The sequence below is a fragment of the Burkholderia sp. Ac-20365 genome (assembly GCF_017104715.1).
Taxonomy (GTDB): domain Bacteria; phylum Pseudomonadota; class Gammaproteobacteria; order Burkholderiales; family Burkholderiaceae; genus Paraburkholderia.
In genome coordinates, this window is the sequence record NZ_JAAGPI010000028.1 from 57,672 (window position 1) to 115,342 (window position 57,671).

Sequence of the window (57,671 nt, forward strand, 5' to 3'; positions counted from 1 at the left end):
TGGTATTGCGGTCGAGCAAGGCCACGCCGAGCGCCTCTTCGAAATTCTGAATGCGGCGCGTGACGGCAGGCTGCGTGAGCGCCAGTGAATTGGCCGCCTGACTCAACGACTGACTGCGTACGACAGCGACGAATGCCTCGATCTCATCGAGTTTCATTGAGTACTTTCCGCCTGATGATGGATGAACGATACGACGTCACGCGCCGAGCTTAGCGCGATTGTCGCTGCATCTTCAAGAGCGCGCACGCATTTCGGCCTCGCATATTAGTAAAGCAGAACAATGCGTTTGCCTTATAAAAAACGCCTGCGTATCGTGTGTTTTTCATATTCACTTGCGTCGATAACGAACCATCATGCATCGTCTTCTCGCCCGACTTCTTCTCGTTGCGTTATCCATTGCGCCGTTCTCCGCTCATGCCGAAACGACCCTGAAGGTCGGCGATCAGCAATTGCAGACACGCGGCATTCTCGAAGCGTCGGGGCAACTGAAGGATGTACCGTACAAGATCGAATGGTTCAACTTCCCTGCCGCGCAACCGCTAGGAGAAGCGCTGAATGCAGGTGCGATCGACGTCGGCGGTCTGGGCGACGCACCGCTGATCTTCGCGTATGCCGCTGGCGCGAAAGTACGTGCCGTTGCGGCGACGCGCTCGCAACCTGTCGATCTCGCGATCATCGTCCCGGATCAATCGCCCATCAAAAACGCCGCCGATCTGAAAGGCAAGCGCATCGCGACAACGCGCGGCTCGATCGGTCATTACCTCGCTATCGCCACGCTTGAGCGCGCCGGCATCAAGCTGTCCGACGTGTCGTTGCGCTTCATGCAGCCCGCCGATGCAAAAGCCGCGCTCGCATCGGGCAATGTCGATGCATGGTCCACGTGGGACCCGTACGTCGCGCTCGCTGAACAGCGCGATCACGACCGCAGCATCGCGAACGGTGTGAATCTCTCGTCAGGGCTGAGCTTTCAGGCGGCAACCGAAGAGTCGATCAAGGCCAGGCATGCGGAAATCGCCGACTTCCTGAAGCGCGTCGCGGCCGGTCAACGCTGGGCGCTTTCGCATCCCGACGAAGTCGCCGCGATGCAGTCGCGCGTCACCGGCTTGCCGCCCGAAGTGCTGAAGACCGTCTATCAGCGCGCACAACTTCACCCTGTCGCCATCGACGATCACGTGGTTGCCGAACAGCAAAAGACCGCCGATCTCTATCAACGCGCGGACGTCATCAAGACACGGCTCGATGTCGCGCCGAGTTTCGACCGGCAATTTCCGCTGGATGCGCGCTGAACTCTCCTTCTAATTGACGCCATCTATGACACGCCGCCACCCCGACACTGCGCCCGTCGATGCAGGGCACGACACCGACGCGCTCGAAGCGCTCGCCGATCTCGACAGCCCACGCGCGGACGCGTGGCTCACAGCATTGACCAATGAATTCGCAGCAGGCGCCGCTGCACTCGATGCCGGCCCGCACTTTCCTCACGACAATCTCGCGAAGCTGCGCCGCGCAGGACTGCTCGCGTTGACGGTGCCGCGTGCGCTCGGCGGGTATGAGGCGACGCTCGCGCAAGCGTTGAAGGTGATACGCGCGATCGCACGCGGCGAGCCGTCGACGGCATTGATCGTCGTCATGCAGTGTCTTTACCATCTGCGTTTGCAGGCCAATCCCAACTGGCCCGTCGCGCTCAAGGAACGCATCGCGCGCGACGCCGTGGAGCATGGCGCGCTGATCAATTCGTTGCGCGTCGAGCCGGAACTCGGTTCGCCGTCGCGCGGCGGATTGCCCACTACTGTTGGCAAACAGCGAGGCGACCACTGGATATTGAACGGCCGCAAGCTCTACTCGACGGGTAGTCCGGGACTGACATGGTTTGCCGTCTGGGGTCGTACTGATGACGCATCCCCGCGCGTCGGTACGTGGCTCGTGCATCGCGACACGCCCGGCATCCGCTTCGGCGAGCCATGGAATCATCTCGGCATGCGCGCGACGGGCAGTCACGAAGTGGTCTTCGACGACGTGCGCGTGCCACTCGATCATGCAGTCGATCTGCAGGCACCCGGCCCGGCCAACGGCATAGACCCTGTGACGAGCGTGTGGATGAACGTGCTATTGCCGTCGATCTACGACGGCGTCGCACGTGCGGCGCGCGACTGGTTCGTGCAGTGGACGGCACAGCGCGTGCCCTTGAGCCTGGATGCGCCGTTATCGAGTCTCGACAGTTTTCAGCAGACGGTGGGACGTATCGACGCCTTGCTTTTCAATAACCGCGTATTGCTCGACGCAGGTGCAGTCGGCCATGTGAGCGTAGCGGAAGCGCCGGCCATCAAATATCTGGTGAGCCGGCAGGCGATCGAAGCCGTCCAGCTCGCGCTCGAAGCGAGCAGCAACCCAGGCTTGAGCCGCAACAATCCGCTTGAACGGCACTATCGCGACGCGCTGTGTGCACGCATTCACACGCCGCAAAACGATACAGTGCTGGGCAATCTGGGCCGCGCGGCATTCGCGGCGTTTTCGTAGCGCGACCGTGCAAACCGGCTGAACGCCGTGTCATTTCGTAATCCACGACCTTCCAGTCACCTGACAATGCATTCACACACCGCCGTGCTCGATAGATGCGGCGCCATGCGAAACAGGCAGTCAGGAGGTAGACGTGAACGATCGACGCGAACGGCTGGCCCTCGTATCCACGCAGCGTCCGGCGTGCTCATTCAACCTGCAATCCGCACACGATTCCGCGGCGCACAGACGCGTGAAGTACTGGACGGCAACGGGCGCATTCTGGGGCGCCGCATCGGGCTTGCTCGGCGGCCCGACGCTCTTCTACTCTGTCACGGGCGTTGGCCTCGAAGCCGATCTCAAGCAGGCGCTGGCATCGCTGGTTTGCGGCGCGGCGGGCGCGATGATGGGCGCGGCGGGCGCCGCGATCGTCGCGATACTGATGCGTCGTCGCGTACGCTCTGAACCGGCGCGCCGATTCACGTCGAGCGGACTGCGCCTCGTCGATATCAGCGAGGCGCGCGAATACGGCCTGTATAACGATCAACTTCCTGTGCTCGCGACTCGCGAAGAACCGGCTCAATAGCACCGTTACCCGTGGCGCGATTGCTCGCGGCACGGGAACGACCAGACCCTGCCCGTGCCCGGATAACCGGCAGGATCCGCACACCACAGCTGTTATTCCTGAATGAACTGCAGCAAGTCGGCGTTGACAAGATACGCATGGGTCGTGCACATGCCGTGCGGCGCGCCTTCGTAGATCTTCAGCTTGCCGTTTGGAACCAGTTTCGACGACAGCTTGCCCGAGTCGTCCAGCGGCACGATCTGATCCGCGTCGCCTTGCAGCACCAGCGTCGGCACGGTCATCTTCTTCAGGTCTTCCGTGAAGTCGGTTTCGGAGAATGCCTTGATGCAGTCGTACGCGCTCTTGATCGAGCATTGCATGCCGGCATACCAGAACGCATCGATCGTGCCCTGCGATGGCTTCGCACCTTCGCGATTGAAGCCATAGAACGGCACGGCGAGATCCTTGAAGAACTGCGAGCGATTTTCGATCACGCCCTTGCGGATGTCGTCGAATACTGAAACCGGCAGGCCGCCCGGATTGGCGGGCGTTTTCAGCATCAGCGGCGGCACAGCGGAAATCAGCACTGCCTTGCGCACGCGCTGGGTGCCATGACGTCCGATGTAACGCGCGACTTCGCCGCCGCCCGTCGAGTGACCGACCAGCACGGCATCCTTCAGATCGAGATGCTCGATCAGTTCCGCGAGATCGTCCGCATAACGGCTCATATCGTTACCGTCCCAAGGCTGGCTCGAACGGCCGTGGCCGCGCCGGTCGTGAGCGATCACGCGATAACCCTTCTCCGCGAGATACATCATCTGTGCGTCCCACGCGTCGGCATTCAACGGCCAGCCGTGCGAGAACACTACCGGTTGACCTGAACCCCAATCCTTATAGAAGAGCTGGGTACCATCTTTCAATACAAACGTAGCCATGACTTGAACTCCTTGACTGATGCGCAAAATACGCGCGCAGCGCCGTGCGGTCTTTCATTGCATCGGTGCATCGCGTATGAGTCCAGTATCCAGGCTAATGAAGTACATGCCTTGTGTATCGCCCCGACGCTTTGGTATCTGCACGACCATTCGCGTTTTTTCGCGTCGTGGCTCGCGTCGTGCGGACGCCAGTACCTGCGTGCGATTGCGAAATCGCATTGCGTGATAAAGCACTATGCTCGGCATACATCCGGTCAGGCATTTTTCTCCGCAATCATGGAAAGCAATTCGAAGTATCTTGCGTCGCAAAACGGCGACGATTGTGTTCACACTCAGCACAACGACGAGTCACGTGATCATCTGCGTTTTCAGCTTCCTCATGCGCATCTTTCGACTGCATTCGGCAACGACTGGTTTGCGCTGAAGGCGGAGTCGTTCGCGCGATTCTTCGGCACGCCGACGTTTCTGTTGTCGCAGACCGTGATCGTCGCGATCTGGATTGCGTTGAACGTCTGCGGTGTTACCCACTTTGATGTATATCCGTTCGTGCTGTTGAATCTGGCATTCAGCCTGCAATCGGCCTATGCCGCGCCTTTGATCCTGCTTGCGCAGACCCGCCAGGCCGATCGCGACAAGGCACATGCGGATGCCGATGCACGGCATCGCGAAGCGCTAGCGCTCGCGGCTGAGCGGCGTGACAAGGCGTTGGCGCATCAGGCTGCGCAGATGCAGGAGCTTTTGCGGCAGAACACCGAGTTGACGGAGTTGACGCGGGATCTTACGGAGCAGATTGCCAGGCTCACGAATGATGTGCATGAGAAGCTTACGCGGGAGAGGCATTCGAAGGTTGGCGGCGCGGTGTGATGTTTTTTCTTTGGGTTTGTCTGCGACGCTGAGGTGGTCTGTTTTTGTTGTCTCCACGTTTTGCTTTGGTGCTTCAGGCGCTGTCCCGTGAAGAAGCTGCTCGACCACAAGGACGGCCGCATGACGCGGCGCTACGCGAAGGCTCGCGATGAGAAGTTTGCGGAAGCGGTCGCATTGCCAGACCGGCGCGCATCTCAGAGATCGCTGACAACAACGTGCCAGCTGCATCAGGAGTACTGCTGTGTCATGCGAAGCCCGTTACATGAACGGGCTTTTTACTATCGATGCCAGACGGATCGATCACTTTACCGGCTTATAAAAGATTACTTTGCCTTTTCAACCTGAAAATGATTCACATAACCAGTCGCATAAAATATCCATCACCCTATTCATCACTGAAAACATAAGGCGAATCGCAAAACTGAAAACGCCTATCAAATTAAAAACAATATGTAATTATTGAGAAGGCATCTCAAAATCTGACCTTGCTATTCCAGGTCGAATGCACAGACCTACACAATGAGATCTGCGCCTTACCCCGCATGAACCACGTCGCTTTCAGGCGATTGCGCAGGAAGATTTTTGCATTGCTTTCGTTTTTATTTCGAATGCTTTTTGCAATTAACAATGGAAGAAGAAAGAAAGAATTCTTTCATTTCCTGATCGTTACCATAAAAAATAATTAATGTTCTTTCGCGTCTCCCATCCATAAAGTCTCCTCGCAGGTTAGTAACAGTACGAAATCAATAGGATCACTAACCTGACGTCAATGTGCCCTTGCCTCCTGGCTTGTGGCGCTAATAAATCCAACAGCAGGTTTGGAGACAACATATGAAACTGTCAACCCGCCTATGGCTGGGTGAAGGCCTCCTTTTGCTTGCAGGTATCGTATCGGGAGGCATCGGATCATCCGCGTATGCGCAAGCGCTTCCCGAATCGCGTGATCAGGAGATACAGGATCTTCGGCGGCAACTCGCCACCTTGAGCGTGCGCCTGGACCAATTGACAGCGAGCCAGTCTGGTCGAGCGAACGGCGAAACATCTGCCCCTGCGCAACACGCAGGTACAGCACCTCCTTCCAGCCGGGCAGCAACTGCGTACGCGGAAGCGCCTGCGGCCGCGTCGTCAACAGCCGCTGAACCGGGTGCGTCTAGCGGTCCGGCCTGGAGCAGCGGCATGCCCTCGCGCATACGGGAATTCCTGACCGCCATCGGCAACATCGAGTTCTACGGCGATCTGAATCTTTCCGCCGACTATGCGACCAAAGGGCTGAAGAGCAGCTACACGCGACCCGACGGCACGGTCGTCTCGCCGGCAGGCAACATGGGTTGGCAGCCGGATATCTCTTCGAACCTGTCGTATCTCGGCGTGCGCGGCCAGCACAACTTCGGCGCCTCGCCATTGGCGTTCGTGTTCCAGCTGGAAACACAGATCGACGTATCTGCGACAGCGGGCACGGCCAATTCGAACTCCGCGCAAGATTCAACGGTGAAGGGTGCGTTGACCTCGCGCAACAGCTTCATTGGTCTGGCATCTCCGGCTTGGGGTGCATTGAAGATCGGCAAAACGGATGCGCCCTACAAGACGTCGACGCAGCGCATGAATCCGTTCTCCGGCACACCTGGCGACTACGCGGCGATCATGGGCAATACAGGCGGCGATAATCGGGTCGAGTTCGGCACGCGCCTCGATCATGCAATCTGGTATGAGTCGCCCAGTTTCTCCGGCGTCACGTTCAATGCGCTCGTGTCCCCTGGGCAAAACCGGGGGTACGAAAACTCGACGCAGGCTTCGGGCGAATCCGATTGCACGGGCGGCAACATACCTGGCAGCGGCGGCGGACCCGTCGCCTGTAACGACGGCAGCTACGGCACCGCGTACAGCGCGAATGTCGCCTACACACGCGGCCCGCTCTACCTGACGGCAGCCTACGAACTGCATCGCGGCGTGAACCGGTCCGGCGACGTCACCAATACGCCAGCTGCGGCGACTTCGGCCGACGGCACGGATCCCAATGACATCGGCAACGAATGGGCCTTCAAGGTTGGCGGGCAGTACACCTTCTCGACGGGCACCACGGTCAGCGGGATCTACGAATGGCTGCGCCGGAAGATCCCGTCGTACCTGGAGTCGCAGAACGAACGCAGCCGCAACGGGTTCTGGATCTCGCTGACACAGGTCATCACGCCCAAGGACCTCGCAAGCTTCGGTTGGGCACATGCGGGCGGCACGCCAGGAGACCCCGGTCAGCACAATACTGCACCCGCCGACCCGAACGCACTTGGCATCGCGAATCCGCCAAATGCCGCCAATCTGTTCTCGTTGTTGTATCGGCATGTGGTCGACAAGAATCTGTCCATCTACGCAAACTACGCATTGCTGATCAACGAGGCGAATGCCCACTATGCACTGGGTGCAGGCGGCAGAAGCGTCACGTACGACTGTCACGATGGCAGTTCAATTTCCGCCGGTGCGCCGTTCTGTTACGCAGGTGGTCATCCGATGGCTTTTTCGGTCGGACTTGACTACAAGTTCTAGAATTCCTGGTCCGCGCAGCAACGCCGCCGCTTCCGGCCGCGACGTATGCTGCGCCTCCCATTCGGCAAAGGCCGCTTCCGCGATACGAATATTGCGCAAGCCGACGCAAACATCCAGGCCTACCGAGTGCCTCGCCACACACGAAGACAACTGAAAACGGGTCAACCGATCGAAAGATGCGGCAATCGGGTACGTCGTCGCATCCCGCCTCATCACCTTCGCAGTTTCCGCGAAACCGAAATCACCGGCAAACCGCGCGTGCCACACCATCACCGCTCCCACGACCGATCCGGCTTTCCAGTCCGAAGTGATCCGTGTTCGGCGCGAGAGCCCACACACAGTTTGCCGCTATAGGACGTGGGCGATTTGATTGCGCTAGAGGCGACGCGGGAGTATGAAGCGGGTGAGGCGCTCAATAAGAGCGCTGGCAGCGGGCATCGAAAAGAACGATACCGCGAACAGGACGGGGCCGTTGGGGGCCCGTGGGCAAACACAGGAGCGAGCGGTGTTCAGCGGCTTTCTTTTGCCAGCGAAAAACCAAAAAAACCAGGCCCGACGCGCTCAAGCGTCAACACAGACATAAACAGGAAGCTCAACCCGCATCCGCGCACCAGAACCCGTCCCCGTATCACAAGAAATAGACCCACCATGTCCTTCAACAATCGAACGACAGATAGACAACCCCAACCCCATCCCCTCCGACTTCGTCGTAAAAAAAGCACTAAACAGGTTAGCCGCAACCTCAGGCGAAATACCCACACCAGAGTCTTCAACAGTCAGAAAAACCCTCTGCCCATCTTCAACGTGCGTCCGCACATTCAACACGCGCGCCCGGTCCTGAACCGACGACATCGCCTGCAATCCATTGACGGCAAGATTGATCAACACCTGCTGCAATTGCACCCGATCGCCGTTCACGATCAATTCACCCGCCGCGAGATTCATTCTCACAACAGCACCGTAACGCTTCACCTCGCGATCCAGCAAATCGATCGTCTCGACAGCAAGGCTATTGACATCCAGCAGCGCAAACGTCGGTTCGCTCTTGCTGGCCAGCGCCCGTATCCGGCGGATGATCTCGCTCGACCGGCGCGCATTGCTCACCATCGCGTCGAACGCATGACACGCCTCGTCCAGATTGGGCTTTTCGCGCCGCAGCCAGCGCAAACCTGCTTCGCCGTGCGTGGTGATCGCGGCAAGCGGCTGACTCACTTCGTGTGCAATCGATGCCGCCAGTTCGCCAAGCATCGTCACACGCGTGGCATGCGCCAGCTCGGTGGTCGATCGGTTCAATGCTTCATGCGTGTCGTGCAACTCTCGCACCTGCTCCTCGAGACGCGCGCTGTCGGCCTGTATGCGCAAGGTCAGCGCCGTCGTCGCGACAATCGACAGACAGGCAACCGTCGCGCGGGCGAGCGCCGAAAACGAATCTTCGTCGAGATGCCCGATCAGATAGCCGAGCACCGTCGCCCAGATGCACGCAATCGCGACGATCAGCGTGCCGCGCCGCGACAACACGGTCGCCACCAGCATCACGACGATCGAATACAACACCATGATTGCCGTCGCGTAGTGACCAAACGAATCGACCAGAAAGACAACCAGGGCCAGTCCGCCCGCGAGCGTCAGCTTCAATGTCGGGTTTTGTTTGGCAAGAAGGGACACGCGTTCCATGTTCATGTCGAGAGCGGGAGAATGAAAAATGCCGGATCACGCGCCACGCGCGGGACGGCCACGCAGCAGCGGCGCCCCGCATTGCAGTATGGTTCGCCCCGAATAGCGGACCCTGCTCCAGGAACCGCCGCGCATCGCGCGCCGGCTGCGGCATGGCTGTCCGGGCGGGGCGCGATTCTCGCGTAATGCGTCCCGAACTCTCGTCAACAGCGCGCGGCAACGTTTATTCCAACGCCAGTTGCGCTTCGTTCGACGCGACAGGCGGCGTAAGCATGTTTAAAGCCGTTGCCTGTCGATGGCCGCTCATAGTGACGCGCGCGCGCAGCCGATGCTTTCGACGTGCAGGGATTTTTATCGGATTCGCACGGCGGTGTAAGCATCCATACAGTAACGATGCATACGCGATCACGCGAAGGGATACGCTTCGCGGCGGACACCGCGAAGCGCGAGAAAGCGCGGCACAGAGCGTGCCGCGAGTCTGGCTCGAAGCGCTCAGGCGAGCACGTCGGAAAACACGCGGGTTGCGAATCGGTTCGAATCGGTCCCGGTGTTGATGACGCCGACCGACTTCAGATCGTCGGCATACAGTGCGATCTCTTTCTTGAACGCATCGCCGACAGGATGATGATGGTCCGTATGGCTCTTCAGCATCGCCGTCAATTGCGCGACATTCGCGCTCGGCGCATTCGGTGCGAAGATCGCGGCGGCTTCGGCGGGATGATTCGCCGTCCACTCCGTCGCTTCGAGCAATGCCTGTGTCAATGCCTGCGCAGTCGCGCGGTCCTTGCGGATCAGCGAGCCGCGCACGCCCAGCACGCAGCACACGCGGTTCGCGTATTCACCGCACAGGTTGTTCGACACTTCCTGCAAATGGTCGGACTCACGCAGCGTCCAGATGGTCGGATCGCCGTCGGCAATCGCGTGCACTTCGCCTTTTTTCAGCGCTTCGCCGAGCAAGGTCGCGGGATATTGCCGCCAGTGCACATCGTTGTCCGGATCGACACCGATCTTCTTCAGCGAGATCGCAAAGAAGTTCTTCGCGGGGCTCGCCATATCGCTCACACCGACGGTGCGGCCTTTCAGCCCTTGCAGATCGACGATGCCCGATGCCTTCGTCGCAAGCAGGCGCATGCAGCCGCCGTGGATGCCCGCCGTCAGCTTTACGTCAAAGCCCTGCTCCAACGGTTTGATCCAGCGCAGCGCCATGCCGACGCCCGCATCGGACTTGCCGGTGGCGATCGCTTCGAGCAACTGGTCGGTGGACCCGGCGAAGTTGATCAGTTCGACATCGAGCCCGTGCTTGCGGAAGAACCCCTGATTGACGGCGACGGGCACGGGCGCCGTGCAGATCGCGCCCGCATTCCACGAGAGCTTGAGCGGCTTGAGGTTTTCGTCCGCCGCCACGGCGCGCAGGCCGGGCAGGAACGACGCGCCGCCCAGCGCGGCCGCGCCCGCCGTCCACGCAGTCTTGCGCAGCCATGTGCGGCGCGACGGGTTGTCGGGCGTCGAATGCTCAGTGTTGTCGTCGGGTTTCATATCGTTGTTGTCCAATGCGTAGTGTGGTCGTGAGCAGGTTCATGTATCGAGGCCGAGTTGCGCCAGCACTTCGCGGCGCAGCGCGACGAGCTTCGGGTCGTCACGATGTCGCGGATACGGTGCGTCGTTGCGCACTTCCGCAACGATGCGCGCCGGGCGTTCGCTCAGCACGATCACGCGATTCGCCACATACAGCGCCTCTTCGACGTCGTGCGTGACGAGCAGCACCGAAAAACGCGCGGCCTGCCACAAACGCACCAGTTCGCCCTGCATGCGGATGCGCGTCAGCGAATCGAGCTTGCCGAACGGTTCGTCGAGTACGAGCAGTTGAGGATCGTTGACGAGCGCGCGCGCCAGCGCCGCGCGCTGCGCCATGCCGCCCGACAGTTGATGCGGGAACGCATCGGCAAACTGGTCGAGGCCGACCAGTTCGAGCGCTGCGTCGATGCGCGCCGCCGTATCGTCACGCGTTGGGCGATCACGTCCGGCGCGCTGCGCTTGCGGACCGAGCCCCACGTTGTCGCGCACGGTGCGCCACGGGAACAGCGTCGGATCCTGAAACACGACCACGCGCGACGGGTCCGGCCCGGCAATCGGCTCGCCGTTCGCATGCAGCGCGCCGCGCGCGGGCGTATCGAGCCCCGCGACCAGACGCAGCAACGTGGACTTGCCGCAGCCGCTCGGTCCGAGCAGCGCGACGAACTCGCCCGGCTCGACGGTCAGGCTGATGTCGTCCAGTACGGGGAGCGACTCCCCGCGCAATGCAAAGCGATGACTGACGTTGCGCACATCGATACGCGCGCCCTGCCGCGCATCCGCGTGCGCGTGCGCTGCTTGAGTAGCTGCTACCATTTGAGCAATCCCTTTTGCCAGGCCAACAGACGGTCGCGCACCTTGAACAGCAGCGTGATCAGACCGGAACACATCAGCGCCATCACGAGCAGCGCGGCGTACATGTTCGAGTACGCTGCCCAGCCCTGCGCCCATTGCAGATACCAGCCAAGGCCCGCCTTCACGCCCATCATCTCCGCGACGATCAGCACCGAAAACGACGCGCCCAGCCCCATGAAAAGCCCGACGAACACCGACGGCAACGCGGCAGGTATCGCCACACGCAAGATCAGGAACGATGCGCGTGCGCCCAGCGTGCGCGCGACGTCGTAGTACGCGGAATTCACACCCGCGACGCCCGACCACGTCAGCACAGCCACAGGAAACGCACTGGCCAGCGCGATCAGAAACACGCTTGCGCTGAAGCTCGACGGAAAGAAGAAGAACGCGAGCGGCAGCCACGCAGTAGCAGGCAAAGGCCCGATCAGACGCAACACGGGATGCAGCCAGTAGCCCACCGCACGCGACCAGCCGATGCTCACGCCGATCGCGAAACCCGTCAGCGCGCCGAGCAGATAGCCATACGCGAGCAACACGAACGAATGCGCGACGCTCGATGCAAGCCTCGGCAGATCATCGAAATACACCGCAATCAACGCCTGAGGCGGCGCAAAGAAAGGTCGTGGCAGCCATTCAAGCTGCGCGGTGACGATTTCCCATGCCGTGATGCCGATCGCCAGCGCGAGCAGCCATGGCGAGGCCGCGATCCATGTATCGATGCGCGTGCGCTTCGTTTCCACATGCGGCGTGGACGAACCGTTAGCAAGGAAGGCTCGCACGCCGATGGCCGCCGACAACGCCGCCAGCGCGAGCTTCAGGATCACCAGTTCGCCCGTGTACGGCCAGTCGTCGAGTGCGTGCCACCATTGCGTCACGGCCGCGCCGCCGAGCCACGCCAGCGTCGCCAGCACGGCGGCCACCTGCTTGCTGATATCGCGCGGCGCGGCGGTATTGTCTGCGTTCAGGCCGGTGAGATCGATTGCCTGAGTGGATGAGGACATGTCGATACGCTCCTTGAAAATGCGGCTTACGCGCTGCCGATGGTCGTGTCCGAGATCGCGCGCACGTCGATGCGGCGCGGCAGGATCGCATCGCGATACGCGGCGTCGGCGACCTTTTGCAATGCCGCGATGTCGGCGTCGGAGACCAAGTGCTGTTTGAGCGACGCGCGCTTCGTGATCTGTTTTGCGGCGTCGAGCGGCGAACGCGTGAGGGTCGCGTAGATCTGCGCGTAAGCGTCGGCGTTCGCGACGGCCCAGTCGCCCGCCCGCTGATAGCGCTGCAGAACGTCTGCGATTGCAGCACGCTTGCGGGCATCGGCAAGTGACGCGCCCGATGCGGTGATGAAGCCCAGTCCGCTATTGATGCCCGTGCCGTCGCGCAGAATGCGCGCGCCGCGTTGTACCGCGATGCCGTAGTAAGGATCGAATGTTGCCCACACTTCAATCGAACCGGAAGCGAAGGCGGCGAATGCATCGACGGGCAGGATGAAACGCACGGACACGTCGTCTTTCGACAGTCCCGCTTCCGCCAGTGCGCCATATAGCTGGAACTGCGAAATGCTGCCGCGTGCCGACGAAATAAATACCGTGCGTCCCTTCAGATCCGCGACCGTGCGAATCTTCGAATCCTGCGCAACGAGAATGCCGAGTTGGGCGCCGGAGCCGACACGCGTCGCGACGATCTTCAAGGTCGGATCACCGACAGCCGCCGCGAGCACAGGCAGATCGCCAGCGGGTGCGAGATCGACAGCGCCCGCGCGTTGTGCCTCGAAGAGCGGCGCAGCGCCCTGAAAGTTGGCCCAGCGAAACGCGTACGGCGTGCCGTCGAGTACTTTGGCCGCTTCAGCCAGCGCACGTGTGCCGCCCGCCTGATCGCCGAGCACGATTGTGGTCGACGCCGAGTCGGCAGCGAGTGCATTGCGCGCACTCGATACACCCATTGCCGCGATAGCAGGCGTCGTAGCAAGTGCGCGAAGCACACGTCGCCGCGCAGAAAAAGACGTTGGAACAGAAGCGCTCATAAGCCCTCGCAATCGATATGCAAGCAAGCGTAACGACGAAGGCGCGCGGTGAGAATTATTCTATTTCTATATGTTTATCTCTCAGCAATATTTATGGTTTGCATCTTTTGAATGACGCGTTTCGTTCGCGTTTCATAGAGTCTTCGCTTATCTGCAAGCGTGCGATCCATAGCTAAAACATTCGCTTAGAAAGCGCCGATTCCGTTGCTACGATGGCGCATCGATCCATTCTCTCGCCCGAATCAATACAGAAAACGGAATACACGTATGGCGTATATGACACGTCGAGCCTTCGCTCGCCTCGCACTCGTTTCTCTGGTCTCGCTCAGTTCTGCGCTGGTTTCTGCGCAGAGCTTTGCGCAATCGTCGGGTGCACCTATTGCACTGCGCATCGGCTATCAGAAATCATCGACGCTCATCACGCTGCTCAAGGCACGCGGCACGCTCGAAAAAGCACTCGCGCCGTTAAACGTGCGTGTCTCGTGGAATGAGTTCACGAGCGGCTTGCCGTTGACGGAAGCACTCAACGTCGATGCCGTCGATTTCAGCGCCGACGTTGCCGACACCGTGCCGATCTTCGCGCAAGCTGCGCATGCGCGCTTCGTGTATGTCGCGCAGGAAGCGCCTTCGCCGGGCGCGCAGGCGATCATCGTCAAGAACGACAGTCCGCTGAAAACACTCGCTGATCTGAAGGGCAAACGCATCGCGGTGACGAAAGCAGCGGGCAGTCACTATCTGTTGCTGGCGGCATTGAACAAAGCAGGACTCTCGGCCGCCGATGTGAAGATCAGCTATCTGACGCCCGCTGACGGTCGCGCGGCGTTCGAGCGCGGCAGCGTCGATGCGTGGATTACGTGGGATCCCTATGTCGCATCCGTCGATAAAAACGCCGATGTGCGTATCCTCGCGAATGGCGACGGGCTGGCTTCGTATCAACGCTACTACCTCGCGTCGCGCACGTTCGCCGATGCGCATCCGGAAGTGGTGCAGGTCGTGTTCGATCAACTGAAGGAAGCGGGCGAATGGCTGCGCGCGCATCCCGATGATGCGGCCACAACGCTTGCGCCCGTGTGGGGACTCGACGCCGCGACGATCGAGCGAGCCAACGCGCGGCGCAGTTATCTGGTGCGAGCCGTGGCGCCGCAGAATTTCGGCGAGCAGCAGATCATCGCCGATGCGTTCTTCAAGAACGGTCTGCTGCCCGCGCGCGTCGAAACGAATCAGGCGCAGTTGTGGGACTTCACGGCGAAGCGGCCCAAAACTTCGGGAGGCTAACGCGCGTTGCCTGGCTTTAGCGCACGAACGGCGTCAACGCGCGCAGCCAGCACGCGACAGCCACCGCGCCACCGTCGGGTTCGCCCACTGCCCGCTCGCCGAGATAGCTCGCGCGGCCCACGCGCGGCATCATCTTCGATGTCGATTCGGCGCCCTTTTCTGCGGCATCGACCGTCGCGGCCCACGCGGCCGCAAGCGGTTCGCTGCGCTTGACGGCAGCGGAGAACGCGTCGGCAGCGGGACGCAGTGCGTCGAGCATCGTGCGCTCGCCGGGCTGCGCGCCGCCTAGTTCCGATATCGCGTTGACGGCGACATCGAAAGCGTCGGCCCAATCGGACGCAGCAGTCACGTTGCGCTCTCCAAGCCGGCGCGATGCGCGCAACAAAGCCGTCGCGTAGAACGGGCCGGAACTGCCCGCAATCGCACGTCGCAAAGTGACGGCCAGTTCGGCGAGCGCGTCGGACGGCGTGGGCCACGCTGTCGCCGGGATCGCGAGCACGGCCTCGCCCGCGCGCTTCATGCTCGAGCCGAGATCGCCGTCGCCCGCTTTCGAATCGAGTTCGGTCAGGTGCGCTTCTTCAGCGATCAATGCATGCGCGGCTGCGTCGAAGGCGAGTTGCAATGGCGTGCGTTGCGCCGACGCGTCGCCGCCCGACACCGGCTCAGCCTTTACATCCGATGCGATACCCGTCGCGCCATCGACATTCACACGCCCCGCGCCCGCCCATGTTGCGACCTTGGTCGGCGCATCGAGCAGCGCAAGACGCGCGTCGTCGACACGCATTACCGAGATCGAGCACCCCGGCATGTTCAGCGCCGACAGTAACGTGCCGCACCACGCGCGCTCGATTTGCAATCCACGCTGTTTGAGCCCGTTGATCGCCGCACGCGCGACGACGGCCAGTTCCATCGGCGTGGTCGCGCCCAGCCCGTTGACGAGCAGCGCAACGCGCTCGCCGCCGGCCAGTTGCAGATCGTCGGTGATGGCGGCGAGCAAGGTGTCGGTCAATTGGTCTGCGGGCATTGGCTTTGTGCGTTGCACGCCCTTTTCGCCATGAATGCCGAGACCGAGTTCGATCTCGTCGTCCGCGAGACTGAAGCTCGACTGTTGCGTTGCGGGCAGCGTGCAACCGTCGAGCGCAACGCCCATCGTGCCGATCGCGTCGGCCGCACTGCGCGCGAGCGCCGTGACATCCGCGAGTGACTTGCCTGCCGCAGCCGCCGCGCCCGCAACCTTGTGCACGAACACGGTTCCCGCGATGCCGCGCCGCCGCCCGCGCTCGACGGTGTTGCGCAGCGACACGTCGTCCGCGACCACGACGACTTCGACGGGAATGCCTTCAGTACGCGCCAGTTCGGCCGCGAGTCCGAAATTCAGGCGGTCGCCCGTGTAGTTCTTCACGACCAGCAGCGCCCCGTTCGGTCCCGCCGATGCGCGGATCGCAGCCAGCACGGCATCCGTCGATGGCGACGTGAACACTTCGCCGCACACGGCCGCCGCCAGCATGCCTTCGCCGACATAGCCCGCATGCGCAGGCTCGTGCCCGCTGCCGCCGCCCGAAATGATCGCGACAGGCCGTGCAGCCGGTGCCGGCAGATCGCGCCGCACGACGACATTCTCGTCGCGCAGCAAGGCCGTGTCGGGCGACAGCATCGCAAGGCCTTCGAGCATCTCGCGCACGACATGGGACGGATCGTTCAGCAGTTTTTTCATGGCGCAGAGCCTCGATGAATTCGGATGAAGATGAACGTGGGCAATGAACGTGGGAAGCGCGGGCGGTAGCCTGAACGCACACTTTAGCCGGTGTGCGCAGACGACGCATCGGCCGCGGCTTGCTCCTTCAGGAAATCGACGAATGCGCGCAGCGGCGCGGGCAGATGGCGCCGGCCCGGATAGTAGAGAAACGGCCCGGAGAACGTCTGCCACCACGGCTGCAGAATCGGCTCCAGCGCGCCGCTATCGAGATGCGGCCGCAGCATGCCTTCGAACAGATGAATCACGCCCACACCCTCGAGCGCGGCGCTCACTGCAAGCTCGATCGCGGCGCTCGGCCTGACCACCAGCGGCCCCGTCGGATCGAGCCGCACCACTTCGCCATCGCGCTCGAAGTCCCAGGTCGGCATCGCGCCGCCCGCGAACTGGCCGCGCAGGCACGCGTGTTCGAGCAGATCGCGCGGATGCTCGGGGCGGCCATGCGCATCGAGATATTCGCGCGTCGCCGCCGTCGCAAAGCGCTGCACGCGCGGGCCGATAGGCACGGCAATCATGTCCTGTTCGAGCCGCTCCTCATAACGGATACCCGCGTCGCAGCCAATCGACAGCACGTCCGCAAAGCCGTCTTCAACGACGACTTCGACGCGGATGTCGGGATACATCTTCAGGAACGGCGCGACGACAGATGGCAGCGCGATGCGCGCGGCGCTGGACGGCACGTTGAGCTTCAGCGTGCCGCTCGGCTTGTCGCGGAACACGTTGAGGACGTCGAGCGCGGCTTCCATTTCGCTGAAAAGCGGCGTGAGCTTGTCGATGAGCCGCTGGCCCGCTTCCGTCGGCGCGACGCTGCGTGTGGTGCGGTTCAGCAGCCGCAAGCCGAGCTTGGTTTCGAGACGGCGCACGGCAATGCTCAGGCTGGATGCGGACACGCCGCTCAGGCGCGCTGCATCGCGAAAGCCGCCCGCGCGCGCCACCGACACGAAAGCGGCAAGATCGTTGAGTTCCATGGCAGGCCATTGTTCAAGATTTTCAACAGCCCGTACACTTTAGATGGGTTTATTCAACAACGCAAACCGGCGACACTGTCACTCATCGACTACCACGGAGCGCGTCATGCCGAACTTCAATACCGTTGAAACCTTCCCGCTGGCGGGCCGCCAGGTTCGCCGCATGGGCTACGGCGCAATGCAGCTCGCGGGCCCGGGCGTGTTCGGTCCGCCGAAGGACCGCGACGCCTGTGTTGCCGTACTGCGCGAGGCCATCGCGGCGGGCGTCAATCACATCGACACGAGCGACTTTTACGGACCGCACGTCACCAACCAGATCATCCGCGAGGCGCTGCATCCGTATCCCGGCGACCTCACACTCGTCACCAAACTGGGCGCGATTCGCGGCGACGACGGTTCGTGGATTTCCGCGCGCGAGCCCGACGATCTGCGGCGCGGCGTGCACGACAATCTGCGAAACCTCGGCCTCGACGTGCTCGATATCGTGAACATTCGCGTGATGGGCAATGTTCACAGCCCCGCGGAAGGATCGATCGAAGAGCAGGTTGTCGCGCTCGCCGAATTGCAGCGCGACGGGCTTGTGAAGCACATCGGCCTGAGCAACGTGACGGCCGCGCAGATCGCAGAAGCGCAGCGCATCGTGCCGATCGTCTGCGTGCAGAATCAGTACAACCTCGTGAATCGCGAAGACGATGCGCTCGTCGATCAACTCGCCGCGCAGGGTATTGCGTATGTGCCGTTCTTTCCGCTTGGCGGGTTCACGCCGATCCAGTCATCGGCACTGTCGGACATTGCGCGGGAACTGAACGCGACGCCGATGCAGGTTGCGCTCGCGTGGCTGCTGCATCGCGCGCCGAATATTCTGTTGATTCCTGGCACGTCGTCGCTCGCGCACCTGCGCGAGAACATGCAGGCCGCGCAGTTGAAGCTGAGCGACGATGTGCTCAAGCAACTGGATGCGATCGAAGGCACGAGCGCGAGCAGCGGCGGGCATTAAGCTCAGCGGGATTGCGATCGCATCGCGGGTTCCGGCGCATCGGTCGCAGTGTCGTGCGCTGTCTCGCCTCGCATGCGGTCGTCCTGGTCAAGCACGGCACGCGCGGTTTTCATATCGATTGCACGTTCCCAGCGCGCAACCGCAATCGTCGCGACGCCGTTGCCGATCAGGTTCGTCACGGCGCGCGCTTCGTTCAGGAAACGATCGACGCCAAGCAGCAGAACAAGCCCTGAAACAGGGATCTTTTGCATCGAAGCCAGCGTCGCCGCCAGTGCAACGAAGCCCGCGCCCGCAACGCCCGCCGAACCCTTCGACGTCAGCAGCAGCACGCCCAGCACCAGCAGCTGATCCCAGATTGACAGGTGAATGTTCATTGCCTGCGCGATGAAGATTGCGGCCATCGTCAGATAGATCGCGGTGCCGTCGGCGTTGAACGTATAGCCTGTCGGCAGCACCATGCCGACTACGGGCTTGCTGCAGCCGAGCTTTTCGAGCTTGATCATCATTTGCGGCAACACCGCTTCCGTCGATGCCGTGCCGAAGGTGATGAAGATTTCATCCTTGATATAGCGCAGGAATTTCCACAGCGACAGGCCGCACAGCCGCATCACCGCGCCGAGCACGACGACGATGAAGAGCACTGACGTCGCGTACAGCGCCAACATCAATTCGCCGAACGACGCGAGCGTGCCGATACCGTACTTCGCGACCGTGAACGCCATGCCGCCGAACGCGCCGATCGGTGCCGCATACATCACTATGCGCACGACGCCGAACATCGCCTGCAGAAACATGTCGAGCAGATCGACGAACGGCGCGGTGCGCGGACCGAGCCGCGCAAGTGCGATGGCAAGCAGCACGGAGAAGAAGATCACTGGCAGCATCTCGCCATTCGCGAATGCGCCGACCACGCTGTTCGGCACAATGCTCATGAAGAAATCGAGCATGCCGTGCTGATGCGCGCTGTGCGTGTAGGTGCTGATTGCCGCGCTGTCGATATGCGCGGGGTCGATGTTCATGCCGCTGCCCGGCTTCAGCACATTGACGACGACGAGCCCGATACCAAGCGCCAGCGTCGATGCAATTTCGAAGTACAGCACCGCTTTTACGCCGACGCGCCCTGCTTCGTGAATATCGTTCATCCGCGCGATACCGACTACCACCGACGCAAAAATGATCGGCGCGAGCAGCATGCGAATGAGGCGAATGAAGATATCGCCGAGCGGCTTCATCTGCGAGCCGATATCGGGAATGAAATGACCGACCAGCACGCCGGCGACGATGCCGATCAGTACCTGGACGTAGAGCTTCGATAGAGTCTTCGTCAGCTTCGAGCCTTGCATGTCTGTCTCCTGTGCATGGCGTCCTGTGAGTGCGCCGTGCCGGCGCTCCTTGTGCCTGCTGCACGCATCTTTGCGCGTGCTTTTTTCTTTGCTGCAAGTGCTGCTCAAAGCAGCGCGGGGCGTTCTTGTTCGCGCCCGTCGCCGCCTTGCCGTTACGTCGTTACACAGAAATCTGCTGCATCACCGCGAACAGATCCGACTTCCCTTCGAAGCCGATACCCGGCAGGTCCGGCATCGTGATGTAGCCGTTGTCGACCTTCACGCCATCGGGGAAGCCGCCGAACGGCTGGAACAGATCCGGATACGATTCGTTGCCGCCCAGTCCCAGGCCCGCCGCGATGTTCAGCGACATCTGATGCCCGCCGTGCGGAATGCAGCGGCTCGCCGACCAGCCGTGCTGATGCAGCATCTCCAGCGTGCGCAGATATTCGACGAGACCGTAGCTCAGCGCGCAGTCGAATTGCAGCCAGTCGCGATCGGCGCGCATGCCGCCGTAGCGGATCAGGTTGCGCGCATCCTGCATCGAGAACAGGTCTTCACCTGTCGCCATCGGCTTGTCGTAGTAGTTGCGCAGCGTGGCCTGCAATTCGAAGTCGAGCGGGTCGCCCGGCTCTTCGTACCAGAACAGGTCGTATTGCGACAGCGCCTTCGCGTACTGGATCGCCGTGTCGAGATCGAAGCGGCCGTTGGCATCGACGGCGAGCTTCTGGCCGTCGCCGAGCACGCTGAGAATCGAATCGATGCGGCGCAGGTCTTCATCGAGCGACGCGCCGCCGATTTTCTTTTTCACCACCGTGTAGCCGCGGTCGATATAGCTGCGCATCTCGTCCTTCAGCTTGCCGTGATCCTGGCCCGGGTAGTAGTAACCGCCCGCTGCGTAGACGAACACCTTGCGGTTCGGCTTGCCGTTGCCGTAACGGTCCGCGAGCAACTGGAACAGCGGCTTGCCTTCGATCTTCGCGACGGCATCCCACACGGCCATATCGATCGTGCCGATCGCCACCGAGCGCTCGCCGTGGCCGCCCGGCTTTTCGTTCTTGAACATCGTCGCCCAGATCTTGTGCGGGTCGAGGTTGTCGCCGGCGTCGTTGACGAGCGAGGCCGGGTCCGCTTCCGTCAGGCGCGGAATGAAGCGCTCGCGCATCAGCGTGCCCTGCCCGTAGCGGCCGTTCGAATTGAAGCCGTAGCCAATCACCGGCTTGCCGTCGCGGATCACGTCGGTGACCACGGCGACGAGGCTCAGCGTCATCTTGCTGAAGTCGATGTACGCATTGCGGATGGGGGAACTGATCGGAAAGGTCTTCTCGCGGATTTCAACGATTCTCATGGTGACTCCAGGCTTCGGGACTTCAGGAGCCGCTAGGTTATGCGCGAATCGGCACGCTATGATTCACTGAAAGTCACTTCATTATTAACTTTCGGTGAATACTGGAATCGCGTCCCAGCTGGAGTTCGTCTGTGCTGCCGTCGATAGCGGCCAAAAACCGCTAGCGTCATTCGCAGTTATGATTCGTCGATCACGCTCACTTCTCTATCTCTGCTTTCAGTGGACACCGACCTCGCCTCGCATCTGAAGTTTTTCGTTCTGCTTGCTCAGTACGGCAACCTGACATCGGCTGCCCGGGAACTCAATCTGACGCCGCCCGCCGCTACGAAAAGACTGGCTCAACTGGAGACACGGCTTGGCGTGCGACTGGTCAACAGAACCACGCGTCATGTGAGCCTGACCGCCGAAGGCGAGACTTACCTGCACTACGCAACCCGCATTCTCGAAGAAATTCGCGAGATGGAAAATGCGGTGGTGTCGAGCCACGCCGTTCCCAAGGGACTGCTTCGGGTCAACGCGAGTCTGGGCTTTGGCAGAACGGCAATCGCGCCAATCGTCTCTGACTTTGTCAGAACCTATCCGCAGGTCGAAGTACAACTCGACCTAACAGACCGGCCGATTGATCTGGTAGAAAGTGGCGTCGATCTTGCGATCCGTTTTGGGACGTTGCCCGATCAACGCCTCAAGGCCCGGCGCGTGATGCCCAATCGCCGGCTGTTGTGCGCGTCGCCCCGCTATCTTGAACAGCATGGCGTTCCTGAGCGCCTCACTGACCTCACACAGCACGCCTGCATTGTTCATCGTCAGAATGACGACGCCTACGGAGTCTGGCGTTTCGAGTGCGAAGGTCGCAGCGAGGCCGTCAAGGTGCACGGCACGCTATCCAGCAACGACGGCGACATCGTACTTGGATGGGCATTAGATGGGCACGGCATCCTGGTACGTTCGGAATGGGACCTGGCAAAGTACGTTGAAAGCGGACGCCTGCGTATTGTGTTGCCCGAATATACGCAGCCTTCCGCTGATCTGTTCGTTTACTACTCCAATCGCCGCAATCTGTCGTTTCGAACCCGTGCGTTCATCGATTTTCTGATACATCGCATCACCGGATTCAAATGACCATATTTGCAAGCGATTGGATCAGACTCGCATTTGAGTATGCCTACCGTGCGGCTCGCTCACATCTCCAGTTCACTCTGCCAGCTTCAGCGCCTGCGAGAAATCGGCGATCAGATCGTCGATATCCTCGATGCCCGCCGACAGCCGCAGCATGCCGTCAGAAATCCCCATCGCCTTGCGCGTTTCCGGACCGGCCTCGAAAAAGATGGTTGGCGCGACGGGAATGATGAGCGTGCGCGTGTCGGCGAGACCCGTCGCCTTGATGGGCAGCCTGAGTGCGTTCACGACTTCGATCATGCGCTGCGCGTCGAGCAGTTCGAACGACAACAGCCACGACGCGCCCTTGAACAACGCCTGCGCGATGTCGTATTGCGGATGGCTCTTCAGGCCTGGATAGAACACCTTGCCGACGGCCTTGTGTCCTTCCAGAAACTGCGCGAGTGCTAGCGCGTTGTCGCTGCTTTGCCTGACGCGCAAGGCGAGCGTTTCCGCGCCCATTGCGATCGAGTGTGCCTGCTCCGACGACAGCGACGCACCCATGTCGCGCAAACCCTTCTTCCGGATCTGCAGCAGACCCTGCTCCTTCGGCGCCGAACGTCGATAGTCGTCGGCAATGTTCGGATACGCGCTCCAGTCGAACAGGCCCGTATCGGTCACCGCGCCGCCGAGCGCAGCGCCGTGGCCCGCTATCGTCTTCGTCAGCGAGTTGATGACGAGGCTCGCGCCGACCGCCTTCGGCTTGAACAATGCCGGCGACGTAATCGTATTGTCGACGACATAGGCGAGCCCGTGCTCGCGGCACACGTCACCGATGCCCTGCAAGTCCGGAATCTGCGTGCCCGGATTCGCGATGGTTTCGACGAACACCATGCGCGTGTTCGGCCGGATCGCGCGCTTCACGTCTTCGACGTCGCATGCATCGACGGTCGTGACTTCCACGCCGAGCGTTCGCAATGTGCCAAGCAGGCTGTTGGTGTTGCCGAATACGTAACGGCTCGATATGAGGTGATCGCCCGCACGCAGCAGCGTGAGGAACGTCGCGGTGATCGCGGCCATGCCCGTACTGAAGCAGATCGTGCCGACACCTTCTTCCAGACTCGTGATCTTGCGTTCGAGCGCGGCGGTCGTGGGCGTGCCCTGACGCGCGTAATTGAAGCCGCCCTTCTTGGTACCCTGGAAGACGCCGATCAGATCCTCGACGCGCTCGAAACCGTATTGCACCGACGTGTGAATCGGCTGATGCACGCCGCCGTGCTCACTGCCCGTGGTCCTGTCACCGTGAACGATGCTCGTGGTGAGTCCTTGCTTGTCCATCCCCTTCTCCGCTTTTCAAGTCGATGAATGGGATACATTATCGCCGGTAAGCGGTTGAGCAGAGGTCCGACGCGTTTCTCCAGATCCCGATCGATCCACACCGGCCGGTTCTGGTTGCCCGCGGGCATACTTTCTTCACCATTCAAAAGCACGGCGCGGCGACAAGACTGCGCCACCGGAGATTCGATGCGTTTCGATTTCCAGTCGCTGAAACTGTTCGTCGCTGTCTGCGAGCACGGCAGCATCGCCCGCGCGGCGGAAGCCGAAAACATAGCGCCGTCGGCGCTCAGCAAGCGCATGTCCCATCTCGAGGACACGCTCAAGACCGCACTCTTTGTGCGCAGCAACAAGGGGCTCGAACTGACCTCCGCGGCCGCCGCCCTCCTGCAGCACGCCCGCGTGCTGATGCGCGACGTCAAACAGATGGAAAGCGAGCTGCTCGATCACGCCGAAGGCGTGCGTGGGCAGATCCGGCTGCACGCCAGCCTGTCGACCATCGTCCAGTACATTGCCGCCGACATCCGCGAGTTCCTCGCGCTGCATCCGGGATTGCGTATCGATCTGCAGGAAAGCCTGAGTCCCGCCGTGGTCCGCGCCGTGGCCGAGAATACGGCGGATATCGGCGTGTTCGGCGGCACGACCGTGACGACCGGCCTGCTGGTATTTCCCTATCGCAGCGACCGGCTGGTGGTCATCATGCCGCCCGATCATCCTCTCAGCCGTGCAGAGAAGGTGAAATTCCGCGACGTGGCCAGATACCCGCTGGTTGGACCGCAGGAGGGCAGTTATCTGAATTCGCTGGTGCTACGCGCGGCGGCAGACCTGGACCATCCGCTCAAGCTGTCGATCCGGGTGAACGGCTTCGAGCCGGTGCGCAGCATGGTGGAAGCACGTCTCGGCGTCGGCCTCGTGCCCGAACAACATGCACAGCGCTATGTCAGTTCGGCGCCGTTGGTCGCGGTGGAACTGGACGAAATATGGGCCGAACGGCACTGGAAGATCTGCGTGCGCGAGGCGGAGTCGCTCCCGGCACCCGTGGATCTCTTTCTCAAGCACCTGCTCGCGCGTCGAGCCGTGGCAGATGCCTCTCCATCACGAATAAGCTAGCTTCAGGCCCGCTTGCGGCCAGGGCAGCGTGCCCAGACGTCCCGTGCCCGACAACGTCAGGTAAGCCGTCTTCATGTCGGCGCCGCCGAAGCAGATGTTGGTCACCATGCCGTCAGGCACCATCACCTGGCGCAGCACCTCGCCGGAAGGCGAGACCACCGTGATGCAGCCAGTGACCAGTGTGGCCACGCAAATATTTCCCTCGGCGTCCACGGCAAGGCTGTCGAAGCGCTGGTAGCCGGGCAGCCCGCAAATCAGACGGCCGCCGTGCGGCGATGGGTACGGATGCTTGCGCGCCTTGCCAGGCTCCTCCAGGTCGAACGCCCATAGGCGCGCGGTCTCCGTTTCTGCCACGTAGACAACACGATCGTCCGGCGACAGCCCGACTCCGTTGGCCGTTGTGAGCGGATAGGCCACTTCGACAATCCTCGATCCATCGGCTCGCCCGTAATAAAGCCCCGCATGATCGCGATCGCGCAGCCGGTTCTTGCCGAAGTCGGTGAAGTAGAAGCCGCCGTCGTGGTCGAACACGATGTCATTGGGACCGCATAGCGGATAGTCGCCACAGCGGTCGTACACGGTCGTCAAAGCGCCCGTCTGCGGGTCGAACCGTTCGATGCGGCCGCTCGTATAACGCGGATGCACGCCTGGTTTGGTTCGGTTCAGCCCGGCTACCGTACGGAACAGGAAACCTCCGTTGTTGCAGATGTAAAAGGCTCCGTCCGGGCCCAACGCCAGGCCGTTGGGTCCGCCGCCTACCTCCGCCAGCACGCTCACCGTGCCGTCGGCAGCCACGCGGCTGATAGTCTCGCGCTCGATTTCGACGAGCACGATCGAGCCATCGGCCATCGCTACCGGGCCTTCGGGAAACTTCAACCCTTCCGCCAGGATGCGGACGCTGCTCTCCATGATCGATTTCCTCGCAGGTCAGTGCTTGTTGGCATTCTCGACGAAGCGATTGTCATACGTGGCTTTCAGGTCGATCGAGGCTTTGCCGATGTCGGGATCGAAGGCGGCGAGTACATCGCGTACTGTGTGCGCGGCGGCGTCCGTCATCAGGCCGTCGCGTGAAATGCAGCTCTGCATGTTGCCGTAGGCCCGGGTAAACACATCCTTGTCGGCCAGCGCGTACTGCGGCGGCACTGCGGCGACAACCTGTTCGGGCGTCGCCTGCGCCATCCAGCGCTCGGCCTCGAGGATGGCGTTCGTGACTGCCTGCACGGTATTCGGATATTTAGCCGCGAATTCTCTGGTGGTGTAGACGGAAGCTTCCGGATAGTCGCCGCCCAGCGTCGCGCGAGTCCCGGCCGGATCACGCATTACCGCCAGAGGAAAGAGATCGCCGCTGCCCTGCAGTACCGTCGCGACCGGGTCGTTGCTCATCAATGCATCGATCTGCCCACTACGCGCTGCCGCAATGGCGCCAGCAGAAGAACCGACGCCGATGATGGAGACATCGCCCGGTTTGAGGCCGGCCCTGTTCAGCAGATAGTTGACGCCCATGTGGAAACTGGAACCGGGTGAGCTTACCCCGATGCGTTTTCCCTTGAGGTCTGCGTACGTCTTCACCTTGTCGTGGCTCGCGCGCGTCACACCGAACACCCAGCCCGGACATGAGGCCAGCGTCACGAACGACACCAGCTTCTGCCCCTTCGCCGCCATCGTGATCGTGTTGGAATAGGCGCCCGCGACGATATCGGCGCTGCCGCCCAACATCGCCTGCAGAGCCTTGGCGCCGCCGCTGAACACGCCAATCTCGACATCGAGTCCGGCCTGCTTGAAGTATCCCCGGCTTTCCGCAATGACAAACGGAAGATACGGAAAGCCCACGCCAGCGGCAGCAAGACTGAGCTTGGGTTTCTCTGGCGCAGGCGCTGCGCTCGCGCCCGGCTGGGTCACGAGCGCCACGCAGACGGCCAGTAACGGCAACAACAACAGACGCCTGATCGATATCACGGTAGGTTGTCTCCTTGTTTTCCCGGCCTTTTTCTCGGCCTTTTTCTCGGCCTTTTTCCCGGCCTTCGCGGCTCTATGCACTTAACCCTGCACGACGTTCTGGCGTTGCTGCCCCAGGCCTTCGATGCCTAGCGTCACCACATCGCCCGGTTTCAGGTAGACGGGTGGCTTCTGTCCCAACCCGACGCCCGGCGGCGTGCCAGTCGATATGATGTCACCAGGCTGCAGCGACATGAACTGCGAAAGATACGATACGAGGTAACGCACACCATAAATCATGGTAGCCGTGCTGCCGTTCTGATAGCGCTGCCCATTGACTTCCAGCCACATGGGCAACGCCTGCGGGTCATGCACTTCGTCCGAAGTCACCAGCCACGGTCCCGTCGGTCCAAAGGTGTCGGCCGATTTGCCTTTGGTCCACTGCCCCTGACGCTCGGCCTGGAATGCGCGCTCGGACACGTCGTTGATGACGCAGTATCCGGCCACATGATCCATTGCATCGTGTTCGCTGACGTACTTCGCGGTCTTGCCGATGACGACACCCAGTTCGACCTCCCAGTCCGTCTTGACCGCGTTGCGCGGAATTTCGATGGCGTCGTCCGGACCCACGATCGCGCTTGTCGCCTTCATAAACACAATGGGTTCCGGCGGTATCGCAGCGCCCGTCTCGGCCGCGTGATCGGAGTAATTCAGTCCGATGCAGATGAACTTTCGCGTACCGCCTACGCACGAACCCACCCGCGGCTTGCCTTCCACCTGCGGCAGCGACATCGCGTCGAGCGCTTGCAGGCGGGCGAGGCTGGTGGGCAACAGGACATCGCCGGCAATGTCCGCGACGTGACCCGACAGGTCGCGCAAGTTTCCATCACGATCGAGGAGGCCCGGCTTTTCCTGGCCAGGCGGACCGTAGCGTAAAAGCTTCATCGATATGTTCCCGCTCAGTAGGTTGCGCGTCCGCCAGACAGATCGAAAACGGCGGCGGTAGTGAAAGAGTTTTCTTGGCTGGCTAACCAGGCGATCATCGCGGCCGCTTCATTGAGTTCGAGAAAGCGGCCGCGCGGAATCTTGCCCAGCATGTAGCGGATATGCTCGGGCGACTGCTCCATCGCGCCCGGCGTACGCGCCACTGCGGGCGTGACGCAATTGACCGCGATGTCGTGGCTTGCCAGTTCCTTGCCGAGCGATTTGGTCATCGCAATGACGGCAGCCTTGGCAGAGCTGTAGGCTGCGGCATTGGGATTACCCTCCTTGCCGGCGACGGAAGCCAGATTGACGATACGGCCGTAGTTCTGCGCGACCATGACGGGCACCACCGCGCGGCAGCAGTGGAAAGTACCGTTGACGTCGATATCGATAACCTGCTTCCAGACATCGACCGGATACTCGGCCAGGGTCGCATTCGGGCCCACGATTGCCGCGTTGTTGATCAGAATATCGATCCGGCCGGTCGCTTTCAGCGTGCCCGCCACGCCAGCCTCGACGCTGGCGTAATCGGCGATGTCGACACGCTCGACGTGAACATCGTGATTTCCCAGTTCGGCCCGCGCCCGCTCCAGACCGGCAGAGTTGATGTCCCAGATCGCGAGGCGAGCGCCCGAGGCCAGCAGCCGGCGGCCCACCTCGAGGCCGATGCCTTGTGCACCGCCCGTCACGATCGCAACACGGTCATTCAGATTGATAGCGTTAGTTTGCAAGCTGTTCTCCTCGCCTTGATTGGTCGGTTGCTCCGCCACGCGCTCAGGCGCTGGCGGCCACGGTCTGGCCCGTACCGGGGCGCCAGCGCAGCAGATAGTCCTCGACCATCGACACTGCCGTATCGAGCACCAGTGCAAACACGGTCAGCACCAGGATGCCCGCGATCACCGAATTGATGTCGAACACACCTTCGGCAAGCAGAATCAGATAGCCCACGCCTTTTTCCGAGCCCAGGTACTCGCCGACCACGCTTCCGACAAATGCAATACCGATCGCGTTGTGCAGGCTCGAGAACACCCAGCTCGTTGCCGAAGGCAGGTACACGTGACGCATGAGCTGACGCCCATTGGCACCGAGCATGCGGGTATTCGACAACACCGCCGGGCTGACTTCGCGCACGCCCTGAAAGACGTTGAAGAACACCACGAAGAACACCAATGTCACGCCCAGCGCCACCTTCGACCAGATGCCGAGGCCGAACCAGAGGGCGAAGATCGGTGCAAAGATCAGTCGCGGCATGGAGTTCATCGCCTTGATGAACGGATCGAAGACGACCGCGAGAAACGGATTGAGCGCGAGCCACAGACCGCACGCCAGCCCGGACACTGTCCCGATCGCAAACGCCAGCATGGTTTCGAGCAGCGTCGTGTACAGATGGCGAAACACCGAACCCGTCACGACCCAGTCGATGATGCGATGAACCACACCGAATGGATCGCCGAAGAAAAAGGGCGACAGCCATTTCTGACTGGTCCCGATCCACCACAGGAACAGCACGCCGAACAGGAGTGCAAGCCGCGTGGCAAGCACGGCAAACCGGTTGCCCGGATTAAACTCGATTGCGCGCATAGCTTTTCAGAACCTCCCCTCGAAGCACGTCCCAGATCTGGGTGTGCAGTTGCAGGAAACGCTGCGTCATGCGGATTTCCGACATTTCGCGTGGACGCACCAGGTCGATCTCGAACTCGGCAATTGGATGGGTACCGGGGCCTGCGGACAGCACGATGACGCGATCCGATAGCGAAATCGCTTCTTCCAGATCGTGCGTCACGAACATCACGGACTTGCGGTCGTACGACCAGAGCCGCAACAGTTCGTTTTCCATCAGGTGCCGTGTCTGGATATCGAGCGCGCTGAAAGGCTCGTCCATCAGGATGATGCGCGGGTTCAACGCCAGCGCCTGCGCGAGGCCAGCACGCTTGCGCATACCGCCCGACAGCTGGTGTGGATATTTCTTCCCATGTCCCTGCAGACCGACCCGCTCCAGCCATTCATGCGCCACTCGCAAAGCCTCTTCACGCGGCGTACCCCGGAAGATCAGGCCCATGGCAATGTTTTCTTCTGCCGTCTTCCACGGCATGAGTGCGTCGACCTGGAACAGATACGCGGCCTGCCTGTTCAAACCATTGTTCAGCTTCTCGCCGAATACGCTCAGGCTGCCTGACGAGGGTCGCGTCAGTCCGGCCGCTACGTTGAGCAGCGTGGACTTGCCGCAGCCCGTGGGTCCGACGATCGAGACGAACTCCCCATCGCCGATCGTCAGGTTCCCGCCTGAAACGGCCGTGTAGCTCTGCGCGTGCTTGCCATTGCCAGCAAAGGTGCACGTCACGTTGTCGAAGCGCAAAGCCTCTCGCACCCGTGTCTGACCGCTGGCGCGCGCGATGTTGCATGACACAGTGCTCATGGTTGAATCTCCGCCGCCTTCTGGACGAACCTGTTGTCGTAGGTCGCTGTGAGATCGATTTTGGCCGACGCCACGGTCGGGTCGAACGCCGACAGCACATCACGCACGGTCTGTGCGCCTTTAGCGGTGATTTCCCCGTTCTGCGCGATGCAACGGCGACTGTTCCTGAATGCATTGGCGTATAGCGCCTTGTTATCCACCAGATACTCGGCCGGTACATTGTCCGCAACCTGCTCGGGCGTCGCTTTGGCGATCCACTTCTCGGCGCGCACGATTGCGTTCGCAACTGCCTGCACCGTCTTCGGATTTTTAGCGATGAAATCCTGCGTCGCGAACAGGCTTGACTCCGGATAGTCCGAACCGAACACCTTGACGTTGCCCTCGGCGGTACGCATGTTCTCCAACGGTTTGAGGCTGCCGTCGCTCGTCAGGATCGTGGCGCTCGGATCATTGACGATCAGCGCATCGATTTGTCCCGCCCGCACCGCTGCTACCGCTCCCGCCGCCTGCCCGACGCCGATGATGGAAACGTCCGAGGGCTGAAGTCCCGCCTTGTGCAAGATGTAGTTGACGGCCATGTGTGTGCTGGAACCCGGCGCGCTCACACCGATACGCATGCCCTTGAGATCTTTTGCTGATTTCACTTCGGCCTGGCGCTTCTGGGATACGCCGAAGATCCAGCCCGGACAGATGACCTGCGCGGCGATCACCACCAGGTGCTGCCCCTTGGTGGCCATCGTGATGGTGTTCGAATACGCGCCCGCGACGATGTCGGAGCTTCCGCCCAAAAGGGCCTCCAGTGTCTTGGAACCACCGGAGAAAGCGGCGATGTGCACGTCCAGCCCTTCGTCCTTGAAGTAACCTCGCTGCTGGGCGACGAGCATCGGCAAATAGGTGATGCCAACGGATGCGGCCGCAATATGCAGTTCGGGCTTTTCAGGCACATCTTTAGCCACGGCCACGACGGAACCGCAGACAAGCTCGAACGCTGCACAAAGCGCAAAGGCGAATTTCAGCTTCATGATTGTCTCCTCCCTTTCAAGGGATATTCTGGTGCGACCGACTGCCAAAGACGGATCGGGGTACTCATCACCCCGACGCCCTTTCATGCCAGGAATGGTTAAATGTCTGCAGGCTCCTTACGCCGAAAATCGTCGTGATCGTGGTTGTTGTCCGTGCGACGCAAGCTGGCCTACGCTGCCTGCTTTCTCAACGCTTCGACCACCGCATCGCCCATGTCGCGGGTACCGACGGACTGCATTCCTTCCTGATAGATATCGGCCGTGCGATAACCCGCGGCCAGTACCGCACGCACGGCCTGCTCGACGCGGCGCGCGGCATCCTCCATCTCGAAGCTCTCGCGCAGCATCATTGCCAGCGACAGGATCGCGGCGAGCGGATTGGCGATATCCTTGCCGGCGATGTCCGGCGCCGAACCGTGCACGGGCTCGTACAGGCCTTTACGGTTGTAGCCCAGCGACGCCGAGGGCAGCATGCCGATCGAACCGGTCAGCATGGCCGCGGCGTCCGAGAGAATGTCTCCGAACAGATTCCCTGTGACGATCACGTCGAATTGCTTGGGGCGGCGCATGAGCATCATCGATGCTGCGTCCACGAAGAGATGGCTCAGTTCGACATCCGGATAGTCGCGCCCGACGCGTGTGACCACTTCGCGCCACAACTGGCTCGCCTCGAGCACGTTGGCTTTGTCGACCGAGCACAATTTGCGGCTGCGGCGGCGTGCGCTTTCGAAGGCTGCACGTGCGACCCGTTCGACTTCGGATTCCGAATAGCGCATGGTGTTGAAGCCGACACGCTCGCCCGCCTGGTTGGTCTCGAACCCGCGCGGCTGGCCAAAATAGGCATCGCCATTCAGTTCGCGCACGATAACCAGATCCAGTCCATCGACGACTTCAGGCCGCAATGTCGATGCGCCGATGAGTTCCGGGAACATGTACGCCGGGCGGAAGTTGGCATACAGCGTCAGCGCCTCGCGCAACTGCAGCAGGCCGGTACCGGGACGGCGTTCGCGTGGGATATCGGCTTCGTCGGCCACGCCCACCGAGCCGAACAGAATCGCATCGGCCTTGCGCGCCACCTCCAGCGTGGGTCCAGGCAGGGGCACACCGTGCGCCTGAATGCCCGCCTCGCCGATCGGCACCTGCTGGGTTTCGGCGTGAGGCGCGACGATCCCAAGCACCTTCACAGCCTGTGCCACCACTTCAGTTCCGATACCGTCACCGGGCATGACTGCAATCTTCATCTGAGCTTCTCCTTGGTTGTTATCGCTAAGGGTGCGCCTTCAATACGCGTGGGCACGGTTGCGCTCGAACGCATCGATGCGGTCCTGGTGCGACAGCGTGTAGTCGATCTCGTCCATCCCGCGCAGCAGACACGCTTTCGCGAACGGCTCCATCTCGAAGGTATGGACGGTGCCGTCGGGCAACGTCGCGGTCTGTGCGGGCAGGTCGATGGCAATGCGGCTACCTGGACTCGTCAACACGGTGTCCAGCAGCGGCAACACTACGGCCTCCGGCAACACGATGGGCAGCAGCCCGTTTTTAAGGCAGTTGATGAAAAAGATATCGCCGAAGCTCGGCGCTATCGCCGCGCGCATACCGTAGTCGTACAGCGCCCAGACGGCGTGCTCGCGCGAAGAGCCACAACCGAAGTTGTGATTGGCCACGACGATGCGAGCTTCCCTGTACGGCGTCTTGTTGAGCACGAACTCCGGTCGCTCCGCACCGTCCTGGTCGAAGCGCAGCGCCCGGAACAGAAACTGGCCGAAATCGTCGGAACGCGGTTTCTGCAGGAAGCGTGCGGGCAGTATCTGGTCGGTATCGCAGTTGATCGCGGCAATGGGCACCGCGACCGAGTCAAGGTATTGCAGGCTGTCCATTTTTCAGGCTCCCAGCAGGCGGCGCACGTCCGTCAGATGACCCGTCACCGCTGCGGCGGCGGCCATGGATGGGCTCATCAGGTGCGTACGCACGCCCGGCCCCTGACGGCCCACGAAATTACGGTTCGAAGTAGAGGCGCAGCGCTGGCCGGGGGCAGCGATATCGCCATTGGTTGCAAGGCACATCGAACAGCCGGGAAAGCGCCACTCGAAACCGGCTTCCCTGAACACGCGGTCCAGCCCTTCGGCCTCGGCCAGCGCGCGTACCTGGTGCGATCCGGGCACCACCCATGCCTCGACGCCAGCTGCAACGCGCCGACCGCGCGCAACCTCGGCCGCGCTGCGCAGATCCTCGATCCGTCCGTTGGTGCATGAGCCGATGAACACCCTGTCGATCGCGACGCCTTCCAGCGCGTCGTTAGCGTTCAGTCCCATGTATTCGAGTGCCCGCAACATGGATGCACGGAGATCGGGGTCGGCCTCCTCTGCCGGATCGGGCACGCGATGGTCGATTGCGCACGCGTATTCGGGCGTGGTTCCCCATGTCACCATCGGAGCGATAGCGGCTGCGTCGATACGCACCTCGCGATCGAAGACCGCGCCTGCGTCAGTAAAAAGCTCGCGCCAGTGCGCCATCGCGCGATCCCACTGCTCGCCTGCGGGTGCGTAAGGGCGGCCGGACAGATAAGCGAACGTCGTGTCGTCGGGAGCGATCATGCCGGCACGGCCGCCCGCCTCGATGGTCATGTTGCACAGCGTCAAACGTCCTTCCATCGACAGAGCACTGATCGCCGAGCCCGCGTACTCGATCACATGGCCTGTCGCGCCCGCCACGCCGATCCGTGCAATCACGGCGAGAATCAGGTCTTTCGGCGTCACGCCCTGACTCGCCTTTCCTTCGAGAATGACGCGCATGTTGCCCGATTTGCGCTGCCACAGACACTGTGTGGCAAGCACGTGCGCGACCTCAGTCGCACCGATGCCGAATGCCAGCGCGCCGAGCGCGCCGTGCGTCGACGTGTGGCTGTCGGCGCAGACGATAGTCATGCCGGGCAGACTCAACCCTTGCTCGGGTCCGATGACGTGGACAATGCCGCGCCGCGAGTCGTCCATGTCGAAGAGCGTGATGCGCGACTCCGCGGTATCGCGTTGCAAGGCCGTGATCATGGCTCGCCGCTCGGGGTCGGCCACGGACGCGATATCGTTCGCCGCGCTGGAAACGTAGTGGTCGGCGGTACCGAAGATGCGATCGGGCGAGCGCGGTTTGAGTCCACGCGCACGCAACATGTCGAACGATTGCGCAGTGACGTCGTGAACGAAATGCCGGTCGATGAACAGCAGATCCTGTCCATCGTCACGCGTCATGACCCGGTGAGCGTCCCAGATCTTGTCGTAAAGCGTTCGCGGACCACTCGTGGTCTGGTCGGATTGCATCGCTTGTCTCACTCCATCAATTTATCGGCCATGGCAAACACGGCCGTGCGGTTTCGCAATTGATTCTGGTGTGAAAGCATCATGCATCAGGCACGTCGGCTTGTTCGTGGTGTTTTGGAAAGGCACCATCGCCGATCGCGATGACGGGAATCATCGCTGTGGATGTTCTCGTCGCGTCACTGCGGAATTCGAAGCCGCGAGAACGACACCAGGCATTGCCGCGCTCAGCGGCAATGCGGCTATCGTGCGGCGTTAGCGGGTATGCAGCGCAAGCGCCTCGAAGAGCTTGTGCACAGGCGCGGCCAGCGTTTCCTGCCCACGGGAGATGAGTTTCAGTTCACGGTTCGACCATTGCTCGTCGAGTTCGACGACGGAAAACGGCAGTGCGCCGCGCAGCCGGCGCGTCGTCGATTCAGGCACGATCGACACACCGACACCCGCCGCGACCATGTGACAGACCGCCTCGAAGCTTTCTACCTGCGTGCGCAACTGAATGCTCTGGCCCAGCATCAGCGCGGTCTTCGACACATATTGCTGATGCGACGAGCGCTCGTTCAGCCCGATGTAATTCCACTCCAGCACCTGATAAAACCGGATCGCGCGCTCACGCGCAAGCGCGTGACCATCCGGAACGATCACGACAAATCTGTCGTCACGAAACGGCGTCACGGCGAGTGTCCGTGTGTTCACGAGCCCGACGATAATGCCCAGATCCGCGCTGCCTTCATCGACCGCGCGCACCGTTTCCGGACTCGTATGTTCCTGCACGTCGACATTGATCCTGGGGTTGTCCGCGAGAAAGCGCGCGAGCAGCGCGGGCAGGAATTCGTGGATGGCATTGGTGTTGGCGTAAAGCTGGATATTGCCTCGCATGCCCTCGCCAAACTGCGACAGATCGTGGCGCAGCTTCGTCGTCTCCCGCAACATCGAGATTGCGTGCTGCAAGAACACTTCGCCGGCCGGCGTCAATTCGACGCCGCGGCTATGGCGCAGCAACAGCGTGGAGGCGACGGATTCCTCCAGCGCGCGAATTCGCGAACTCGCCGCGGCAACGGCAATCGGCAGGCTCTCGGCGGCCTTGGTGATGTTTCCACATGCGGCGACCGCCGCAAACAGCCTTAAATCGGTCAGATCGAACCGCATGGTGTCTCCGTCGTATTGCGGGCGGAACTGCTGCGTTGTGGCTTCGGTCTCAGCCGGGCACATGCCAGCTCATGTCGCTCGAAGCGGCGCGCCGTCACTGGTGCGAGTTCCTTGTCCCGTCCCTTATCCCTTCACGCGGCGACGTTATCACACGATGCCGCGACCCGTGACTCGCGTGACCGACGGCGAGCGTTCGCGAACCGCGAATGCTCAGTCAAGGAAATAGAGACGCTCGCCCCAACCTGCTCGTGCAGAATACAAATCACCAGCGAGCGATGCAGCCAATACCGGATTGCGCCGTTCCTGTACGAAGTGAAGCCCGTATTCCGGCGTCATGCCCGGCGTCAAACCCATAGAGAGGAGACTGATCTGATGACATGGAAAGCGATGGCACGTGTTGCCGACGTCCCGTCCGGCACCGTCAAGGCCTGCCGCATCGAGAACATTCCCGTTGCCCTGTACAACCTCGACGGAGAATTCTTCGCTACGCACGATATCTGCACGCATGCTCACGCGTGTCTGTCCGACGGTTACTTCGAAGACGGCAAGATCGAATGTCCGCTGCATCAGGGGCTATTCGATGTCCGCACTGGCAAGGCCCTGTCGGGTCCCGTGGACGTGGACCTGCAGACATTCGACGTGCGCGTCGAAGGCGATGAGGTGTTGGTCAATGTCGAATGAAACGAGAGGCTGCCAGCTTTCAAATAGCTTCGCACAGCGGGTGATGATGTGAGCGGGCGAACCGTGATCGTCGGCGCGGGACAGGCCGGCGCGAGAACCGCCACGGCGCTGCGCAAGCTCGACGAGACCGCCGATATCGTATTGCTCGGCGAGGAACACGATCTGCCGTATGAGCGCCCGCCGCTGTCGAAAGAAATCCTCAATGGCGCCTCGCCCTCCAAAGCGACGATCTTTCCCGGCGCGTGGTACGAGGAGAATCGGATCGCGCTGTGCGCCGGCGTGCAGGTCACCGGATTCGACTGGCGCGCCAGGCAGATCTCGCTCGCTCACGGCGAGCCGCTTGCCTACGACAATCTCGTGCTCGCGACGGGCGTGCGGCCTCGGCCGCTCGTCGCACCCGGCGCGACGCTCGACGGCGTGCTGACGCTGCGTACGATCGGCGACAGCGCGAAGCTGTCGGCACGCCTCTCACCCGGCGCGAATGTCGTCGTAATCGGCGGAGGTTTTCTCGGACTCGAAATCGCGGCCACGGCTGTTGCACGACAGTGTGCCGTTACCGTGCTCGAAAGCAGCGACAGGCTGTTGCCCCGCATTTTGGGCGGTTTCCTCGGTCAGTATCTGACGGATCTGCATCGCCTGCATCAGGTCGACGTTCGCACCGGCGTGACAGTTGCCGCGCTCGAAGGTCAATCCTTTGTCGAGGCCGTCAGGCTGGGAGACGGTACGTTGCTTGCTGCCGATGTCGTTGTCGTCGCAATCGGCGCGGTCGCGAACGACGAGCTTGCCCGCGCCGCAGGTGCTGAATGCGCCGACGGCGTGCTCGTCGACGCACAGGCGCGCACGTCGCTGTCCTCGGTCTACGCGGTGGGCGACGTCGCGCGGCAACGCACGCACTGGCTGGGCGAATCCGTGCGCCTCGAGTCGTGGGAAAACGCCGAACTGCAGGCACAGGCCGCCGCCAACGCCATTGCCGGCGTCGAACCTGTCGCCGCCGCGGCACCGTGGTTCTGGACCGATCAATACGACCGCAACATCCAGATGCTGGGCGGCCGCGCAGCCGACGATATCGTCGTCATACGCGGAGACGTCACAGCGCCTTCGTGGTGCGCCTTCTTCGTTGCCGACAGCACGATTCGCGGCGCAGTGCTGATCAACGCGGCACGCGAGCGGCGCAATATCAAACGGTTGATCGATACGCAGCAGCGCATCGATTGCGCGGAAATTGGCGATATCGCACGGCCGCTTTCCAGCCTGATGCGCAACTGAACGAAATCTGCACCCGCGCGCCACGCGCGCAGGCGCAGTTGACATTGCATTCCTATCTTGTGGAGATGAAAGGTGGAGACCGAAATCAAATGGGCCAGGCATGCTGCGCCCGCTACGGCTGCCGGCGATGGTGCCGCGCCTGACTATGTCTGGCCCGACGGCGGCTGCTCGCGCATTCCGTTCTGGGTCTATACGGACGAGGCGATCTATCGCCGCGAACAGGAACGGATTTTCCGCGGACCGAACTGGGCCTATGTCGCGCTCGAATGCGAGATTCCGAATCCGGGCGATTTCAAACGCAGCTTTGTCGGCGATCTGCCGATCGTCGTCGTGCGCGACACGGACGGCAGCGTCAACGCCTTCGCCAACAGCTGCGCGCATCGCGGCGTGGCGTTCTGCCAGAGCGAACACGGCAACGCGAAGTCGTTCACCTGCCCGTATCACCACTGGAGCTACGACCTGAAGGGCAATGTCACGGGCCTGCCCTTCCGTCGCGGCTACAAGGGCAAGGGCGGCATGCCGAAGGACTTCGAGCTGGGCCAGCATCGCGCGCAACCGCTGGTGGTGAACGTGCGCAACGGGGCGATCTTCGCGTCGTTCGATGCAAGCGTCGAGTCGTTCGAAGACTATCTCGGCCCGCGCATGCTGGGGTACTACGACCGCGTGTTCGACGGGCGCAAGCTCGAACTGCTCGGCTACATGCGGCAGCGGATCGACGGCAACTGGAAGTTCATGTTCGAGAACCTGAAGGATCCGTATCACGCGAGTCTGCTGCACGTCTTTTTCGTGACGTTCGGCCTGTTCCGGATGGACGCGGAATCGGCGATCGAGATGGACGAGACGGGACGCCACTGCGCGATGATCAACCGGCGCGGCGGCAAGCTCGACGAAGTCGCCGCGCATGAAATGCGGCAGACGCTGCGCAGCGACATGCAGCTCAAGGACACGCGCGTGCTCGATCTGATCCGTGAATTTCCCGGCGATGTGACGGCCGTGATGTGCACGTTCTGGCCGAACCTGATCATCCAGCAGCAATCGAACACGCTGGCGATGCGCCATCTGGTCCCGCGCGGGCCGGACAGCCACGACCTGCACTGGACTTTCTTCGGTTACGCGGACGACACGCCGGAAATGCGCGCGCACCGCATCCGTCAGGCCAACCTGATGGGACCGGCGGGCTTCGTGTCGGTCGACGACAGCGAAGTGATGGTGATGTCGCAGGAAGGCGTGACGCCCTATAACGACCGCGCGGGCGTCGCAGAGATGGCTGGACGCACCGTTGAGAATCACGACCACACGATTACCGAAGTGGCCGTGCGCGGACTGTACCAACACTACCGCAAGGTGATGGGATTATGACTATGCAGACTCAGCAACGCGTGCAGGCCGTTTCGGCGGACGTACGTTTTGCCATCATGGATCTCTACGCTGCTTACACCGCGGCGCTCGACGAAGGACGCTACAAGGATTGGGCCGACTGCTTCAGCGCGCACGCCGAGTATCGCCTGACGACGAAGGAAAACCACGAACGCGGGCTGCCGATTGCCATCATCTACTGCGACGGCAAAGGGATGATCGAAGACCGCGCGTTCACGACGACGGAGACGACGATCTCGCAGCCGCGCGCGCTGCGGCACATCGTCAGCGGCATGGCGGTTCAGGCCGATGGCGACGGTTATCGCGTCGGCGCGGATTTTCTGATCCTGCAAACCATGCTCGACCGGATGACGGAAGTCGTGATGTCGGGACGTTATATCGATCGCGTCATCGTCGATGGCGAGCGGTTCGTGTTCGAGAGCCGCATCTGCGTGACGGATACGCTGCTCTACCCGACTTCGATCGTGGCGCCTGTCTGAGCGGGTCGAAGGGGGGCGCTTCCGCGCCCCCTTTTGCTGCGTGTTTCAGCCTCGCTTAAAAGTCGTGATTCATACCGATCGAGAAGCCCGTCTGTTTCTCATGCCCCGACGGATTCAGCGTGGCGTTGGTCACGTAGACGCCCGTGAAATGCGTGTAGTCGATGTCGGCATAAAGCAGCGTCCGTTTCGACAGCGCGTACGTGACGCCCAGAATGGCGACGTCCTTGCGGCCATCCACGCCGGCCGTCGAATTCTTGTTGTCGTAGTACGCGGCCGTCACGTTCAGGAACGGCGTCGCCTCATAGCGCAGACCGCCCCACACGTACTGGTTGCGCGTCGCGCCGTGCACCGTCGAGGGAACCGATTGCATGGCAAGCGAATAGCCGCCCATCGCTTCGACGGGACCGAGCGACACTGCACCGCCGGCCGTGTACTGGTTGTTGGCAAAATACGGGGTCGTGGCTGCCGTGGTCGAAAGCGGGTTCGAGCGGTGCGTATAGCCGGCACCGAACTTGAACATTTTCGTGTGGTAGTTCAGGCCGCCCGCGAGCATCGTGCCGCTGGCAAGACTGCCCGCAATGCCGCCCGGTGCATAGACCGCGCGTGCCGTCCACGGACCGAAGTCGCCGTGGTAATGGATCGCGTTGTCGTCGCGGCCGCTGGTGCCGCCCGAAATCGCCGCCGCTTCGGTAATGCCCAGATAGCGCAGGTTGAACGGTTCGAAATCCCGGATCAGCCTGTGTTGCAGCGTGAACTGATGGCCGATGTCGACCTGCCCGAACGGTCCGCCGAACCCGACCGTGGAATTACGTTGAAACAGCTGATTAGTCGTGCTGCTGTTGGCGCCCGTCGACAGAATGTAGCCTGCCTCAAGATCGAAGCGGACGAAGTATCCACCGCCCAGATCCTCGACGCCGAGAAAGCCCCAGCGATTCGATTTGTAGACGCCGTTCGATGCCATCGACAGCGCCGCGCCGCCTGCCTTCGTACCGTTCACGAGATTGCGCAGCCCGCCGTCCAGCGAGCCATACAACGTGACGCTGCTTTGTGCGTGAGCTACCCCACCCGAAAGCCCCAACAAGGTCATTGCTGCCAGCGAACGCCACAGGCCAATCCCGCGTGCGCCGCTTCCTGCTCCTTCAGTTTCAAACATATCTCCTCCATTGACATCGTTAAATTTGTAGGGCGGGGAATGAGCGTCAATGCGCATCCTTCCCTGCCGTCAATCGTTGATTGCACGAAGGTCCGGCCCGATCCGCGTATGGCGTTCTTGCGTTCCGCTTATACGCGTCTGCGTGCCCGCCGCTTGCCGGCCGTCGATCAGAACTGCGTGCGCAGACCGCCGCCTACCGTGGTGCCCGTCGACATCTTGCTGGCGCGATCGGACAGCACGGCCACGTACACGTCGGTGCGTTTTGACAGCGTGTAGTCGTACGAGAACGCCCAGGTGTTGCGATACACCGAGCTATGGCCGGAACTCTTCGAATACGCGTCCGAGCCGAGAATCCGGCCGTAACCGATGGGAATCGAGAAGCCGATCTGTCCGGTATCGATACCGACATCGCCAGTCGAGATCGAGTCCCAGATGTGCTGATACTGGCCAAACAGCTTCACGACGCTCAGGTCGTACGACGCGCCGACGTTCACCACCGACTGCGTCGTCAATCCCGGCAACACCGTGCCGAGGTCGCCCGCGTTCAGGCTGTACTTGATCTGCTGATACACAATCGACGTCGAGAACGCGCCGGGGTTGTACGAGATCTGGCCGCTCCACTTGTTCTGGCCGAGATGGCCCGGCTCGCCGCCGAACGAATACATGGCCTTCCCGGTGAGGCCGTTGAAAGTCGGCGACGAGTAGAACACCGAGTTCCACCACTCGCCCGCATTGCCGAATACGCCTTGCCCATTCACGCCGACGTAGCTGTGCAGCACGATCGGCGAGAAGACGAAAGAATTCCAGAACGGGTTGAAGGTAATGGTCGAGAACCACAGCAGCGGCGGAATCAGGCCTGCACTCGCCGTGCCGTATGCACCGCTCACGCTGACGTACGCGTTGCGCGAAAACAGGCCGTCATGCGGGAAACCGGTGCGGCCCATCGTTCCGTTCTGGATATTGAAGTAGCCTTCGAGGTCGAAGAGAACCTTGGTGCCGCCGCCGAGATCTTCCGTGCCGCGCAAGCCGAAATACGGCGCCGTCATACCGCCGTTGCCGGCGATCACGCTCGACTGCCCGTTCATCGGCTTCTTGTAGCCGATGAACGCATCGAGAAGCCCATAGAGCTGCACGCTCGATTGCGCGTGCGCCGCTCCCGCAAACATGGCGGCGCCAAGCACCAACGCATTCAACCCCAGTTTTATTTTCATCTATGTCTCCTGCCCTTCCAGATCTTTTGATTTATCGCTGCGAGGCGGGGCGCCTTCTAACACGCTGGTACGCGTCGAATAATGCTCCGGAGGATCACCACATTGTTAATTCGTACTACAAACTGTTAAATCTGCATTGACACGTCTTATCGATGTCAGCGTGCGGTCTTCAGATACAGCAGAACGTCGAATGGTCTGGGCGGGCCAGTCCGGACAGGTTTTACGGCCTTGCTTAAGCCTGGTTCTGCGCGCGTGCGTGCGCTGCCGCCGGTGTTTTCGACGGCTGCTGCTTCGAGCAAAGCAGCGTGTGCAGTACCACCAGCGTGAGACCGCCGGAGATCACCGGCTGCTGGAGCACGAGTTGCAGCATCAGCGGCATCGCATGAATGACTTCAGGCGAGATGAAAAGACCACCTAGACCGACGAGAAACGCGAGCCCCGCTGCAATCAGCCGCCGATCGTCCCATTCGACCTGCGCGAGAATGTGCACGCCATGCATGAAGACGATGCCGAACAGCAGCGTCGCGGCCGCCGAGATCACGGGGATCGGCACGACGACGAGCAGCATGTCGAACTTCACGCAGCCGCCGAGCACGATCAGGAGAACGCCTGCCGCGAGCGTCACATAGCGCGAACCAACGCGCGTCGCACGCAGAATGCCGATATTGTCCGGATACGCGATCGTGCTGAAGCCACCCCACATTGCCGCGACGACCGAGCCGATCGCCACGCCGAACAGGCCTTCGGACATGCGACCCGGACTCAGCGTCTCCCCGCCCCAGTCGGCAACTGTCTGGTAGAGCGCCATCGATCCCATGCCCGCCGGAATCAGCACGAGCAGGAACACCGCAACGAGATCGGGGCGCACGCCGAAGCCAAACGGAAAGATATGCGGTTCGACGACGAGCGGCGCAGCAGCCACGGCCGCAAACGACACCGGCTGGAACAGCGTATAGGCCAGCGTACCGAGCGCGAGACCAAGCAGGATCGCGACGCGACGCAGCCGGCGTCCGCCCCACAACATCGCGAACACGATGCCCGCCACGGCGACCGCGCCGGAAAGCAGGTTCACGACCGGAAAGCCGGGACTCTTCGGGCTGCCGATCCAGGTCGGCAGTGCGACGCTGGAGATCTGGACCATGATCAGCATCACGATCATCCCCGAGATGATGGGCAGGCGCAGATGCCGCGCGAACATGCCCGCAATGCTGCGTCCGCGGATCGGCACCGTGAGCAGACACCAGATCAGCGACGCGGCGAAGAACGATCCGAACGCCGTGCCGAGCCCGCCCGACTGCAAATGACCGACCGTCAGCAGCGCACCGAAACTCCCTGCATAAGGACCCTGCGCGACGGGCAGGCGCAACAGCAGCACCGATTGCAGGATCGTGATGATCCCGCACGACATGAAGGTCATCCCGTACAGATACGCGATCTGCGGATCGGACAGATGAAAAGCGCGGCCGAGAATTCCCGGGAACACGAACATGCCCGTCATGCCGAAGACGTTTTGCAGCGCAAGCACGACCAGTTGCGAGAGTGGCAACCGCTCGTTGATTCCGACGTCGAAAACGCGCGCAGACGCATGCTCTGCAGCGGCCTCCCGGATTGCAGCGCCGGGGTTCGGTATGTCTGTGCTCAAGGTGCGTTCCATTCGATCAAAAACGAAATCCTGTCCGGCGACGCAGACTCTATGGCCGCATCGCACCCTTTCCCTTCAGACGCCATCACGCGAAGGAAACAGCTTGCATGTCCGTGACGGACGGCGTGCCACCCGTATCTTCAGTGATCCTCAGTTGTCGAGCGGAACGCCCTTCGTCTCGGGACCGAACCAGATCGACACCATGCCCACGATAAAGAGCAGCGACACCGCCGCCGATGCTGCCGGAAACGAACCGAACTTCGCGACCACGGCGTTCCCGGCGATCGGACCAATGCTCGTCAGCGCGCGGGCCATGTTCCAGCAGAAGCCCTGTCCCGTTGCACGCACGCGGGTTGGGAAAAGCTCGGGCAGATAGGCCGCAAATGTGCCGAATGCGCCGATCACGAAATAACCGTACACGGGCATCAGCCACAGCACGCCGCCGATGTCATGCACCGTCATGAAGAGCACCAGCGATATCGCGAGCGATCCGGCCGAGAAGATGAAGTACGACATACGGCGGCCAAGTGCATCGAGCATCCAGATCAGCGTCAGATAGCCGAGCGTCGCGCCGATCATCATGAGAATGAACGCGTAGCTGACCGTCGTGCCGATGTCGCGGTGATCCGCAGCCGTGACCGACAGCTGATGAATCCAGCTCGGCAGGAACGTGAGACCGCCCCAGCAGCCGAGCATCGCCGCCGACGAGACGACCACGCCGATGATCGTCTTGCGGCGAAGGCCCGGCGCGAAGATCGCGGTGAAGGTTTGCATCGCGGATTCGGCGATGACGCTGTCGCGCACCTGCACCCAGCGTTGCGGCTCGGGCACGAAGCGGCGCACGAGAATCGTGATGAGCGCGGGTGCGGCGCCCACGCCGAGCACGACGCGCCAGCCGAAGCGGCCGAGCAGCAGATTGTCGAGCGCCGCCGCGAGAAAGCCGAACGCGAACGCCATCTGCATGATCTGCATCGCGCGGGCGCGTTGCCGGCCCGGCCACGATTCGGCGACGAGCGCCGCCCCTGCCGCCCATTCGCCGCCGATGCCGAAACCCGCCATCGCCTGCGCGACCGCGAGTTCCGTCCATGTTCTTGAAAATGCGCTCAGCAGGGTGAACGCCGCGTAGATGAGGATGGTCCAGCCCATGACGCGCGAGCGGCCAAAGCGGTCGGCGGCCACGCCGAACAGCACGCCGCCGATGCCCCACGTAAGCAGCTTGCCCGCAATGATGTAGCTGCCGATCTTGCTGATTTCGGTCGCATCGGAGCTATGCAGCAGCTGGCCGACGCTCGGCACGAGCACGAGCGTGAAGAGATTCAGGTCCATCGAATCGAACATCCATCCGAGGAACGCCGAAATCAGCGCCAGCCACTGATAGCGCGACAGCCTGAATCCCTGAGGCTCGGCCGAAGCCGCCGACGCCGGCTTCGCGCACTGCGTTGTGCCCATTGTCCCGTCTCCTGATCTTTCGCCGCGAAAGCGGGCGATTTGATTGGTACGGGTCGTGGTGCCCGTTTCGTCATTGGGCGCAGTATAGCGTAATGCAATTAGATTGCAATACAGATTATTGTATTACGACACGATGCGCCGATGATCACCATCCGCCAGATCACGTCTGTGCGCGATCGGGCGGAGGCTTACGTCGTCGACGCGGCGTTCCGGCCGGCCTAGTCGTTGGCCGCTACCGCCAGCACCTGCACCGCCAGTTTTTCCGCCTGCTCCACATGGCGCTTGCACGCCGCTGCAGCCGCGTCGGCGTCGTTGCGCATGACTGCATCGACGATCGTCGCGATCTCGTCGTAGCTTTGCGGCAGGCGCCCCTCCTGCGAGAGCGTCGTCGCGCGCAGCATCATCACGCGCGTATGGACCAGACGCAGCATCTCGGTCAGCACAGGATTGTTGGCGCCCTCGAGCATCACGTCGTAGAACTGGGCCTTCTGTCTCAGGAAGCGCATCGTGCCGTCCTGCCCCTGCAGTTCCCGCATCGATGCGAGTTCGCTCAACGCCTGTTTCAGCGCCGCGCGCTGCTCGTCCGTTGCGCGCTCGGTGAACTGGCGGCCCGCCAGCGCCTCGAGTACCGCGCGCACTTCATAAAGCCCTCTCGCCTCGTCGCCCGTCATGACGGAGACGATCGGCCCCTTGTGCGGAATGATCTGCACGAGCCCTTCGGCCACGAGCTGACTCAGCGCTTCCCGAACGAGCGTGCGGCTCACGCCGAACATCTCGCACAGTTCGCGCTCGACCAGCCGGTCGCCCGGCTTGAAAGTCAGATCGCTGATACACCCGCGCAAGCTGTCGATCACCTGCTGGCGCAGCGTTGCTACCGGTCGAACTACCAGTCTGTTGGTATTCATTCCATCCCTTTGCCGTATGAATTGGGGAGAGCCTCGTCAAAACTTCGTAATACAATCATATTGACATTCGAAAACGAAGCTCCGATACTGTCCTCCAATTATACAATCCTACAACCGTTGGACAAACCCGAAGGTTACTCATGGAAGACATCACGCTATCCGAACGTCGTGCCATCGGCGCAAAGATTCGCAAGGAGGTGCTCGGCGCGAGCCACACGGCGGGCAACGCCGATCCCCATCTTTTCGACACCGTGTTCCGCGAATACACGGAAGACGTGTGCTGGGGCAACGTGTGGAACCGCGAGGGCCTGACGCGCGCAACGCGCAGCATGCTGAACCTCGCGATGCTGGCGTCGCTCGGCCGCTGGCACGAATTCGAAGTGCATACCCGCGGTGCCGTGAACAACGGTGTGACGGAAGAGGAAATTGCCGAAGTGGTGCTGCAGGCGGGCGTCTACGCAGGCATTCCCGTGGCGGCCGAAGGATTGCGTCGCGCGAAAGCGGTCGTGCTCGACCTGAAGGCGAAAGCCGCGGCGACCGCCTGAAAACGGCTTGCGGTTCGTGACGTCGCCCGGCGATCCGTCACCTCATCCCAGGCACGCATGCCTGGCAGTTCAGTGGGTCGCGGGCGTTTCCCGCTGTGGGTTGCCGAGCCGGTAACCAGGCGCATCAGGCACCTGTCGCTCCCCGAGCCTTACCCGTACAAGTCATGTCTCATTCAACTTTCTGCGAAATCCCAGCCGGCCGCATCGCTTACTCCCGTCGCGGGACGGGCCGGCCGCTGGTTCTGCTTCATCCGATCGGCGTCGACCGATGCTGGTGGGACGAGTACGTCGAGCATTGGGCCGCATCGTATGACGTCGTCGCAATCGACATTCGCGGCCACGGCCATTCGAGCACCGTCACCGCTCCCATCACGCTTGCCGAACATGCGGCCGACGTCGCCGCCGTGCTACGCCAGGAGCGCCTGGCGGGTGCGACGCTGATCGGTGTATCGATGGGCGGGATGATTGCGCAGCGTGTCGCGATCCAGTTTCCCGAACTCGCCGGCGCGCTGATTCTGTGCGGCACAGCGGGTGGCTTTCCCGACGAAGTGCGCCCGCGCATTCTCGCGCGCGGCGACATGAGCCGGCAAGGTTCGATGTCCGAAGTGATCGACGAGACGATCGCGCGCTGGTTCCTCACGGACACACCGCGCCCCGATCTCGTCCAGAAGTGTCGCGAGCGGCTCGCCGCGGACGACTGGTACAGCTGGAGCGCGAACTGGCGGGCCATCTCGCTGCTCGACAATCTCGGCGAACTGCCGGGCGTGTCGGCACCGGCGCTCGTCGTCGCGGGCGAAGCGGACGCGAGTATCCCGCCGGCCGTGTCGCAGAAGATCGCCGATGCGCTGCCGCACAGCCGCTTCGTCGTGGTGCCGGGTGCTGCGCACTTTGGCGCATTCGACATGCGCGCCGTGTTCGCAGCGATCTTCGACGATTTTCTGTCGACGCTCACCGAGTGAAATGAAACGCGAGCCCGCCGGCGCGTTGGAACAGTCTCAAGCGTCACGCGGCTCAGTAGTGATCAGATGTGTAATCAGATAAACGGAGCGACGCCCAGACGGGCCGATCGCTCCCAGGAGGCAGCATGGCAATCACAATCCGATCATCCTTCACGGTCGATGCACCGCCCACGGACGTATGGGCAACAATGATCGACATCGAACGGTCCGCACCGTGTTTTCCGGGCGCGGAACTTAAGGAACAGCAGCCCGACGGCAGCTATAAGGGCGGCTTCACCGTCAAGCTTGGCCCGCTCACGCTGAAGTTCGCGGGCAAATTCAAGATCGCTGAACAGAACGACGCCGACCGCACGGTCGTGGTGTCCGCCAGCGGCACCGACACCAAAGGCCGCGGCGGCGCCGAAGCGCAGATCAACGCAGCCGTCGCCGACGCGGGCGGCGGCAAGACCAAAGTCGACGTCGTGTCGGACGTCAATCTGTCGGGCACGGTTGCGCAGTACGGGCGCGGCGCCGGGATGATCGAGGCGCTCTCGCAACAACTGCTGAACCAGTTCGCGAAGAACCTTGCCGCGCTTATCGAAGCGGACGCGGCACATGCTGCGCAAGCCGCGGCTCCCGCCGTTGCTCCGGACATCGCGAGCGAGCCGGGCGCGCCCGCCGCTGCGACGGCATCGGATGCGCCGAGGCCCGCCACCGAAGCGCGTCGCCCGCCGCCCGCACCGGCACCCGTCGCGCCGCTCGACGCCGGCGCGCTCATGCGCAAGGCGATGTGGCAATCGATCGTGAATTTCTTCGCGCGGCTCTTCGGCGTCAAACAGCATCACTGAAGAAGTCACCGCCGCACTATCGGAGCACGCATGAAACCCAGTGAATTCCAGTATCACGCGCCGACCACCGTCGACGAAGCCGCGCAACTGCTCGGCACGCTCGAGGACGCGCGAGTGCTCGCCGGCGGCCAGTCGCTGATGCCGATGATGAACTTCCGGTATCTGATGACGAGTCACCTGATCGACCTGAACGGCGTCGAAGCACTGACCCGCATCGAAGAGCGCGATGGCCGCCTGCACATCGGCGCAATGGCCCGGCAACGCGACATCGAACTGTCGCCGCTCGTCACGCAGCGCGCACCGCTGATCCGCGAGGCTTACCAGCTCGTCAGCCACAAGCAGATCCGCAATCGCGGCACGCTCGGCGGCAGCCTGTGCCAGCTCGATCCGTCGTCGGAACAGCCGTGCTTCACTGCCGCGCTCGACGGCGTGCTGACCATCGCCCGCTACGAAGACGGCGCCGTCACACACCGCGAGCTGCCGATGTCCGACTGGGCGCTGATGTACATGACGCCCGCGCTCGAAGAAGGCGAACTGCTCGCCGGCATTTCGCTCGACATCTGGCCCGAAGGTCATGGCTATGCATTCGAAGAGTTCGCGCGCCGTCATGGCGATTACGCGATCGTCGGTGTCGCGGCGCTGTGCACCGCGGATGCGCAAGGACGCCTCGACCGCGTATCGCTGACGATCTGCGGCGTAGCGCCCGGCCCCGTCCGGATGCACGAAGTCGAGACGTCCCTGCGCGGACGCCCGATGGACGACAGCGCGCTGCGTATAGCGAGCGACGCCGCCCGTGCGCTCGACGTGATGACGGATGCGCACGTCAGTACCGACTACCGCCAGCATCTTGCCGGCGTCCTGACCGAAAGAGCGCTGAAAACAGCGTTCTCGCGCGTCGCAAGACAATCGTAGAGTGACAGAGGAGATGGACATGGAGACTCGTATCGTCAGAGTCGTCGTCAACGGCACCGCTTATGAGCACGAGGTGGAATCGCGCCGCATGCTCGGTGATTTCCTGCGTCACGACCTCAATCTCACCGGCACGCACTACGGCTGCGAGCACGGCGTATGCGGTGCCTGCACCGTGCTGATCGAAGGCCGCACCGCGCGCGCCTGCCTGACGCTCGCAGCCCAGGTGAACGGCCGCTCGCTGACCACCGTCGAAGGGCTCGCCCACGCGGACGGCACGCTCAACGAGTTGCAAAAAGCCTTTAGCGAAACACACGCGCTGCAGTGCGGGTTCTGCACGCCCGGCATGCTGATGACGCTGACCGAACTGCTGAACGAAACGGATTCGCCGACGGAAGCCGAGATCCGCGAAGCGATCACGGGCAATCTGTGCCGCTGTACGGGCTATCAGCCGATCGTGGCTGCGGCCCTGCTCGCTGCACAGCGCATTCGCGATCAGCGTGCTGCAACACCAGCGGCATCGGCAGCACACGCTACGGAGTAACACGATGGAAATATCCGATCTGAAGGGTGCGCCCACCGACCAGCGCTTCATCGGCAAGCGCGTCGCGCGCACCGAAGACAAGAAGCTGCTGCAGGGCCAGGGTTCCTACGTGGACGACGTGCACCTGCCGAACATGCTGCAGTCCGCGGTGCTGCGCAGCCCGCACGCGCACGCGAAGATCGTCTCGATCGACTGCACGGCGGCCCGCGAACTCAAGGGCGTGCACGCCGTCTACACGCACGCGGACCTGAGCGGCCGCGCGCGCGGCCGTGCGCCGTCGATGCTGCCGAATCCGGCGATCCGCTTCGAGCGTACCCAGGAACTGCTGGCGTCGACGGAAGTGACGTTCGCGGGCGAAGCGGTGGCGTTCGTCGTCGCGGACAACCGCTATATCGCCGAAGACGCATGTGGTCTGATCGAGATCGAGTACGAGCCGCTGCCCGCCGTCGCCGACTGCCGCGACGGACTGCGTCCCGAGTCGCCGCTTTGCCACACCGACGCGAAAGACAACGTCGTCGCGCATATCGAAATGGGTTTCGGCGATATCGACGCCGCCTTCAACGATGCACCGCATATCGTCGAGGAAACATACTGGCAGAACCGTGGCTCCGCGCATCCGATGGAAACACGCGGCTATCTCGCCGAATACCATGCGGCCAACGGCGAGTTGACCGTGTGGTCGTCGGGTCAGGCGCCGCACCACGAGAAGAAGAACCTCGTCGAACTGCTCGAATGGGATGCCGAAAAGCTGCGCGTGCTGATGAACGACGTCGGCGGCGGCTTCGGTCCGAAGCTGCCGTTCTATCCGGAAGAAGCGCTCGTCGCGATCGCGGCCGTTGCGCTCAAACGTCCCGTCAAATGGATTGAAGACCGGCGCGAGCATTTTCTCGCCGTCACGCAGGAGCGCGACCAGTGGTGGACCGTGCGCATGGCGCTCGGCAACGATGGCAAGATTCGCGGCGTGAAACTGGAGATGGTGCACGACAACGGCGCGTTCCTGCCGTGGGGCATCATCACGCCGTATATCTCCATCACGACGACGCCCGGCCCTTACGTGATTCCCGCGATGGCCGCCAAGCTCGACGTCGTCTACACGAACAAGTGCGCCACTTCACCGGTGCGCGGCGCAGGCCGTCCGCAGGCGGTGTTCGCGATGGAGCGGATTCTCGACAAGGCCGCGCGCGCACTCGGCATGGACCGCGCGGAACTGCGCTGGCGCAATCTGATCCAGCCGGAGCAGATGCCCTATGACGCAGGCTTCATCTATCGCGACGGCAGCCCGCTGCGCTACGACAGCGGCGACTATCCGGCCTGTCAGAAAGCCGCGCTCGAACGCGCGCACTACGCGAGCTTCGCCGAGCGCAAAGCCGCAGCGCGCCGCGAAGGCCGCTTCATCGGCATCGGCATGGCGAGCTTCGTCGAAGGCACGGGCATGGGTCCGTTCGAAGGCGCCACGGTGCGCGTGCAGGCGAACGGCCGCATTGTCGTGATCACGGGCGCGTCGCCGCAAGGCCAGGGCCACAAGACGACCTTCGCGCAGATCTGCGCCGAACAGCTGAACGTGCCGCTCGAAACGATCGACGTCATTACGGGCGATACGGGCGGCATCTCGATGGGCGTCGGCACGTTCGCGAGCCGCGCGACGGTCAATGCGGGCAACTCCGTCTACATCGCCGCTCAGGCCGTGGGCGAAAAGATGTTCACGCTCGCCGCGCACCTGTGGAAGTGCGAGCCCAGCGAACTCGTGCTGATCGAGGGTCACGTCGCGCGCCGCTCGGGCATCGAACAGCGCATGAGCTACGGCCATCTCGCGAAAATCTCGCAAGGCATGCCGGGCTTCACGATGCCCAAGGGCCTCACCGCCGGCCTCGAAGAGACGAAATACTTCTCGCCCGCGCAGTCGACGTACTGCAACGGCACCGCCGTCGTCGAACTCGAAGTCGATCGCGAGACAGGTCACATCACGATCCTCAACTACGTGATGGCGCACGACTCGGGCAAGCTGATCAATCCGATGATCGTCGATGGCCAGGTGATCGGTTCGGTCGCGCACGGCATCGGCAACGCGACGCTCGAGTGGATGCAATACGACGAGAACGCGCAACCGACCACGACGAACTTCGGCGAATACCTGCTGCCGATGGCAACCGACGTGCCGAACATCGACATCGTCCACCTCGAAACGCCTTCGCCGTTGAACCCGCTCGGCGTCAAGGGCGCGGGCGAAGGCGGCACGATTCCGGCCGCAGCGGCGATCGTCGCGGCGATGGAAGACGCGCTCTCGGAATACGGCGTCGAATTCACCGAAGCACCGCTCGTTCCGCAGCGTGTGTTCCAGAAGCTCAAGGAGGCCGGCGCTTACGCGCGCTGACCTGCCGCAGGCGCCCGCTCCGCGCGGGCGTCCCTTCCCTGTTTTCATTGTTTGGACCTTAAGTTTGGACCTGATGCCATGACGACTGAATTCACCGCAGCGCTCCACGAATCCGAATACCGGATCACCCTCTCCCAGCCGGACCTCGGCAACACGCTGACGCTCGACGCCATGCGCGCGCTCGCCGCCGAGATCCGCAAGGCCGGCCGCGACAGCAACGTGAAGATCATCCGCATCCGCGCGTCCGGTCCGGCGTTCTGCCGTGGCCGCGCGGTCAGCGCGCCGCCGGCCACGCCGCCGACGTCGGCGCAGTTTCGCCGCAACGTCGCCGATCCGATTCTCGATGTCTATCGCGCGATGCACGAAAGCGAAGTGCCGCTGCTCGCCGAAGTGCAAGGCGATGCGGAAGGTTTCGGCTGCGCGCTCGTCACTGCGTGCGACCTCGCCGTCGCCGCGGACAATGCACGCTTCAATCTTCCTGAACTGCAGAAGAACCTGCCGCCGACCCTCGTGCTCTCCGTGCTGCGCCACAAGGTGCCGCCGAAGGCCTCCGCGCACATGGTCTATCTGACGGAGACGATCGACGCCGCGAACGCGCGCGAGTGGGGCATCGTCGCCGAAGTCGTGCCGGCTGAAAAACTGGCCGAACGCGCCGACGCGATGGTCGCTTCGATCTGCACGCGCGACCGCATCGCCATCGCGACGCTGAAAACGTATTTCCGCGAAATCACGATTCCCGACTTCTCGCTCGCGAGCGAAGTCGCGGGTGCATCGCTCGCGAACGCGATGACGTCGATGCGTCGCTGATCCATCACCGCTGCACGCTGTACCTCACCGACGCGCCGCACCTTGCGCACGCCGGGCAACACTTCAAGCAATAAGGGCGCCGCGCAACGCGGCGCCTCACGGGACTCTAGCCATGGCTGATCAAGACATCACTTCCAGGTCTTCCGCGAACGAAGGTTACGCGGACCTGCACGAACATATCGCACGCCTCGAAGCGGCAGGTTTGCTGTACCGGATCGACGAACCGGTCAACAAGGACACCGAGATGCATCCGCTCGTGCGCTGGCAGTTCCGCGGCGGCATTCCCGAAGCCGATCGCAAGGCGTTCCTGTTCACGAATATCGTCGACAGCAAAGGCCGCAAGTACGACATTCCCGTCATCGTCGGCGGCATTGCGGCGAATCCGGAGATCTACCGCATCGGCATGAACGTGCCCTCGCTCGACGATATCGGCGACGCGTGGAATCGTGCGATCGATAACCCCGTGCCACCCGTCGTGGTCGAAAGCGGCCCCGTGCATGACATCGTGATCGAAGGCAAGGATCTCGAAGGTCCCGGCAACGGCCTCGAATCGCTGCCGCTGCCGATCTCGACGCCGGGCTTCGACGCCGCGCCATACATGACGATGACGGGCGTGATCTCGCGCGATCCGGAAACCGGCGTGCAGAACATGGGCACCTATCGCGGTCATCTGAAGTCGGCCACGCGCCTCGGCATGATGATGCTCGTGAACCTGCGCGCGGGGGGGCTCGATCACTGGCGCAAGTACGCGGCGAAGGGCGAGAAGATGCCCGTTGCGATCGTGCTCGGCGCGCCGCCCCTCGTCGCATTCCAGGGTCCGCAGAAGTTGCGCCCGAATGTGGATGAACTGAGTGTCGCCGGTGGTCTCGCGGGTGAGCCGATCCGCGTCGTCAAGGGTCGCACCGTCGATCTGCTGGTGCCCGCCGAAGCGGAAGTCGTCGTCGAAGGTTATGTCGATCCGCAATATCTCGAACCGGAAGGTCCGTTCGGCGAAAGCCACGGTTACGTCGCGCTCGAAGACTACAACCTCTCGATCGAAGTCACGGCCATCACGCGCCGCAAGGATGCCGTTCTGACGTCGATCATCTCGCAGGTCACGCCGTCCGAATCGAGCGTCATCAAACGTCTCGCCTACGAGCCGATGTTCCTGCGCCATCTGCGCGACCAGCTTGGCATTCGTGGCATCAAGAAGGTGTCGCTGCACGAGCCGCTCACGAATCTGCGTCGCTTCGTGTTCCTGCAGTTCGAGCGCGGTTCGAAGAAGACCGAAATCTGGCGCGCGCTGTACGGCACGATGTCGCTGCAGGCCGCGATCGGCAAGTTCGTGATCGCGATCGACGACGACATCGATCCCGACAACGCCGACGCCGTGTTCTGGGCGATGGGCTATCGCTGCAATCCGGTCGAAGACGTGAAGCTGATTTCGTACCGCGAGCACGGCCACGGCCCGCGCTCGGACCACGATGTTGGTCTCGATTCGGCCATGCTGATCGACGCGACGATGAAAGCGCCCATGCCGCCGCTCGCGCTGCCGAAGAAGGAATACATGGAGAACGCGAAGCTGTTGTGGGAACGTCTCGGCCTGCCGAAGCTGAAGCCGGAGTCGCCGTGGTACGGCTACTCGCTCGGCGACTGGACGGAAGAATGGGACCGCAACGCCGAACAGGCGACGCGCGGCGAATGGATGCAGCGCGACGCGTCCTACCATGCTCGCCGCAAGAGCGGCGTCGAGCCGAATTCGCCCGTACGTGGCATCGAGGGCAATCGTGGCGACGAATAACAGGACTCCGGAACGAATCATCGTCGGCATCACCGGCGCGTCGGGCGTGATCTACGGGATTCGCGCGCTCGAACTGCTCGCCGAGGCCGGCATCGAAACGCATCTAGTGATCAGCAAGGCCGCCGAACTGACCATGACCTACGAAACCGACATCCGCGCTGCCGATCTGCGCGCGCGGGCGTCGCACTGGTATTCGCCGGGCGACATCGGCGCGGCCATTTCGTCGGGCTCGTTCAAAACGAAGGGCATGCTGATCGTGCCGTGCTCGGTGCGCTCGATGAGCGAGATCGCCACCGGCATCACGAGTTCGCTGATCAGCCGCGCAGCCGACGTCGTGCTGAAGGAACGTCGGCGTCTCGTGCTCGGCGTGCGCGAAACGCCGCTGCACGGCGGACATCTGCGCACGCTGGTGCAACTCTCGGACATGGGCGCCGTCATCGCGCCGATCGTCCCGGCGTTCTACCAGAAGCCGCAAACGATCGACGACATCGTCAATCACACGGTGGGCCGCATGCTCGATCTGTTCGACATCGAAACCGGCGTGGTCAAACGCTGGAAAGAATCGCAGCAAGAGCTGTAACGCGCGCGCCGCGCCGCTTTCTTCATCCTCACAGGCCCGCTGCGCCACGCGCGGCGGCGGGCCGCCTCTCGCGATGATCATGACTGAATCCAACCTGCTTTCCCGGCTCGCGGACGCGAGCCTGTTGCGCACGCTCGCTTACGTCGACGGCGCCTGGTGCGGTGCCGACGATGCGCGCACCTTCGCCGTCAACGATCCCGCCACCGGCGAGAAGATCGCCGACGTCCCGCTCATGACGGGCGCCGAAACGCGCCGCGCGATCGAAGCCGGCGAACGCGCGCAGCGCGGCTGGCGCGCGCTCACGGCAGCGCAGCGCGCGGCAATCCTGAAGCGCTGGCACGCATTGATGGTCGCGAACACGGACGACCTCGCAGCGATCATGTCGGCCGAGCAAGGCAAGCCGCTCGCCGAAGCGAAAGGCGAGATCGGCTACGCGGCATCGTTCATCGAATGGTTCGCCGAGCAGGCCAAACGGATCGACGGCGATGTGCTCGCGTCGCCCGCTGCCGACAAACGCATGCTCGTGACGAAAGAGCCGATCGGCGTATGCGCTGCGATCACGCCGTGGAATTTCCCCGCTGCGATGATCACGCGCAAGGTCGCGCCCGCGCTCGCGGCCGGCTGCGCGATGATCGTCAAGCCCGCCGAAGCCACGCCGCTGTCGGCGCTCGCGCTGGCCGAACTGGCGCATCGCGCGGGCGTGCCGGCCGGCGTGTTCAGCGTCGTGGTCGGTGATCCGCGCGCGATTGGCGCGGAGCTGACCAGCAACCCGATCGTGCGCAAGCTCTCGTTCACCGGCTCGACGCCAGTGGGCCGCATGCTGATGAGCCAGTGCGCGCCGACCATCAAGAAGCTCTCGCTCGAACTTGGCGGCAACGCGCCGTTCATCGTGTTCGACGATGCCGATCTCGATGCGGCAGTCGAGGGCGCACTCGCGTCGAAGTACCGGAACGCCGGTCAAACCTGCGTGTGCACGAACCGCTTCTATGTGCAGGACAGCGTGTACGACGCGTTCGCGGAGAAATTCACGGCAGCGGTCGCCCGCATCAAGGTCGGCAATGGATTCGAGAGCGGCGTCATGCAAGGCCCGCTCATCAACGAGGCCGCCGTCGAGAAAGTCGAATCGCATATCGCCGATGCGCTCGCGCATGGCGCACGCGTGCTCACGGGTGGCAAGCGTCACGCGGCGGGCAAGCTCTTCTTCGAGCCAACTGTAGTGGATGGCGTCACGGCGTCGATGCGCTTCGCGACGGAGGAAACCTTCGGCCCGGTCGCCCCGCTTTTCCGCTTTCGCGACGAGCAGGAGGCCATCGCCGCGGCGAACGCCACCGAGTTCGGTCTCGCCGCTTACTTCTATAGCCGCGATATCGGCCGGATCTGGCGCGTGTCCGAGGCGCTCGAATACGGGATGGTCGGCATCAACACCGGGTTGATCTCGAATGAGGTCGCGCCGTTCGGCGGCGTCAAGCAATCCGGGCTCGGGCGCGAAGGCTCGAAGTACGGGATCGACGAGTATCTCGAGATCAAATACCTGTGTATGGGTGGCGTCTGAACGATGCCGCTCCGGCAGCCGGCTGGCCGGCTCCGTTGACAATCGTCTTATTGCCATGCAATCATACAATCACACTGAATTTACCCACCCCGCTGGGACTCACATTTAGGAGACAGAATGTCATCAACGCCTCTCGATCATTCGCGATCGGAAACTGCCAGCGGTGCCCCGCGCGACCTGCAGGAACATATCGCCCGGCTCGAGGCCAAGGGCCTGCTGACCCGCATCGACCGGCCGATCAACAAGGACACGGAACTGCACCCGCTCGCGCGCTGGCAGTTCCAGGGCGGTCTGCACGAAGATCAGCGCCGCGCCTTCCTGTTCACCAACGTGGTCGACAGCGACGGCCAGACCTATGACATTCCGGTGCTGATCGGCGGGCTTGCCGCCTCGCCGGAGATCTACGCCACGGGTCTCGGCCTGCCCGTCGAGCAAATCGGCAAGGCCTGGACGGACGCGATCGCCGAGCCGGTCCCGCCCGTCACGGTGACGCAGGCGCCCTGCCAGGAAGTGGTGATCAGCGGCGACGCGCTGAAGGAAAAAGGCCTGTCGCGTCTGCCCGTGCCCGTGTCGACGCCGGGCTTCGACGCGGCGCCCTATCTGACCGCGACGCTCTGTGTAACCAAAGACCCCGAGAGCGGGGTGCAGAACATGGGTACTTATCGTGCCGCGCTGAAGTCGGAGGATCGGCTGGGTGTGCGTATGGCGAGCCGCCTGTCGGGCGCCGGTGGCTATCTCCATTGGGAAAAGTACCGGGCCGAGGGCAAGCAGATGCCCTGCGCGATCGTGCTGGGCTGTGCGCCCGCCGTGCTGTTCACCGGGCCGCAGAAGTTGCAGATCGACCAGGACGAGATGGCGGTTGCCGGTGGCCTGATGCACGCGCCGGTCGACGTAGTGCGCTGTAAAACCATCGACCTCGTCGTTCCCGCCGATGCCGAAATCGTGATCGAAGGCCTGATCGACACCGACGCGCTGGAGCCCGAAGGCCCGTTCGGCGAAAGCCACGGCCACATCGCGCTCGAAGACTACAACATGTCGATGCACGTGACCGCGATCACGATGAAGAAGAAGCCGGTCTTCGTCTCGATCATCAGCCAG

Annotated in this window: 53 protein-coding genes (2 of these 53 cut by a window edge); 25 read left to right on the top strand and 28 right to left on the bottom strand. The window is 62.4% G+C overall.

The genetic code is table 11. The features are described from left to right. Positions 1-157, bottom strand: the 5' end (the start) of a protein-coding gene (locus G3O01_RS32745; protein ID WP_205811127.1) for a LysR family transcriptional regulator. It extends 755 nt beyond the left edge of the window; the window shows 157 of its 912 coding nt (coding positions 1-157); its start codon is at positions 155-157; its stop codon lies off the left edge, out of view. 196 nt (positions 158-353) lie between these two features. Here G3O01_RS32745 and G3O01_RS32750 point away from each other — a divergent pair, with 196 nt between their 5' ends. The 3 genes from G3O01_RS32750 to G3O01_RS32760 all read left to right on the top strand — a co-directional run bounded on the left by G3O01_RS32750 (position 354) and on the right by G3O01_RS32760 (position 3,082). Next, positions 354-1,286 (top strand): ABC transporter substrate-binding protein, encoded by a 933-nt coding sequence (locus tag G3O01_RS32750; RefSeq protein ID WP_205811128.1) that lies wholly within the window; start codon positions 354-356, stop codon positions 1,284-1,286. 25 nt (positions 1,287-1,311) lie between these two features. Next, positions 1,312-2,517 carry an acyl-CoA dehydrogenase family protein gene (locus tag G3O01_RS32755; RefSeq protein ID WP_205811129.1) on the top strand — a complete coding sequence of 402 codons (1,206 nt, stop codon included), beginning with the start codon at positions 1,312-1,314 and terminating at the stop codon, positions 2,515-2,517. 133 nt (positions 2,518-2,650) lie between these two features. Then, positions 2,651-3,082: a hypothetical protein gene (locus G3O01_RS32760; RefSeq protein ID WP_205811130.1), complete on the top strand. Its 432-nt coding sequence runs from the start codon at positions 2,651-2,653 to the stop codon at positions 3,080-3,082. Positions 3,083-3,174: 92 nt separating this feature from the next. Here the strand turns inward: G3O01_RS32760 and G3O01_RS32765 are convergent, their stop codons facing one another. Then, positions 3,175-3,996 carry an alpha/beta hydrolase gene (locus G3O01_RS32765; protein ID WP_205811131.1) on the bottom strand — a complete coding sequence of 274 codons (822 nt, stop codon included), beginning with the start codon at positions 3,994-3,996 and terminating at the stop codon, positions 3,175-3,177. Positions 3,997-4,272: 276 nt separating this feature from the next. Between G3O01_RS32765 and G3O01_RS32770 the strand changes: the two genes are divergently transcribed. The 3 genes from G3O01_RS32770 to G3O01_RS32780 all read left to right on the top strand — a co-directional run bounded on the left by G3O01_RS32770 (position 4,273) and on the right by G3O01_RS32780 (position 7,398). Next, a complete protein-coding gene (locus G3O01_RS32770; protein WP_205811132.1) occupies positions 4,273-4,860 on the top strand; it encodes a DUF1003 domain-containing protein in 588 nt (195 codons plus the stop codon). A gap of 87 nt (positions 4,861-4,947) precedes the next feature. Continuing rightward, positions 4,948-5,205, top strand: coding sequence for a hypothetical protein (locus G3O01_RS32775; RefSeq protein ID WP_205811133.1), 258 nt, complete (start codon positions 4,948-4,950; stop codon positions 5,203-5,205). Between the two features lie 831 nt (positions 5,206-6,036). Continuing rightward, complete coding sequence (locus tag G3O01_RS32780) at positions 6,037-7,398, top strand: porin (protein WP_241024454.1); 1,362 nt, start codon at positions 6,037-6,039, stop codon at positions 7,396-7,398. A 561-nt stretch (positions 7,399-7,959) separates the two neighbouring features. Here G3O01_RS32780 and G3O01_RS32785 read toward each other — a convergent pair. The 5 genes from G3O01_RS32785 to G3O01_RS32805 all read right to left on the bottom strand — a co-directional run bounded on the left by G3O01_RS32785 (position 7,960) and on the right by G3O01_RS32805 (position 13,522). Next, positions 7,960-9,072, bottom strand: coding sequence for an ATP-binding protein (locus tag G3O01_RS32785; protein WP_205811134.1), 1,113 nt, complete (start codon positions 9,070-9,072; stop codon positions 7,960-7,962). Positions 9,073-9,564: 492 nt separating this feature from the next. Then, complete coding sequence (locus G3O01_RS32790; RefSeq protein ID WP_205811135.1) at positions 9,565-10,608, bottom strand: ABC transporter substrate-binding protein; 1,044 nt, start codon at positions 10,606-10,608, stop codon at positions 9,565-9,567. A gap of 39 nt (positions 10,609-10,647) precedes the next feature. Beyond that, positions 10,648-11,460 (bottom strand): ABC transporter ATP-binding protein, encoded by an 813-nt coding sequence (locus G3O01_RS32795; protein WP_205811136.1) that lies wholly within the window; start codon positions 11,458-11,460, stop codon positions 10,648-10,650. Then, positions 11,454-12,500 (bottom strand): ABC transporter permease subunit, encoded by a 1,047-nt coding sequence (locus G3O01_RS32800; RefSeq protein WP_205811137.1) that lies wholly within the window; start codon positions 12,498-12,500, stop codon positions 11,454-11,456. The genes G3O01_RS32795 and G3O01_RS32800 overlap by 7 nt, the downstream gene beginning before the upstream one ends. Positions 12,501-12,526: 26 nt before the next feature. After that, positions 12,527-13,522, bottom strand: a complete 996-nt coding sequence (locus G3O01_RS32805) for an ABC transporter substrate-binding protein (protein ID WP_205811138.1) — start codon at positions 13,520-13,522, stop codon at positions 12,527-12,529. Positions 13,523-13,789: 267 nt separating this feature from the next. On the opposite strand from G3O01_RS32805, the gene G3O01_RS32810 reads away from it, so the two are divergent. After that, the gene (locus G3O01_RS32810) at positions 13,790-14,797 is read left to right on the top strand and encodes an aliphatic sulfonate ABC transporter substrate-binding protein (RefSeq protein WP_205811139.1); all 1,008 of its coding nucleotides are present in this window, start codon (positions 13,790-13,792) and stop codon (positions 14,795-14,797) included. A gap of 16 nt (positions 14,798-14,813) precedes the next feature. On the opposite strand, the gene G3O01_RS32815 is transcribed toward G3O01_RS32810, so the two are convergent. Together G3O01_RS32815 and G3O01_RS32820 are read right to left on the bottom strand one after the other, a co-directional pair. Then, entirely contained in the window at positions 14,814-16,511 is a 1,698-nt protein-coding gene (locus G3O01_RS32815) for a dihydroxyacetone kinase family protein (RefSeq protein ID WP_205811140.1), read from the bottom strand. 83 nt (positions 16,512-16,594) lie between these two features. Next, entirely contained in the window at positions 16,595-17,518 is a 924-nt protein-coding gene (locus G3O01_RS32820; RefSeq protein ID WP_205811141.1) for a LysR family transcriptional regulator, read from the bottom strand. Between the two features lie 106 nt (positions 17,519-17,624). On the opposite strand from G3O01_RS32820, the gene G3O01_RS32825 reads away from it, so the two are divergent. Next, entirely contained in the window at positions 17,625-18,515 is an 891-nt protein-coding gene (locus tag G3O01_RS32825) for an aldo/keto reductase family oxidoreductase (protein WP_205811142.1), read from the top strand. Between the two features lie 2 nt (positions 18,516-18,517). Here the strand turns inward: G3O01_RS32825 and dctA are convergent, their stop codons facing one another. Together dctA and G3O01_RS32835 are read right to left on the bottom strand one after the other, a co-directional pair. Further along, on the bottom strand, positions 18,518-19,858 hold the full coding sequence (gene dctA, locus G3O01_RS32830) for a C4-dicarboxylate transporter DctA (RefSeq protein WP_205811143.1): 1,341 nt from the start codon (positions 19,856-19,858) through the stop codon (positions 18,518-18,520). Between the two features lie 160 nt (positions 19,859-20,018). Beyond that, positions 20,019-21,185 carry a mandelate racemase/muconate lactonizing enzyme family protein gene (locus tag G3O01_RS32835; protein ID WP_205811144.1) on the bottom strand — a complete coding sequence of 389 codons (1,167 nt, stop codon included), beginning with the start codon at positions 21,183-21,185 and terminating at the stop codon, positions 20,019-20,021. A gap of 219 nt (positions 21,186-21,404) precedes the next feature. On the opposite strand from G3O01_RS32835, the gene G3O01_RS32840 reads away from it, so the two are divergent. After that, positions 21,405-22,304, top strand: a complete 900-nt coding sequence (locus G3O01_RS32840; protein WP_205811145.1) for a LysR family transcriptional regulator — start codon at positions 21,405-21,407, stop codon at positions 22,302-22,304. A 72-nt stretch (positions 22,305-22,376) separates the two neighbouring features. On the opposite strand, the gene G3O01_RS32845 is transcribed toward G3O01_RS32840, so the two are convergent. Beyond that, a complete protein-coding gene (locus tag G3O01_RS32845; protein WP_205811146.1) occupies positions 22,377-23,618 on the bottom strand; it encodes a cystathionine gamma-synthase family protein in 1,242 nt (413 codons plus the stop codon). A gap of 186 nt (positions 23,619-23,804) precedes the next feature. Here G3O01_RS32845 and G3O01_RS32850 point away from each other — a divergent pair, with 186 nt between their 5' ends. Then, a complete protein-coding gene (locus G3O01_RS32850; protein WP_205811147.1) occupies positions 23,805-24,725 on the top strand; it encodes a LysR family transcriptional regulator in 921 nt (306 codons plus the stop codon). Here G3O01_RS32850 and G3O01_RS32855 read toward each other — a convergent pair. The 11 genes from G3O01_RS32855 to G3O01_RS32905 all read right to left on the bottom strand — a co-directional run bounded on the left by G3O01_RS32855 (position 24,711) and on the right by G3O01_RS32905 (position 35,536). Further along, positions 24,711-25,634, bottom strand: coding sequence for an SMP-30/gluconolactonase/LRE family protein (locus G3O01_RS32855; protein ID WP_205811148.1), 924 nt, complete (start codon positions 25,632-25,634; stop codon positions 24,711-24,713). The two genes, G3O01_RS32850 and G3O01_RS32855, sit on opposite strands and share 15 nt — an antisense overlap. An 18-nt stretch (positions 25,635-25,652) precedes the next feature. After that, positions 25,653-26,681, bottom strand: a complete 1,029-nt coding sequence (locus tag G3O01_RS32860; RefSeq protein WP_205811194.1) for an ABC transporter substrate-binding protein — start codon at positions 26,679-26,681, stop codon at positions 25,653-25,655. A gap of 81 nt (positions 26,682-26,762) precedes the next feature. After that, positions 26,763-27,605: a fumarylacetoacetate hydrolase family protein gene (locus tag G3O01_RS32865; protein WP_205811149.1), complete on the bottom strand. Its 843-nt coding sequence runs from the start codon at positions 27,603-27,605 to the stop codon at positions 26,763-26,765. A 14-nt stretch (positions 27,606-27,619) separates the two neighbouring features. Then, positions 27,620-28,375, bottom strand: a complete 756-nt coding sequence (locus G3O01_RS32870) for an SDR family NAD(P)-dependent oxidoreductase (protein ID WP_205811195.1) — start codon at positions 28,373-28,375, stop codon at positions 27,620-27,622. A gap of 43 nt (positions 28,376-28,418) precedes the next feature. Continuing rightward, positions 28,419-29,225 (bottom strand): ABC transporter permease, encoded by an 807-nt coding sequence (locus G3O01_RS32875; RefSeq protein ID WP_205811150.1) that lies wholly within the window; start codon positions 29,223-29,225, stop codon positions 28,419-28,421. Then, positions 29,206-30,060, bottom strand: coding sequence for an ABC transporter ATP-binding protein (locus G3O01_RS32880; RefSeq protein WP_205811151.1), 855 nt, complete (start codon positions 30,058-30,060; stop codon positions 29,206-29,208). Before G3O01_RS32880 ends, G3O01_RS32875 begins: the two co-directional genes overlap by 20 nt. Further along, positions 30,057-31,082: an ABC transporter substrate-binding protein gene (locus G3O01_RS32885; RefSeq protein WP_205811152.1), complete on the bottom strand. Its 1,026-nt coding sequence runs from the start codon at positions 31,080-31,082 to the stop codon at positions 30,057-30,059. Before G3O01_RS32885 ends, G3O01_RS32880 begins: the two co-directional genes overlap by 4 nt. Before the next feature lie 170 nt (positions 31,083-31,252). After that, the gene (leuB, locus tag G3O01_RS32890; RefSeq protein ID WP_205811153.1) at positions 31,253-32,323 is read right to left on the bottom strand and encodes a 3-isopropylmalate dehydrogenase; all 1,071 of its coding nucleotides are present in this window, start codon (positions 32,321-32,323) and stop codon (positions 31,253-31,255) included. A gap of 39 nt (positions 32,324-32,362) precedes the next feature. Continuing rightward, positions 32,363-32,959: a 3-isopropylmalate dehydratase small subunit gene (gene leuD / locus G3O01_RS32895; RefSeq protein WP_205811154.1), complete on the bottom strand. Its 597-nt coding sequence runs from the start codon at positions 32,957-32,959 to the stop codon at positions 32,363-32,365. Positions 32,960-32,962: 3 nt separating this feature from the next. After that, positions 32,963-34,393, bottom strand: a complete 1,431-nt coding sequence (leuC, locus tag G3O01_RS32900; RefSeq protein ID WP_205811155.1) for a 3-isopropylmalate dehydratase large subunit — start codon at positions 34,391-34,393, stop codon at positions 32,963-32,965. Positions 34,394-34,645: 252 nt separating this feature from the next. Further along, entirely contained in the window at positions 34,646-35,536 is an 891-nt protein-coding gene (locus G3O01_RS32905; RefSeq protein ID WP_205811156.1) for a LysR family transcriptional regulator, read from the bottom strand. A gap of 372 nt (positions 35,537-35,908) precedes the next feature. On the opposite strand from G3O01_RS32905, the gene G3O01_RS32910 reads away from it, so the two are divergent. The 4 genes from G3O01_RS32910 to G3O01_RS32925 all read left to right on the top strand — a co-directional run bounded on the left by G3O01_RS32910 (position 35,909) and on the right by G3O01_RS32925 (position 39,339). Beyond that, positions 35,909-36,217 carry a non-heme iron oxygenase ferredoxin subunit gene (locus G3O01_RS32910; RefSeq protein WP_205811157.1) on the top strand — a complete coding sequence of 103 codons (309 nt, stop codon included), beginning with the start codon at positions 35,909-35,911 and terminating at the stop codon, positions 36,215-36,217. Between the two features lie 48 nt (positions 36,218-36,265). Beyond that, positions 36,266-37,483, top strand: coding sequence for an FAD-dependent oxidoreductase (locus tag G3O01_RS32915; RefSeq protein ID WP_205811158.1), 1,218 nt, complete (start codon positions 36,266-36,268; stop codon positions 37,481-37,483). Positions 37,484-37,555: 72 nt separating this feature from the next. After that, positions 37,556-38,842 carry an aromatic ring-hydroxylating dioxygenase subunit alpha gene (locus G3O01_RS32920; RefSeq protein WP_346779234.1) on the top strand — a complete coding sequence of 429 codons (1,287 nt, stop codon included), beginning with the start codon at positions 37,556-37,558 and terminating at the stop codon, positions 38,840-38,842. Then, complete coding sequence (locus G3O01_RS32925) at positions 38,839-39,339, top strand: nuclear transport factor 2 family protein (RefSeq protein WP_205811159.1); 501 nt, start codon at positions 38,839-38,841, stop codon at positions 39,337-39,339. Before G3O01_RS32920 ends, G3O01_RS32925 begins: the two co-directional genes overlap by 4 nt. Before the next feature lie 55 nt (positions 39,340-39,394). Here G3O01_RS32925 and G3O01_RS32930 read toward each other — a convergent pair whose 3' ends face one another. The 5 genes from G3O01_RS32930 to G3O01_RS32950 all read right to left on the bottom strand — a co-directional run bounded on the left by G3O01_RS32930 (position 39,395) and on the right by G3O01_RS32950 (position 45,699). Next, the gene (locus tag G3O01_RS32930) at positions 39,395-40,492 is read right to left on the bottom strand and encodes a porin (RefSeq protein WP_205811160.1); all 1,098 of its coding nucleotides are present in this window, start codon (positions 40,490-40,492) and stop codon (positions 39,395-39,397) included. A gap of 167 nt (positions 40,493-40,659) precedes the next feature. Further along, positions 40,660-41,703: a porin gene (locus tag G3O01_RS32935; protein WP_205811161.1), complete on the bottom strand. Its 1,044-nt coding sequence runs from the start codon at positions 41,701-41,703 to the stop codon at positions 40,660-40,662. A 232-nt stretch (positions 41,704-41,935) separates the two neighbouring features. Next, the gene (locus G3O01_RS32940; protein WP_241024456.1) at positions 41,936-43,345 is read right to left on the bottom strand and encodes a solute carrier family 23 protein; all 1,410 of its coding nucleotides are present in this window, start codon (positions 43,343-43,345) and stop codon (positions 41,936-41,938) included. Between the two features lie 150 nt (positions 43,346-43,495). Continuing rightward, positions 43,496-44,794 (bottom strand): MFS transporter, encoded by a 1,299-nt coding sequence (locus G3O01_RS32945; RefSeq protein WP_205811163.1) that lies wholly within the window; start codon positions 44,792-44,794, stop codon positions 43,496-43,498. A 218-nt stretch (positions 44,795-45,012) separates the two neighbouring features. Then, a complete protein-coding gene (locus G3O01_RS32950) occupies positions 45,013-45,699 on the bottom strand; it encodes a GntR family transcriptional regulator (RefSeq protein ID WP_205811164.1) in 687 nt (228 codons plus the stop codon). Positions 45,700-45,839: 140 nt separating this feature from the next. Here G3O01_RS32950 and G3O01_RS32955 point away from each other — a divergent pair, with 140 nt between their 5' ends. The 11 genes from G3O01_RS32955 to G3O01_RS33005 form a co-directional block, all read left to right on the top strand. After that, positions 45,840-46,244 (top strand): carboxymuconolactone decarboxylase family protein, encoded by a 405-nt coding sequence (locus G3O01_RS32955; protein ID WP_205811165.1) that lies wholly within the window; start codon positions 45,840-45,842, stop codon positions 46,242-46,244. Between the two features lie 164 nt (positions 46,245-46,408). Beyond that, a complete protein-coding gene (locus G3O01_RS32960; RefSeq protein WP_205811166.1) occupies positions 46,409-47,203 on the top strand; it encodes an alpha/beta hydrolase in 795 nt (264 codons plus the stop codon). 125 nt (positions 47,204-47,328) lie between these two features. Then, positions 47,329-48,030, top strand: coding sequence for an SRPBCC family protein (locus G3O01_RS32965; protein WP_205811167.1), 702 nt, complete (start codon positions 47,329-47,331; stop codon positions 48,028-48,030). A 30-nt stretch (positions 48,031-48,060) separates the two neighbouring features. Further along, the gene (locus G3O01_RS32970; protein ID WP_205811168.1) at positions 48,061-48,942 is read left to right on the top strand and encodes an FAD binding domain-containing protein; all 882 of its coding nucleotides are present in this window, start codon (positions 48,061-48,063) and stop codon (positions 48,940-48,942) included. Positions 48,943-48,961: 19 nt separating this feature from the next. Further along, positions 48,962-49,483, top strand: coding sequence for a (2Fe-2S)-binding protein (locus G3O01_RS32975; protein ID WP_205811169.1), 522 nt, complete (start codon positions 48,962-48,964; stop codon positions 49,481-49,483). A gap of 4 nt (positions 49,484-49,487) precedes the next feature. Continuing rightward, positions 49,488-51,854 (top strand): xanthine dehydrogenase family protein molybdopterin-binding subunit, encoded by a 2,367-nt coding sequence (locus G3O01_RS32980; protein ID WP_205811170.1) that lies wholly within the window; start codon positions 49,488-49,490, stop codon positions 51,852-51,854. Positions 51,855-51,932: 78 nt separating this feature from the next. Then, the gene (locus G3O01_RS32985; RefSeq protein ID WP_205811171.1) at positions 51,933-52,661 is read left to right on the top strand and encodes an enoyl-CoA hydratase/isomerase family protein; all 729 of its coding nucleotides are present in this window, start codon (positions 51,933-51,935) and stop codon (positions 52,659-52,661) included. A 112-nt stretch (positions 52,662-52,773) separates the two neighbouring features. After that, positions 52,774-54,441, top strand: coding sequence for a UbiD family decarboxylase (locus G3O01_RS32990; RefSeq protein WP_205811172.1), 1,668 nt, complete (start codon positions 52,774-52,776; stop codon positions 54,439-54,441). Continuing rightward, complete coding sequence (locus G3O01_RS32995) at positions 54,428-55,021, top strand: UbiX family flavin prenyltransferase (RefSeq protein WP_205811173.1); 594 nt, start codon at positions 54,428-54,430, stop codon at positions 55,019-55,021. Before G3O01_RS32990 ends, G3O01_RS32995 begins: the two co-directional genes overlap by 14 nt. Positions 55,022-55,100: 79 nt before the next feature. After that, on the top strand, positions 55,101-56,573 hold the full coding sequence (locus tag G3O01_RS33000; protein WP_205811174.1) for an NAD-dependent succinate-semialdehyde dehydrogenase: 1,473 nt from the start codon (positions 55,101-55,103) through the stop codon (positions 56,571-56,573). 117 nt (positions 56,574-56,690) lie between these two features. Beyond that, on the top strand, positions 56,691-57,671 hold the 5' portion of the coding sequence (locus G3O01_RS33005; RefSeq protein ID WP_205811175.1) for a UbiD family decarboxylase. 681 nt of this gene lie beyond the right edge of the window; 981 of the gene's 1,662 nt are visible here — the first part of the coding sequence; the start codon lies at positions 56,691-56,693; the stop codon falls past the right edge of the window.

What these genes read in the sequence shown, in the direction of transcription:
- G3O01_RS32975 (WP_205811169.1), top strand. Translation starts at nt 48,962, where the DNA reads ATGGAGACTCGTATCGTCAGAGTCGTCGTCAACGGCACCGCTTATGAG.
- G3O01_RS32800 (WP_205811137.1), bottom strand. Translation starts at nt 12,500, where the DNA reads ATGTCCTCATCCACTCAGGCAATCGATCTCACCGGCCTGAACGCAGAC.
- G3O01_RS32945 (WP_205811163.1), bottom strand. Translation starts at nt 44,794, where the DNA reads ATGGGCACAACGCAGTGCGCGAAGCCGGCGTCGGCGGCTTCGGCCGAG.
- leuC (WP_205811155.1), bottom strand. Translation starts at nt 34,393, where the DNA reads ATGCAATCCGACCAGACCACGAGTGGTCCGCGAACGCTTTACGACAAG.
- G3O01_RS32785 (WP_205811134.1), bottom strand. Translation starts at nt 9,072, where the DNA reads ATGGAACGCGTGTCCCTTCTTGCCAAACAAAACCCGACATTGAAGCTG.
- dctA (WP_205811143.1), bottom strand. Translation starts at nt 19,858, where the DNA reads ATGCAAGGCTCGAAGCTGACGAAGACTCTATCGAAGCTCTACGTCCAG.
- G3O01_RS32755 (WP_205811129.1), top strand. Translation starts at nt 1,312, where the DNA reads ATGACACGCCGCCACCCCGACACTGCGCCCGTCGATGCAGGGCACGAC.
- G3O01_RS32970 (WP_205811168.1), top strand. Translation starts at nt 48,061, where the DNA reads ATGAAACCCAGTGAATTCCAGTATCACGCGCCGACCACCGTCGACGAA.
- G3O01_RS32985 (WP_205811171.1), top strand. Translation starts at nt 51,933, where the DNA reads ATGACGACTGAATTCACCGCAGCGCTCCACGAATCCGAATACCGGATC.
- G3O01_RS32965 (WP_205811167.1), top strand. Translation starts at nt 47,329, where the DNA reads ATGGCAATCACAATCCGATCATCCTTCACGGTCGATGCACCGCCCACG.
- G3O01_RS32820 (WP_205811141.1), bottom strand. Translation starts at nt 17,518, where the DNA reads ATGGAACTCAACGATCTTGCCGCTTTCGTGTCGGTGGCGCGCGCGGGC.
- G3O01_RS32810 (WP_205811139.1), top strand. Translation starts at nt 13,790, where the DNA reads ATGGCGTATATGACACGTCGAGCCTTCGCTCGCCTCGCACTCGTTTCT.
- G3O01_RS32780 (WP_241024454.1), top strand. Translation starts at nt 6,037, where the DNA reads ATGCCCTCGCGCATACGGGAATTCCTGACCGCCATCGGCAACATCGAG.
- G3O01_RS32910 (WP_205811157.1), top strand. Translation starts at nt 35,909, where the DNA reads ATGACATGGAAAGCGATGGCACGTGTTGCCGACGTCCCGTCCGGCACC.
- G3O01_RS32845 (WP_205811146.1), bottom strand. Translation starts at nt 23,618, where the DNA reads ATGGACAAGCAAGGACTCACCACGAGCATCGTTCACGGTGACAGGACC.
- G3O01_RS32875 (WP_205811150.1), bottom strand. Translation starts at nt 29,225, where the DNA reads ATGCGCGCAATCGAGTTTAATCCGGGCAACCGGTTTGCCGTGCTTGCC.
- G3O01_RS32850 (WP_205811147.1), top strand. Translation starts at nt 23,805, where the DNA reads ATGCGTTTCGATTTCCAGTCGCTGAAACTGTTCGTCGCTGTCTGCGAG.
- G3O01_RS32805 (WP_205811138.1), bottom strand. Translation starts at nt 13,522, where the DNA reads ATGAGCGCTTCTGTTCCAACGTCTTTTTCTGCGCGGCGACGTGTGCTT.
- G3O01_RS32955 (WP_205811165.1), top strand. Translation starts at nt 45,840, where the DNA reads ATGGAAGACATCACGCTATCCGAACGTCGTGCCATCGGCGCAAAGATT.
- G3O01_RS32815 (WP_205811140.1), bottom strand. Translation starts at nt 16,511, where the DNA reads ATGAAAAAACTGCTGAACGATCCGTCCCATGTCGTGCGCGAGATGCTC.
- G3O01_RS32835 (WP_205811144.1), bottom strand. Translation starts at nt 21,185, where the DNA reads ATGAGAATCGTTGAAATCCGCGAGAAGACCTTTCCGATCAGTTCCCCC.
- G3O01_RS32885 (WP_205811152.1), bottom strand. Translation starts at nt 31,082, where the DNA reads ATGAAGCTGAAATTCGCCTTTGCGCTTTGTGCAGCGTTCGAGCTTGTC.
- G3O01_RS32770 (WP_205811132.1), top strand. Translation starts at nt 4,273, where the DNA reads ATGGAAAGCAATTCGAAGTATCTTGCGTCGCAAAACGGCGACGATTGT.
- G3O01_RS32750 (WP_205811128.1), top strand. Translation starts at nt 354, where the DNA reads ATGCATCGTCTTCTCGCCCGACTTCTTCTCGTTGCGTTATCCATTGCG.
- leuD (WP_205811154.1), bottom strand. Translation starts at nt 32,959, where the DNA reads ATGGACAGCCTGCAATACCTTGACTCGGTCGCGGTGCCCATTGCCGCG.
- G3O01_RS32765 (WP_205811131.1), bottom strand. Translation starts at nt 3,996, where the DNA reads ATGGCTACGTTTGTATTGAAAGATGGTACCCAGCTCTTCTATAAGGAT.
- G3O01_RS32980 (WP_205811170.1), top strand. Translation starts at nt 49,488, where the DNA reads ATGGAAATATCCGATCTGAAGGGTGCGCCCACCGACCAGCGCTTCATC.
- G3O01_RS32795 (WP_205811136.1), bottom strand. Translation starts at nt 11,460, where the DNA reads ATGGTAGCAGCTACTCAAGCAGCGCACGCGCACGCGGATGCGCGGCAG.
- G3O01_RS32855 (WP_205811148.1), bottom strand. Translation starts at nt 25,634, where the DNA reads ATGGAGAGCAGCGTCCGCATCCTGGCGGAAGGGTTGAAGTTTCCCGAA.
- G3O01_RS33000 (WP_205811174.1), top strand. Translation starts at nt 55,101, where the DNA reads ATGACTGAATCCAACCTGCTTTCCCGGCTCGCGGACGCGAGCCTGTTG.
- leuB (WP_205811153.1), bottom strand. Translation starts at nt 32,323, where the DNA reads ATGAAGATTGCAGTCATGCCCGGTGACGGTATCGGAACTGAAGTGGTG.
- G3O01_RS32960 (WP_205811166.1), top strand. Translation starts at nt 46,409, where the DNA reads ATGTCTCATTCAACTTTCTGCGAAATCCCAGCCGGCCGCATCGCTTAC.
- G3O01_RS32930 (WP_205811160.1), bottom strand. Translation starts at nt 40,492, where the DNA reads ATGTTTGAAACTGAAGGAGCAGGAAGCGGCGCACGCGGGATTGGCCTG.
- G3O01_RS32990 (WP_205811172.1), top strand. Translation starts at nt 52,774, where the DNA reads ATGGCTGATCAAGACATCACTTCCAGGTCTTCCGCGAACGAAGGTTAC.
- G3O01_RS32935 (WP_205811161.1), bottom strand. Translation starts at nt 41,703, where the DNA reads ATGAAAATAAAACTGGGGTTGAATGCGTTGGTGCTTGGCGCCGCCATG.
- G3O01_RS32825 (WP_205811142.1), top strand. Translation starts at nt 17,625, where the DNA reads ATGCCGAACTTCAATACCGTTGAAACCTTCCCGCTGGCGGGCCGCCAG.
- G3O01_RS32925 (WP_205811159.1), top strand. Translation starts at nt 38,839, where the DNA reads ATGACTATGCAGACTCAGCAACGCGTGCAGGCCGTTTCGGCGGACGTA.
- G3O01_RS32880 (WP_205811151.1), bottom strand. Translation starts at nt 30,060, where the DNA reads ATGAGCACTGTGTCATGCAACATCGCGCGCGCCAGCGGTCAGACACGG.
- G3O01_RS32790 (WP_205811135.1), bottom strand. Translation starts at nt 10,608, where the DNA reads ATGAAACCCGACGACAACACTGAGCATTCGACGCCCGACAACCCGTCG.
- G3O01_RS32950 (WP_205811164.1), bottom strand. Translation starts at nt 45,699, where the DNA reads ATGAATACCAACAGACTGGTAGTTCGACCGGTAGCAACGCTGCGCCAG.
- G3O01_RS32905 (WP_205811156.1), bottom strand. Translation starts at nt 35,536, where the DNA reads ATGCGGTTCGATCTGACCGATTTAAGGCTGTTTGCGGCGGTCGCCGCA.
- G3O01_RS32865 (WP_205811149.1), bottom strand. Translation starts at nt 27,605, where the DNA reads ATGAAGCTTTTACGCTACGGTCCGCCTGGCCAGGAAAAGCCGGGCCTC.